This is a genomic window from Gordonia asplenii, from assembly GCF_012933505.1.
In the GTDB taxonomy this organism is placed as follows: Bacteria; Actinomycetota; Actinomycetes; order Mycobacteriales; family Mycobacteriaceae; genus Gordonia; species Gordonia asplenii.
The window spans coordinates 115,344-172,186 of the sequence record NZ_JABBNB010000013.1 but is presented as its reverse complement, the minus strand read 5'-3'; the positions used below and the strand labels follow the sequence as shown (position 1 = coordinate 172,186).

55 protein-coding genes (2 of these 55 cut by a window edge) are annotated in these 56,843 nt (G+C 67.2%); 19 read left to right on the top strand and 36 right to left on the bottom strand.

The features are described 5' to 3' along the window. The 12 genes in view from tsaD to HH308_RS14385 are tightly spaced (at most 35 nt apart) and all read right to left on the bottom strand, a layout consistent with a single transcriptional unit that may run on beyond the window. On the bottom strand, positions 1 to 412 hold the 5' end (the start) of the coding sequence (gene tsaD / locus HH308_RS14440; RefSeq protein WP_170194911.1) for a tRNA (adenosine(37)-N6)-threonylcarbamoyltransferase complex transferase subunit TsaD. It extends 620 nt beyond the left edge of the window; only the first 412 of its 1,032 coding nucleotides appear in the window; it begins with the start codon at positions 410 to 412; the stop codon falls past the left edge of the window. Then, complete coding sequence (gene rimI / locus HH308_RS14435) at positions 409 to 909, bottom strand: ribosomal protein S18-alanine N-acetyltransferase (RefSeq protein ID WP_170194910.1); 501 nt, start codon at positions 907 to 909, stop codon at positions 409 to 411. The genes tsaD and rimI overlap by 4 nt, the downstream gene beginning before the upstream one ends. Continuing rightward, positions 906 to 1,583, bottom strand: a complete 678-nt coding sequence (gene tsaB / locus HH308_RS14430) for a tRNA (adenosine(37)-N6)-threonylcarbamoyltransferase complex dimerization subunit type 1 TsaB (protein WP_170194909.1) — start codon at positions 1,581 to 1,583, stop codon at positions 906 to 908. The genes rimI and tsaB overlap by 4 nt, the downstream gene beginning before the upstream one ends. Further along, on the bottom strand, positions 1,580 to 2,050 hold the full coding sequence (gene tsaE, locus HH308_RS14425) for a tRNA (adenosine(37)-N6)-threonylcarbamoyltransferase complex ATPase subunit type 1 TsaE (protein ID WP_211188490.1): 471 nt from the start codon (positions 2,048 to 2,050) through the stop codon (positions 1,580 to 1,582). Before tsaE ends, tsaB begins: the two co-directional genes overlap by 4 nt. Beyond that, positions 2,047 to 3,195: an alpha/beta fold hydrolase gene (locus HH308_RS14420; RefSeq protein ID WP_246284602.1), complete on the bottom strand. Its 1,149-nt coding sequence runs from the start codon at positions 3,193 to 3,195 to the stop codon at positions 2,047 to 2,049. Before HH308_RS14420 ends, tsaE begins: the two co-directional genes overlap by 4 nt. Then, entirely contained in the window at positions 3,182 to 4,336 is a 1,155-nt protein-coding gene (gene alr / locus HH308_RS14415) for an alanine racemase (RefSeq protein ID WP_170194907.1), read from the bottom strand. The genes HH308_RS14420 and alr overlap by 14 nt, the downstream gene beginning before the upstream one ends. A gap of 5 nt (positions 4,337 to 4,341) precedes the next feature. Further along, positions 4,342 to 5,787 carry an NAD(P)H-hydrate dehydratase gene (locus tag HH308_RS14410; RefSeq protein ID WP_170194906.1) on the bottom strand — a complete coding sequence of 482 codons (1,446 nt, stop codon included), beginning with the start codon at positions 5,785 to 5,787 and terminating at the stop codon, positions 4,342 to 4,344. Positions 5,788 to 5,795: 8 nt separating this feature from the next. Beyond that, positions 5,796 to 7,658, bottom strand: coding sequence for a glutamine--fructose-6-phosphate transaminase (isomerizing) (gene glmS, locus HH308_RS14405; protein WP_170194905.1), 1,863 nt, complete (start codon positions 7,656 to 7,658; stop codon positions 5,796 to 5,798). 35 nt (positions 7,659 to 7,693) lie between these two features. Then, on the bottom strand, positions 7,694 to 8,608 hold the full coding sequence (locus tag HH308_RS14400) for a dienelactone hydrolase family protein (protein ID WP_170194904.1): 915 nt from the start codon (positions 8,606 to 8,608) through the stop codon (positions 7,694 to 7,696). A gap of 5 nt (positions 8,609 to 8,613) precedes the next feature. Then, the gene (locus HH308_RS14395; protein WP_170194903.1) at positions 8,614 to 8,874 is read right to left on the bottom strand and encodes a hypothetical protein; all 261 of its coding nucleotides are present in this window, start codon (positions 8,872 to 8,874) and stop codon (positions 8,614 to 8,616) included. Beyond that, positions 8,871 to 9,557 (bottom strand): hypothetical protein, encoded by a 687-nt coding sequence (locus HH308_RS14390; protein WP_170194902.1) that lies wholly within the window; start codon positions 9,555 to 9,557, stop codon positions 8,871 to 8,873. Before HH308_RS14390 ends, HH308_RS14395 begins: the two co-directional genes overlap by 4 nt. After that, positions 9,554 to 9,835 (bottom strand): hypothetical protein, encoded by a 282-nt coding sequence (locus tag HH308_RS14385; RefSeq protein WP_170194901.1) that lies wholly within the window; start codon positions 9,833 to 9,835, stop codon positions 9,554 to 9,556. Before HH308_RS14385 ends, HH308_RS14390 begins: the two co-directional genes overlap by 4 nt. Before the next feature lie 117 nt (positions 9,836 to 9,952). On the opposite strand from HH308_RS14385, the gene HH308_RS14380 reads away from it, so the two are divergent. The 3 genes from HH308_RS14380 (at position 9,953) to HH308_RS14370 (ending at position 11,812) form a co-directional block, all read left to right on the top strand. Further along, the gene (locus tag HH308_RS14380) at positions 9,953 to 10,780 is read left to right on the top strand and encodes an SDR family NAD(P)-dependent oxidoreductase (RefSeq protein ID WP_170194925.1); all 828 of its coding nucleotides are present in this window, start codon (positions 9,953 to 9,955) and stop codon (positions 10,778 to 10,780) included. 163 nt (positions 10,781 to 10,943) lie between these two features. Further along, positions 10,944 to 11,288, top strand: a complete 345-nt coding sequence (locus HH308_RS14375; protein ID WP_170194900.1) for a hypothetical protein — start codon at positions 10,944 to 10,946, stop codon at positions 11,286 to 11,288. A gap of 65 nt (positions 11,289 to 11,353) precedes the next feature. Beyond that, a complete protein-coding gene (locus HH308_RS14370) occupies positions 11,354 to 11,812 on the top strand; it encodes a hypothetical protein (RefSeq protein WP_170194899.1) in 459 nt (152 codons plus the stop codon). 68 nt (positions 11,813 to 11,880) lie between these two features. On the opposite strand, the gene HH308_RS14365 is transcribed toward HH308_RS14370, so the two are convergent. The 8 genes from HH308_RS14365 to HH308_RS14330 form a co-directional block, all read right to left on the bottom strand. Further along, positions 11,881 to 12,582: an HAD family hydrolase gene (locus HH308_RS14365; protein WP_170194898.1), complete on the bottom strand. Its 702-nt coding sequence runs from the start codon at positions 12,580 to 12,582 to the stop codon at positions 11,881 to 11,883. After that, complete coding sequence (gene glmM / locus HH308_RS14360) at positions 12,579 to 13,925, bottom strand: phosphoglucosamine mutase (protein WP_170194897.1); 1,347 nt, start codon at positions 13,923 to 13,925, stop codon at positions 12,579 to 12,581. Before glmM ends, HH308_RS14365 begins: the two co-directional genes overlap by 4 nt. Positions 13,926 to 13,927: 2 nt before the next feature. Further along, positions 13,928 to 14,482, bottom strand: a complete 555-nt coding sequence (rpsI, locus tag HH308_RS30185) for a 30S ribosomal protein S9 (protein WP_170194896.1) — start codon at positions 14,480 to 14,482, stop codon at positions 13,928 to 13,930. Beyond that, positions 14,479 to 14,922 (bottom strand): 50S ribosomal protein L13, encoded by a 444-nt coding sequence (rplM, locus tag HH308_RS14350; RefSeq protein WP_170194895.1) that lies wholly within the window; start codon positions 14,920 to 14,922, stop codon positions 14,479 to 14,481. The genes rpsI and rplM overlap by 4 nt, the downstream gene beginning before the upstream one ends. Before the next feature lie 175 nt (positions 14,923 to 15,097). Then, the gene (locus HH308_RS14345) at positions 15,098 to 16,252 is read right to left on the bottom strand and encodes a type VII secretion-associated protein (RefSeq protein ID WP_170194894.1); all 1,155 of its coding nucleotides are present in this window, start codon (positions 16,250 to 16,252) and stop codon (positions 15,098 to 15,100) included. After that, positions 16,249 to 20,295: a type VII secretion protein EccCa gene (gene eccCa / locus HH308_RS14340; protein ID WP_170194893.1), complete on the bottom strand. Its 4,047-nt coding sequence runs from the start codon at positions 20,293 to 20,295 to the stop codon at positions 16,249 to 16,251. The genes HH308_RS14345 and eccCa overlap by 4 nt, the downstream gene beginning before the upstream one ends. Positions 20,296 to 20,456: 161 nt before the next feature. Further along, positions 20,457 to 22,067, bottom strand: a complete 1,611-nt coding sequence (locus HH308_RS14335) for a flavin-containing monooxygenase (RefSeq protein ID WP_170194892.1) — start codon at positions 22,065 to 22,067, stop codon at positions 20,457 to 20,459. A 136-nt stretch (positions 22,068 to 22,203) separates the two neighbouring features. Then, positions 22,204 to 23,547: an alpha/beta hydrolase gene (locus tag HH308_RS14330; RefSeq protein ID WP_170194891.1), complete on the bottom strand. Its 1,344-nt coding sequence runs from the start codon at positions 23,545 to 23,547 to the stop codon at positions 22,204 to 22,206. 136 nt (positions 23,548 to 23,683) lie between these two features. On the opposite strand from HH308_RS14330, the gene eccD reads away from it, so the two are divergent. Together eccD and mycP are read left to right on the top strand one after the other, a co-directional pair. Then, positions 23,684 to 25,204 carry a type VII secretion integral membrane protein EccD gene (gene eccD, locus HH308_RS14325; RefSeq protein WP_170194890.1) on the top strand — a complete coding sequence of 507 codons (1,521 nt, stop codon included), beginning with the start codon at positions 23,684 to 23,686 and terminating at the stop codon, positions 25,202 to 25,204. Between the two features lie 2 nt (positions 25,205 to 25,206). Further along, positions 25,207 to 26,574, top strand: coding sequence for a type VII secretion-associated serine protease mycosin (gene mycP, locus HH308_RS14320; protein ID WP_170194924.1), 1,368 nt, complete (start codon positions 25,207 to 25,209; stop codon positions 26,572 to 26,574). Positions 26,575 to 26,584: 10 nt separating this feature from the next. Here the strand turns inward: mycP and HH308_RS14315 are convergent, their stop codons facing one another. Continuing rightward, complete coding sequence (locus HH308_RS14315) at positions 26,585 to 27,532, bottom strand: 4-hydroxy-3-methylbut-2-enyl diphosphate reductase (RefSeq protein ID WP_170194889.1); 948 nt, start codon at positions 27,530 to 27,532, stop codon at positions 26,585 to 26,587. A gap of 96 nt (positions 27,533 to 27,628) precedes the next feature. Between HH308_RS14315 and HH308_RS14310 the strand changes: the two genes are divergently transcribed. Genes HH308_RS14310 through HH308_RS14300 form a run of 3 tightly spaced genes read left to right on the top strand, consistent with a single transcriptional unit; the run spans position 27,629 to position 29,713 of the window. Then, complete coding sequence (locus HH308_RS14310) at positions 27,629 to 28,243, top strand: lipid droplet-associated protein (protein ID WP_170194888.1); 615 nt, start codon at positions 27,629 to 27,631, stop codon at positions 28,241 to 28,243. Between the two features lie 13 nt (positions 28,244 to 28,256). Beyond that, positions 28,257 to 29,498: an exodeoxyribonuclease VII large subunit gene (gene xseA, locus HH308_RS14305; protein WP_170194887.1), complete on the top strand. Its 1,242-nt coding sequence runs from the start codon at positions 28,257 to 28,259 to the stop codon at positions 29,496 to 29,498. Then, a complete protein-coding gene (locus tag HH308_RS14300) occupies positions 29,495 to 29,713 on the top strand; it encodes an exodeoxyribonuclease VII small subunit (RefSeq protein WP_170194886.1) in 219 nt (72 codons plus the stop codon). The genes xseA and HH308_RS14300 overlap by 4 nt, the downstream gene beginning before the upstream one ends. 16 nt (positions 29,714 to 29,729) lie before the next feature. Here HH308_RS14300 and HH308_RS14295 read toward each other — a convergent pair whose 3' ends face one another. Then, the gene (locus tag HH308_RS14295) at positions 29,730 to 30,317 is read right to left on the bottom strand and encodes a DUF4245 domain-containing protein (RefSeq protein ID WP_170194885.1); all 588 of its coding nucleotides are present in this window, start codon (positions 30,315 to 30,317) and stop codon (positions 29,730 to 29,732) included. Between the two features lie 89 nt (positions 30,318 to 30,406). Here HH308_RS14295 and glpX point away from each other — a divergent pair, with 89 nt between their 5' ends. The 4 genes from glpX to HH308_RS14275 all read left to right on the top strand — a co-directional run bounded on the left by glpX (position 30,407) and on the right by HH308_RS14275 (position 35,354). Next, positions 30,407 to 31,405, top strand: coding sequence for a class II fructose-bisphosphatase (glpX, locus tag HH308_RS14290; RefSeq protein WP_170194884.1), 999 nt, complete (start codon positions 30,407 to 30,409; stop codon positions 31,403 to 31,405). A 50-nt stretch (positions 31,406 to 31,455) separates the two neighbouring features. Then, positions 31,456 to 33,156, top strand: coding sequence for a fumarate hydratase (locus HH308_RS14285; protein ID WP_170194883.1), 1,701 nt, complete (start codon positions 31,456 to 31,458; stop codon positions 33,154 to 33,156). A 78-nt stretch (positions 33,157 to 33,234) separates the two neighbouring features. Then, entirely contained in the window at positions 33,235 to 34,629 is a 1,395-nt protein-coding gene (locus HH308_RS14280) for a class II fumarate hydratase (protein WP_170194882.1), read from the top strand. A 38-nt stretch (positions 34,630 to 34,667) separates the two neighbouring features. Next, on the top strand, positions 34,668 to 35,354 hold the full coding sequence (locus HH308_RS14275; RefSeq protein WP_170194881.1) for a PIG-L deacetylase family protein: 687 nt from the start codon (positions 34,668 to 34,670) through the stop codon (positions 35,352 to 35,354). Positions 35,355 to 35,436: 82 nt separating this feature from the next. Here the strand turns inward: HH308_RS14275 and HH308_RS14270 are convergent, their stop codons facing one another. After that, positions 35,437 to 36,285 carry a L,D-transpeptidase family protein gene (locus HH308_RS14270; RefSeq protein ID WP_170194880.1) on the bottom strand — a complete coding sequence of 283 codons (849 nt, stop codon included), beginning with the start codon at positions 36,283 to 36,285 and terminating at the stop codon, positions 35,437 to 35,439. Between the two features lie 119 nt (positions 36,286 to 36,404). Here HH308_RS14270 and HH308_RS14265 point away from each other — a divergent pair, with 119 nt between their 5' ends. Further along, positions 36,405 to 36,587, top strand: coding sequence for a hypothetical protein (locus HH308_RS14265; protein WP_170194879.1), 183 nt, complete (start codon positions 36,405 to 36,407; stop codon positions 36,585 to 36,587). On the opposite strand, the gene HH308_RS14260 is transcribed toward HH308_RS14265, so the two are convergent. The 6 genes from HH308_RS14260 to HH308_RS14235 form a co-directional block, all read right to left on the bottom strand. Continuing rightward, positions 36,584 to 37,144 carry a YceI family protein gene (locus tag HH308_RS14260; protein ID WP_170194878.1) on the bottom strand — a complete coding sequence of 187 codons (561 nt, stop codon included), beginning with the start codon at positions 37,142 to 37,144 and terminating at the stop codon, positions 36,584 to 36,586. The genes HH308_RS14265 and HH308_RS14260 overlap by 4 nt on opposite strands. Before the next feature lie 78 nt (positions 37,145 to 37,222). Then, positions 37,223 to 38,521, bottom strand: a complete 1,299-nt coding sequence (gene phoH2 / locus HH308_RS14255) for an RNA 5'-3' helicase PhoH2 (RefSeq protein WP_170194877.1) — start codon at positions 38,519 to 38,521, stop codon at positions 37,223 to 37,225. Between the two features lie 260 nt (positions 38,522 to 38,781). Next, a complete protein-coding gene (locus tag HH308_RS14250) occupies positions 38,782 to 39,648 on the bottom strand; it encodes an acyl-ACP desaturase (RefSeq protein ID WP_170194876.1) in 867 nt (288 codons plus the stop codon). A gap of 32 nt (positions 39,649 to 39,680) precedes the next feature. Further along, the gene (locus HH308_RS14245) at positions 39,681 to 41,315 is read right to left on the bottom strand and encodes an MDR family MFS transporter (RefSeq protein ID WP_376767224.1); all 1,635 of its coding nucleotides are present in this window, start codon (positions 41,313 to 41,315) and stop codon (positions 39,681 to 39,683) included. Between the two features lie 193 nt (positions 41,316 to 41,508). Continuing rightward, positions 41,509 to 42,786: a serine hydroxymethyltransferase gene (glyA, locus tag HH308_RS14240; RefSeq protein WP_170194922.1), complete on the bottom strand. Its 1,278-nt coding sequence runs from the start codon at positions 42,784 to 42,786 to the stop codon at positions 41,509 to 41,511. Positions 42,787 to 42,832: 46 nt separating this feature from the next. Further along, positions 42,833 to 44,032, bottom strand: coding sequence for a DUF885 domain-containing protein (locus tag HH308_RS14235; protein WP_170194875.1), 1,200 nt, complete (start codon positions 44,030 to 44,032; stop codon positions 42,833 to 42,835). A 91-nt stretch (positions 44,033 to 44,123) separates the two neighbouring features. Between HH308_RS14235 and coaA the strand changes: the two genes are divergently transcribed. Further along, the gene (gene coaA, locus HH308_RS14230; RefSeq protein WP_170194874.1) at positions 44,124 to 45,065 is read left to right on the top strand and encodes a type I pantothenate kinase; all 942 of its coding nucleotides are present in this window, start codon (positions 44,124 to 44,126) and stop codon (positions 45,063 to 45,065) included. Between the two features lie 32 nt (positions 45,066 to 45,097). On the opposite strand, the gene HH308_RS14225 is transcribed toward coaA, so the two are convergent. From HH308_RS14225 to HH308_RS14215, 3 genes are all read right to left on the bottom strand, one after another. Beyond that, positions 45,098 to 46,582 carry a DUF6777 domain-containing protein gene (locus HH308_RS14225; protein WP_170194873.1) on the bottom strand — a complete coding sequence of 495 codons (1,485 nt, stop codon included), beginning with the start codon at positions 46,580 to 46,582 and terminating at the stop codon, positions 45,098 to 45,100. 128 nt (positions 46,583 to 46,710) lie between these two features. Then, positions 46,711 to 47,205 (bottom strand): carboxymuconolactone decarboxylase family protein, encoded by a 495-nt coding sequence (locus tag HH308_RS14220; RefSeq protein WP_246284601.1) that lies wholly within the window; start codon positions 47,203 to 47,205, stop codon positions 46,711 to 46,713. A 14-nt stretch (positions 47,206 to 47,219) separates the two neighbouring features. After that, positions 47,220 to 47,984 (bottom strand): SDR family oxidoreductase, encoded by a 765-nt coding sequence (locus tag HH308_RS14215; RefSeq protein ID WP_170194872.1) that lies wholly within the window; start codon positions 47,982 to 47,984, stop codon positions 47,220 to 47,222. A gap of 123 nt (positions 47,985 to 48,107) precedes the next feature. Between HH308_RS14215 and pdxR the strand changes: the two genes are divergently transcribed. After that, positions 48,108 to 49,532: a MocR-like pyridoxine biosynthesis transcription factor PdxR gene (gene pdxR / locus HH308_RS14210; RefSeq protein ID WP_312870591.1), complete on the top strand. Its 1,425-nt coding sequence runs from the start codon at positions 48,108 to 48,110 to the stop codon at positions 49,530 to 49,532. A gap of 6 nt (positions 49,533 to 49,538) precedes the next feature. Here the strand turns inward: pdxR and HH308_RS14205 are convergent, their stop codons facing one another. After that, entirely contained in the window at positions 49,539 to 50,321 is a 783-nt protein-coding gene (locus HH308_RS14205; protein ID WP_170194870.1) for an isoprenyl transferase, read from the bottom strand. Between the two features lie 125 nt (positions 50,322 to 50,446). On the opposite strand from HH308_RS14205, the gene trhA reads away from it, so the two are divergent. The 3 genes from trhA (at position 50,447) to HH308_RS14190 (ending at position 53,381) form a co-directional block, all read left to right on the top strand. Next, positions 50,447 to 51,118, top strand: a complete 672-nt coding sequence (gene trhA, locus HH308_RS14200) for a PAQR family membrane homeostasis protein TrhA (protein WP_170194869.1) — start codon at positions 50,447 to 50,449, stop codon at positions 51,116 to 51,118. Between the two features lie 192 nt (positions 51,119 to 51,310). Then, positions 51,311 to 51,850: a hypothetical protein gene (locus tag HH308_RS14195; protein ID WP_170194868.1), complete on the top strand. Its 540-nt coding sequence runs from the start codon at positions 51,311 to 51,313 to the stop codon at positions 51,848 to 51,850. A gap of 61 nt (positions 51,851 to 51,911) precedes the next feature. Continuing rightward, positions 51,912 to 53,381 carry a PepSY-associated TM helix domain-containing protein gene (locus HH308_RS14190; RefSeq protein ID WP_170194867.1) on the top strand — a complete coding sequence of 490 codons (1,470 nt, stop codon included), beginning with the start codon at positions 51,912 to 51,914 and terminating at the stop codon, positions 53,379 to 53,381. Here the strand turns inward: HH308_RS14190 and HH308_RS14185 are convergent. Continuing rightward, a complete protein-coding gene (locus HH308_RS14185) occupies positions 53,367 to 54,452 on the bottom strand; it encodes a 3-deoxy-7-phosphoheptulonate synthase (RefSeq protein ID WP_170194866.1) in 1,086 nt (361 codons plus the stop codon). The two genes, HH308_RS14190 and HH308_RS14185, sit on opposite strands and share 15 nt — an antisense overlap. A gap of 238 nt (positions 54,453 to 54,690) precedes the next feature. Here HH308_RS14185 and HH308_RS14180 point away from each other — a divergent pair, with 238 nt between their 5' ends. After that, positions 54,691 to 55,278, top strand: coding sequence for a histidine phosphatase family protein (locus HH308_RS14180; RefSeq protein ID WP_170194865.1), 588 nt, complete (start codon positions 54,691 to 54,693; stop codon positions 55,276 to 55,278). Between the two features lie 330 nt (positions 55,279 to 55,608). Here HH308_RS14180 and HH308_RS14175 read toward each other — a convergent pair whose 3' ends face one another. Together HH308_RS14175 and HH308_RS14170 are read right to left on the bottom strand one after the other, a co-directional pair. Continuing rightward, positions 55,609 to 56,337 carry a type IV toxin-antitoxin system AbiEi family antitoxin gene (locus tag HH308_RS14175; RefSeq protein WP_211188488.1) on the bottom strand — a complete coding sequence of 243 codons (729 nt, stop codon included), beginning with the start codon at positions 56,335 to 56,337 and terminating at the stop codon, positions 55,609 to 55,611. Between the two features lie 143 nt (positions 56,338 to 56,480). Then, positions 56,481 to 56,843, bottom strand: the 3' end of a protein-coding gene (locus HH308_RS14170; protein WP_246284608.1) for a thioredoxin domain-containing protein. The gene runs 1,614 nt beyond the window's last position; 363 of the gene's 1,977 nt are visible here — the last part of the coding sequence; its start codon lies off the right edge, out of view; the stop codon is at positions 56,481 to 56,483.

Below are 56,843 nucleotides of genomic sequence, written 5' to 3'. Positions count from 1 at the left end.
CGGAGACCAGCAACGCAACGCATTCCGGCATGGGGCCGTGCTCTAGCGTGTCCACCGCGACATGTCCGCCGAGATGATTCACCGCGTACAACGGCACATCCCAGGCCAGCGCGTACGCCTTCGCCGCGGCGACGCCCACCAGTAGCGCACCGGCCAGTCCGGGTCCGATGGTCACCGTGATCGCGTCCGGTTTGTCGATCCCCGCCGCCGCCCGGGCACGTCGCATCGTCGGCACCATCTCCTCCAGATGAGCGCGCGACGCCACCTCGGGCACCACGCCGCCGTAGCGGGCGTGCTCGTCGACGCTCGAGGCCACCTCGTCGGCGAGCAGCGTCGTCGTGCCGTCGCCGTTCCACCGCACGATGCCGACTCCTGTTTCGTCACAGGAACTTTCGATACCCAGCACGATCATGGGAACTCCTCACCGCCGCCGACGACCGCCGGTACGCCCGCGGCCTCGCGAATCATCGTGTACGCGTCCGCGCCCGACGGCTGGTAATAGCCCTTGCGCACACCGGACCGCACGAAACCGTTGGCCTCGTACAGCGCGATCGCCGGTTCGTTGTCGACCCGCACTTCCAGAAAGACCGGTGCGCCGAGGTGGTCGGCCACGGCCAGCATCTCAGCCAGCAGCGCCCACCCCAACTGATGCCCACGATGCGAGGGCGCGACAGCGATCGTGTGAATCTCGCACTCATAGGCGCCTTCGGGCCCCAGGATCGAGATACCCGCATACCCGATCACTTCGCCGCCCGGCGCCTCCCGCAACGCGAAGTAGCGGTTGTACGGCGCGTCGAGTTCAGCGCGGAACGCCGCCGCGGGCCACGGCGAATCGCCGGCAAACATCACCCGTTCCAGCTCGGCGCACCGCTCGACGTCGGAGCGCAGCAGGGCATCGATGATCGTCATCGGCGCTTCTTCTGATCTTTGAGCTCCACCGCATCGGGGCGTCGAAGATACAGCGGCACAAGGGGTTCCGGTACCGATCGGGCAAGCACCGCGCTCGCCGCGACGGTGACCAGTCCGGTGACCGACGGTCGTTGCGTACTGCCGGGCGTCGCCTCGAACCGGTCGGTGAAGCCGTCGGTACCCACGACGACGTCGATCGACGTCCCAGCGAGCTCCTCGGCGAGTGTCTGCGGTGCGACGACATTCGGTCCGGCCACCCGATGCCCGTCGCGGTAGAGCGCCCAGTACACCTCCCGGCGTCGAGCGTCGGTCACCGCGAGAGCCGTTCCGATCACGCCACCTGCCGACTGTTCCTGCGCCACCATGGCATCGAGCGAACAGACGCCGTACACGGGGATCTCGAGTGCGTCGCCGTACGCCGCGGCGGTCGCCAGCCCCACGCGCAGCCCGGTGAACGGGCCCGGTCCGCATCCGACGACGACGCCGTCGAGATCCGGCCCACCGAGCCCCGCCTGCGCCAATGACTCGGCGATCAGCGTCGTCAACAGTTCGGCATGGCGTCGACGGTCGGTCACCGTGCGGTCGGCCAGCACGCTCACTCCAGCGTCCGCGGACAGCTCGGCGACCCCGGTCACCACCGCATCGGTTGCGGTATCAACGGCAAGCACCCTCACGACGACTCCTCAGCACTGTCCACCCATTCCCACGTCACCTCGCGCACCTCCGACTCCGGCGCGCGCCGTAGCCGAATCATCAGGTAGCGCGACACCAGCCGTTCAGCGACGCCCTCACCCCATTCGACGACCACCACCGAGTCGGCGAGGTCGGTGTCGAGATCGAGAGCGTCGAGTTCCTCGTCGAGCGGAATCGCCGAATCGGTCAATCGATACGCGTCGACGTGCACGAGTCCCGGACATCCCGCCGTTGCGGGCCGATGCAGTCGGGCGATGATGAAGGTCGGCGACGATACTCGCCCCTGCACGCCCAGACCGGCCGCGATGCCACGCGTGAGTGCGGTCTTACCCGCACCCAGCGGACCGTCGAGGATCACCACGTCGCCCGCACGCAGAGTCGTCGCCAGCGCGGCGCCGAATGCCTCGGTATCGGCGACGTCGGGCAGCGTCCTGGTCTGTGCCGTCAACCGCGCCACCCGACCCGTGAGCGAGTGATTCCCTTGTCCACCTTAGGATCTCGTTGCCCCAACACCCTGATCACCAGTTCGGCGATCGGCTCGGTCACCGTGTCGGGCTGCTCCATCAGCACCATGTGTCCGGCTCCCTGGACGATGGTCAGCCGCGTCGTCGAGCCGAGCTCGCCGTAGAGGTCGTAGGAGTTGTAGTACGGCGTCATCCGATCCTCGTCGCCGCAGACGACGATGGTCGGCAGTGTGGCTAGCAGCGACAGTGCGTCGGACTCGTCATGCGATTCCAGGGCGTGCAAGAAGTTCACGATCGTATGGATCGGGGTGTTCTGCAGCATCGACTCGACGGCGCGATCGGTTGCGGGACTGTAGAAGTCGGGTCCCCAGCTCGCGGCGAGCAACACCGGCATCAGCAGCCTGCGGGTGCGGCCGCGGCCGGCCTGCACGACGCGCGGCGCCCGTCGCACCGCGAGCCGGAATCCGTCGATGACAGGATTGGACAGCCCTTCACCCAGGCCCGCTTCGGTCAATCCCCGTGCGGCCGTGGCGATCAGCCCGGCGCCCACCACCCGGCCGTCGGGCGCGAACAGCCCCGGGTGCCTGCGCGCGGCGCCCATGATCGACATCCCGCCCATCGAATGTCCCACCAGCACAACGGGACCGCTGGGAGCCATCTGCCGAATCACCGCGGCGACGTCGTCACCGAGTTGAGAGATCGTGCAGGTGTCGTCGGGGGCGGCGTCGCTCTTGCCGTGCCCGCGATGATCGAAGAACACCATCGCGATCGACATATCCTCGTCGGCCCAACGCTTTTCGAGTGCGAAGCGCTGGAAGTGCCAGCTGGCCATCCGCAGACTGAACCCGTGTACGAAGACGAGGGTCAGGTCCGGCTCGGCGGGGCCGACGCGGCGCACCGCGAGGCGCAACCCGTCGTCGGTGACGACGGTCAGCGCCTCGTCGTCGTAGATGGCGCGGAAGTTCTCGTCGGCGTGCGGATCGGCGAGACCGACGTCGCGGCGCGCTTTTCGGCGCTTGGTGGCCCGACGTGTCACACCCGAGGCCGTGGCCGCGCCCAGTGACCGGACACTGCCGGTACCCGCGCGCCACATCCGTTTGTCCTCGCGCACCCGTTTACGTCTCGGCATCGTCGACCGCCTGTCTGGGTCCACCGATATACCGGCGCACGACCCGGGCGCCGATTCCGGACACGATCTCGTAGTCGATGGTGCCGGTCGCCTCAGCCCAGTCGAGGGCGGTCGGGCCGCCGTCGGCTCCGGACCCGAACAGCACCGCGCGGTCGCCCTCGACGACACCGCCGCCATCGGGCCCGAGGTCGATGACGAACTGATCCATGCACACACGCCCCACGGCGTCGAAGATCCGTCCGTTGACGCCGACCCGCAGCTTCCCCGACATCGCCCGCGGCACGCCGTCGGCGTAGCCGGCCGGGATCACCGCGATCAGGCTGTCCCGTCGCGCGATCCACTCGTGCCCGTAGGACACGCCCTCGCCGGCCCGCACCCTCTTGACCAGCGCCACCTGCGCCGACACTTCCATCGCGGGGATCAAGCCGAAATCGCCGAGTCGCGGAATCGGAGATCGGCCGTAGACGGCGATCCCCGGGCGGACGAGGTCCCGCGAGAGATCCGGGCGGGTAAGCGCGGCAGGCGAATTCGCGACATGCACCGAGTGTGGCCGGATGCCGATCCGGGCGAAGTCGGCGACCGCGGCGTCGAGCTCGGCCGCCTGCGCCGAATTGAGCGGATCATCCGGTTCGTCGCCACGGGCCAGGTGTGTCATCATCGACCGCAGCTCGATCGTGTTGTCCGCCAGGGCTTTCGCCGCGGCATCGGTGAAATCGGACCATTCTTCGACCGCGACGCCGCTGCGCCGCAGGCCGGTGTCGACCTTGATCGAGACGATGGCGGTCCGACCGCTCACGCGCGCCGCGGCGACGACCGCGTCGAGTTGCCGTTGCGAGGACACCGCGATGTCGATCCCCGCATCGATCCCGGCTGCGAAATCCGTTGCGCCGGTGTGCAACCAGGCAGTGATCGGTGCGTCGATGCCGGCCTCGCGCAGGGCGAGGGCCTCGGTCATCCGCGCGACGCCGAGTCCGACTGCGCCCGACGCGAGCACGGTACGCGCAACCGGGACCGCTCCGTGACCGTAGGCGTCGGCCTTCACGACGGCCAGCACGTCGACGCCGGACGCATCGCGCAGCACACCGACGTTGTGGGCAATCGCCGACAGGTCGATGGTCGCGGTCAGATCCGGCTCGGTCATCGATGTCATTGTCTCACCACCGATGCACCGGCAGCCCGCCGCAGTCGGGTGATGGCCGCCGGGATGGCCCCGAGCAGCCGAGAAGCTCCCAGCGGCGCGTCGTCGGCGCCGATAGCGGCGGCGACCGAATGGACACGCGCCGCCATCGCCGCGGCGTCGACGGGACTGCGTCCCGAGGCGAGCAATGCCCCGGCGAGGCCGGCCAGTACGTCTCCGGATCCGGCGGTCGCCGCCCACGACGATCCGGCGTCGTTGCCGATCACCGGCGTCGACGGTTCGGGTCCGGCGATCAGGGTGCCGCGGCCCTTGAGCAGCACCGTCACCCCCAGCCGCTGTGCGAGATCACGCACCGCGGCGAGCCGGTCGGGCCCGAGCGGCTGCCCGGCGAGCCGGGCGAATTCACCGGCGTGCGGCGTGAGCAGCGTCGCAGCGGTGCGGGCAGCGAGCAACTCGGGATGCGCGGCGAGCATCGTCAGTCCGTCGGCGTCGACGAGGACGGGGACGTCGGCGGCCAGTACGGTGCGCAGCCGGGCCAGAGCGTCGTCGTCGACGCCGAATCCGGGTCCGACGATCCACGCCTGCACGCGTCCGGCAGCCTGCGGGGACTCACTGACCACCACTTCGGGGAAACGCGAAAGGACTTGCGCCCCTGCCGATCCCGCGTATCGCGTCAGTCCCGACGTCGCGTGGATCGCGGCGCCGGTGCACAGCACCCCGGCGCCCGGATAGCGCGGTGAACCCGCGACCACGCCGACGACCCCCTGCGTGTACTTGTCATCCGCGGGCCCGGGCACCGGCCAGCACCGCCCCACCTCGTCGTCGGTCCAGGACCGCAGGTCGGCGCCGTCGAGATCGCCCAACCCGATGTCGATCAGTACGACGCGCCCGCAGTGCGGCGCGGCGAGCAGGTGCGCGTTGCGGCGCACCCCGAAGGTGACGGTGACGTCGGCCGACACCGCCGGGTCATGCACCACGCCGGTGTCGGCATCGATGCCCGAGGGTAGGTCGACGGCGAATACCGGAGCGGTCACCGACGCGAAAACCGTTGCCGCACTTTCGCGCAGCGGCCCGTGGCCACCGATTCCGACGACACCGTCGACGACGGCGTCCATGGTCGCGGGTAGCCGCTCGACGACCCGCCCGCCGCTGCGCCGCAATGCCGCCAATCCCGCCGGGTGCGCCCGCTCGGGGTTGAGCAGCACCGCACAGACCGACACGCCGCGACGAGCGAGCAGTGCGCCCGCGAACAGGGCATCACCTCCGTTGTCGCCGGCACCGACCACCAGCCCCACCCCGCGCCCGTAACATCCCCCGGTCGAAACCAGGTGCGCGGCAACGACATTCGCGACCCCGGTAGCCGCCCGCTGCATGAGAGCGCCGGAGGTCAGCAGGTCACCGGTAGCCGCCTCGGCGGCCCGGACGGCCGCCGCGGTGAAGTAGTCGACGGGCATCGCGGCGACTATTCGACGGTGACGGACTTGGCCAGGTTCCGCGGCTTGTCGACGTCGTAGCCGCGGGTCGCGGCCACGGTCGCGGCGAAGATCTGCAGCGGTACCGTCGTGACGAGCGGCTGCAGCAGGGTCGGCGTCTTGGGGATCACGATGAGGTGGTCGGCGACCGCCGCGGCGCCCTCGTCGTCGGCCTCGGCGATGACGATCGTCCGCGCCCCGCGTGCCTGGATCTCGCGGATGTTGCTGACCATCTTCGAGTGGAGCACCGCACGTCCCTCGCGCGAGGGCATCACCACGATCACCGGCAGTCCGTCCTCTATGAGGGCGATCGGGCCGTGTTTGAGCTCGCCCGCCGCAAAGCCCTCGGCATGGATGTAGGCGAGTTCTTTGAGCTTGAGGGCGCCTTCGAGGGCGACCGGATAGCCGACATGCCTGCCGATGAACAGCACGGTGTCGGCCTTCGCGAGATCCCGAGCGAGCTCACGCACCGGGTCCATCGTCGTCAGGACGTCGGCGATGACCGCTGACATCTGCTCCATCGCATCGAACTCGCGGGCCACTTCGTCGGCGTACTTGGTGCCGCGGGCCTGCGCGAGCGCCAGGCCGACCAGATACGCCGCCGCGATCTGCGCCAGGAAGCATTTGGTGGAGGCCACACCGATCTCCGGACCCGCGTGCGTGTAGAGGACGGCGTCGGACTCGCGCGGGATCTGCGCACCGTTGGTGTTGCAGATGGCCAGGACACGAGCGTTCTGCTCTTTGGCGTGCCGGACGGCTTCGAGCGTGTCGGCGGTCTCCCCCGACTGTGAGATGGCGACCACCAGCGTCGAGCGGTCCAGAACCGGGTCACGGTAACGGAATTCACTGGCGAGCTCCACCTCGACGGGTATCCGCACCCAGTGCTCGATCGCGTACTTCGCCAGCAGACCGGCGTTGTAGGCGGTGCCGCAGGCGACCACGAAGACCTTGTCGACATCACGCAGGTCCTGATCGGTCAGCCGCTGCTCGTCGAGCACGATCCGCCCGTTCTCCAGGTGTCCCGACAGTGTGCTGGCCAGCGCCTCGGGCTGCTCGGCGATCTCCTTCTCCATGAAGAAGTCGAAGCCGCCCTTCTCGGCCGCGGCCAGATCCCAGTCGATGTGGAACGGTTTGCCGTCGCTGGCGGTGCCGTCGAAGTCGGTGATGGTGTAGGTGTCGGCGGTGATCACGACAACCTGATCCTGCCCGAGTTCCACCGCGTTGCGGGTGTGCTCGATGAACGCGGTGACGTCGGAGCTGACGAACATCTCGCCCTCACCGACGCCGACGACCAGCGGTGTCGAGCGACGTGCCGCGACGATCGTGTCGGGATGATCGGAATGGGTGAAGACCAGGGTGAACGCACCTTCGAGGCGACGCAGCGCGGCGTAGGCGCTCGCCACGAAGTCACCCGCGTACGGTCCGCGCTCATACTCGCGCTCGACGAGATGCACCGCGGTCTCGGTGTCGGTGTCGGACGAGAACTCGATGCCGCCCGCCTCCAGTTCGGCACGCAGCGGAGCGTAGTTCTCGATGATGCCGTTGTGGACGACGGCGAGCTTGCCGTCAGTGCTCACATGCGGGTGCGCGTTGCGGTCGGTCGGCTGCCCGTGCGTCGCCCACCTGGTGTGTCCCATTCCGGTGTGGCCGACGAGCGTGTCCCGGCCGACCGCCGCGATCTGCTTGTCCAGATTCTCCAGCCGACCGGCCTTCTTCTCGACCGTGGTATGGCCGTTGCCGTCCAAAATGGCGACGCCGGCGGAGTCGTAACCCCGGTATTCCATCCGCCGCAATGCTTCGACGACAACATCGAGCGCATCGCGCTGGCCCACGTATCCGACGATTCCACACATAGAAGTTCAGAATACCCGGCGCAGCCGCGCCGAACTCAGTTGGACGCGGGCCTCTTCGGTGCTCTGGCGCCCACGAGTTTGGAGAAATGGTCGCGTTCGTCGGAATCGGGTTCGCTCGGATCGACGTTGCCCACGTCGCCGAGGATCTGCTCCGGGTCGGCGAACGCCTGGTACTCCGGGTCGTCGGCCAGGGTGTTCAGCAGGAATCCGGTCAGCACCGCGCGTACGTGCGCGTGCGTCTTGCGATCGGCACCGTTGAAACCGACCAACGACGCCAGGCCACGCTTCTCCAACAGTCCGCGGTCACTGCCGCCTGCGATGGTGCGCAAAGTCACGTCGCCCCCGAGCGCCCGCGTCAGCGGCAACGCGTTGGCGGTGACCGTGTCGAGTTCGTCGCCTGCGGCGATCACCGTGGTCGGGGCGCTCACCGATCCCGCGGCGGGCAGCAGGATCGACGTCGTCGGAGCCGGGAACACCGCGGCCACCCCGCGGACTTTCGGCGGCCGCTGACCGAGCAGCACCTCGTCGCTCGCGGCGAGCACCGCGGCGCCGGCCCCGAAACCGTGTCCGACCAGTCCGAGCCGGTCCCGGTGGACACTCAAGCCGTCGAAACCCAGTGGCACGTTCGCGACGGCGAGCAACGTGGCCCGCAGGTCGGCGGCCAGCGCGGCGTCGGAGGCGAAGGGCCCTCGTTGCCCGTCGGGCGCCGCGACGACGATGCCCCACGACGCGAGGTGGAACAGGAGGTCACGGTAGCGCGCACTGTCGGCGAGCCAGGCGTGACCGAAGGCCACCGCGGGCAGCCTGGTACCCGATTCGGGTGTGAACACCTGCCCGGGGATCCCGACGAAACCGAGGTCACCCCGCAGCACTCGGTGCCGGCCGCGGCGCGCCAATTGCTTCATCAACGCGGCGGGCGGTTGCGATGGGCCCTTCTTCTTCCCGAACACGGGACTCAGCCTATACGGCCGCCCCGACGATGCGGACTGTCGTGGGCGTACTGCGCGGGAAGAAGAATCTGCGGCGGAAGATCGGCGTAGTCGGCGGCGGCGCAAAGTCGTTCGCGCAGTGCGTGATCGACGTGGTCGTCGGGCGATTGCGACGGCTCGGGCAGATCGCCGGCGGCGCGTCGGGCGGCGTCGAACGCCCGCAGTGCGCCTCGAATGTCCTGCGAATGCCGCCGCGCGACGTCGGCGATCCGCTCGGCCCCGCTCATTGCTCGCCCGCCAATGCGAGATCGCCGGTCGACGTGTGGGCGTCGACGCCGACGAATTCGGCGAGGATGTCGTGCAACGCGGTCCGGCCGAGGCTCGTCGCCTGATCGAAAAGTCGTACCCGGGCGGCGATTTCATCGGCGACGACGTTCGGGCGCAGCGTCCCGCCGGCCAATGCCGACGGAACCGTCGCAACCGGCGTTCCCGCCAGGATCGGATCGCACACGGCGTCGATGGCGCCGAAGACGTTGTGCAGCACTGTTTTCAGCCCGCTGAGTGCGGGTGCGGCGGTAGCGGCGATCGCGGTGAGCGTCGGCAGTCGCCAGCTGCTCGCGCGGGAATGGACGTCGACGGCGGCGAGCGCCGCGTCCGCGGAGCGGCCCTGCCACGACGATGCCAGCGACCGCTGCGCCATCGCATCCTCCGCGTTCTGGAACGACTGATGGGCCGCGACGACGGCGTCGAGGTCGGTCAGGATCCGCCCGATGTCGGCGTCGACGAGGAAGCTGACCGCCCGGCGAATCGCGGCGGTGTCGGGAAAGCCGGCGCCCACCGACGCCGCGATCGGCGCGAGATCACCGAAAGCTGTTATCCGCGAATCGATGTCAGTTGCCTGTGCCGCGAGGTCTGCCGATCCGGTGACGGCGGTGTCGGTCGCCGCGACCAGCACGACGGGAGCGGTCATCGGCCCGACCACTCGTCGGCGTCGACGAGACGCTGGGATGCGACGGCGATGTCGTCGCCGAGGCCCGACGTCGACGACGCGTACCGTGCGAGCTCGTCGGCCGCGGTGGCAGCCGACGCCGCGAACGCCGCGCCGAACGACGCGATCTCCGGATCGACACCCCATTCACCGAAACCCGCGGCACGCAATCGGGTCGCGGCGTCGCGCAGCGCCGCGCCCTGCTCCTGATATGTCGTCGCAATAGCCGAGACGTCCCCGGCGTCGATCCACACGGTCATTGTCCTTAGACGCACGCCGACACCGTTCGGTTCCATCGATCGGGAAGAATCTTCGGCAGGTACCGCGGGTAGGGTGACCGCGTGGCTTTCGGACTCCTCAATTCCCTCGCCGAGCGGATGACCGCCGCCGGTCTGCAACGGTCCTACACGCTGGGCGATCTGACCGACCTGGTCGGCGCGCGATCGCTCGACGGCCGCCGCGTGCTGATCACCGGCGCGTCGTCGGGCGTCGGCGAGGCGACCGCCCACGCGTTCGCCGCGGCGGGCGCGCACGTCACGCTGATCGCGCGGACGGCCGAGACGCTGTCGGCGGTGACCGACGAAATTCGCGAATTCGGCGGTACCGCAGACTATTTCACCGGCGACCTGGCGACCGAGGACGGTGTCGGCGAGCTCGTAGCAGCGATCCGCTCCGCGGGGGTCCCCGACGTCGTGGTCAACAACGCCGGCCGATCCATCCGGCGGCGCGTGCTCGACTCCACCGATCGGCTGCACGATTTTCAGCGCACGATGGCGATCAACTACTTCGGGCCGGTCGGCCTGACCCTTGGACTGCTGCCGGCGATGGTCGAGCGCGGGCACGGACAGTTCATCAACGTCGCCACCTGGGGTGTGGCGAGCGGAGCGATGCCGAAGTTCGCGGCCTACGCGGCGTCGAAGGCCGCTCTGGCGACGTTCGGGCGCAGCCTGGCCGCGGAACTCGACGGCACGGGTGTCGCGATCTCCACGATCTACTTCCCGCTGATCCGGACACCGATGATCGCGCCGACCGCCGACTACGATTCGCAGCCGGCGTTGAGCAGCGACGAGGCGGCCGAGTGGATTCTGCATGCCGCTCGGCACCGACCGCTCGAGGTGCTGCCGCGCTATGCGAAGGTGCTGCGGTCGATCACCGCGTTCTCTGCGTCGACATCGGACGGGCTGGTCGCCAAGTCGTTCATTTGAGCGACGTAGACACCTCGAACCCCCCGGATGACCTGCGCTTATCCGAATAGGGTAGTTCACTACTCACCTCTTGCATCGACTCGAACCCGACAGTTGTGACGTGTCCGGCGAATCCGAAAATTCGCCTGGCACCTCATCATCGGAAACCGAGAAGGAGCAAGTCATGACCTCACGAATCATCGCCATCGTCGGCGCACTCTTCGCTTTCGCCGCCTTGACGCTGGGCGCGGGGAGTGCGTCGGCCGCGCCCGTGTTCATCGCCAAGGGCGGCTACCACAGCGTCACCGTGATCGCGAAGAACGACCGGCCGTACAACATCATGTGCGAGACCTGGGTAGCAGAGAAGAACGCGCAGGGCGACACCTTCACGGTGAACGCACACTCCACCAAGCACACTCGCCTGTCCACCGGCCGCGGCTGGAAAGAGACCTGGCTGCACTGCGGCAAGGGATCGGTCGGCGGCCCCGAAGTGGTCCGCCGCAGCCTCGGGCAGGTCTACGTCTGGTAGCTCCGCGACACTCGCCCAGCAGTGCGCCATCGAAATCGATCGACAAATCCGAAGAGAGAAGTCCAATGCATACCAACACCAAGATCCGTACCACCGTTGCCGCTTTCACCGCCGCGGCCGCCTGCACCGGTCTGTTGACCATCGGCGTCGGGCAGGCATCAGCCCAATCGAATGCCGACATTCTCGCCGGACGAGGCCGCGTGAAGGTCACCGTCACCAACACCATTCCGCTGGTGGGCCTCGACTGCACGGTGATCGTCTCCGGCGCTGGAGTGCGACATCTCAAGGTTGACAAAGCAGCCGGCGGGAATGCCAAGGAATCCACCCTCTTCGAGGGGCTAACCGAAGGAACTCATGGCGTCGGGGTCAACTGCAAATCGACGGCCGTGCCGTCCTGGAAGGTGTTCAACACCTTCAAGAGCGTCAACGTCCAGGCCGCCGACGCTGCGAAGGACGCTCAGGACAAGTTCTGGATGAGCTTGGGAAGTTCGGCGATGGTCAGCGATCCGACGCTGGTTTCCTGACCGAAGCCGTGGGGCGTGTCTCTCGACTCCGGGGGCCACGCCTCCACGGTGGCACCGGCTGAAGAGCACTAGCTCAACGAAAACCCGTGCGCCGCAAGGGCATCGACCAGACCGCGGGGGCGTTCGGCGGTCGGCAGCGGTTCGACGAGCGCGAACGCACAGCCCAGTGCCCGCGACCCGCCGTCGGCTTCCTCGCTGTCGCCGACCATCAGTGTGCGATCCGCTTCGACGCCCAGTGCGTCGATGGCCGCACGAAAGAGCCGCACGTCCGGTTTGATGGCACCGACCTCGTAGGACAGCGCGTAGTAGTCGACCAAGTCACGTAATCCGTAGCGGGCCAGCACATCTCGCAGATCGAATGCGATATTGCTGACCACACCGACGCGAATCCCGATGTCGGACAAGGCTTTCAGCACGTCGACAGTGTCCGGGTAAGGCTGCCACGACGCCGGATCGAGGACCCGCTCGTAGAGCGACTCCGCGTGACCGGGCACCGACAATCCGGACCGCCGCAACATCGCCAAGTACGCACGACGATGCTGGGCCGGATCGAGATCCCGCTGTTTCCAAGCGATTCGCGCATCGTCGGGCAGATCGGCCGGCAGCCCGACCGGTTGCGTCATCCGTCGGACCAATTCGGCCTGGGTGTGAATGTCGATGTCGTCGCCCGACTCGTCGTGCAGATCGGCGAACCATTCGTCGTTCTCAGTGAATCGGAACAGAGTACCGGAGAAGTCGAACAGCACGGCGTCGAAAGTCGACGCCGTCACTTGCTCACCGCGGCGACCACATCGGCGATCCGTTCGGCGGTGCCCCGCGCGGCCTCCGGCGTCGGCGCCTCCACCATCACGCGGACCAACTGTTCAGTCCCCGACGGACGCAGCAGCACCCGGCCGTGATCGCCGAGTTCCGACTCGGCGTCGGCGACCGCCTGCTTGACCGAGATCGCTTGTGCGACAGCATGCTTGTCGGCCACCGACACGTTGATGAGCTCTTGCGGCAGTACCGTCATCACCGATCCGAGATCGGCGAGGCGGCGTCCGCTGCGCGCCATCTGCTCCATCAGCAGCAGTCCGGTCAGCACCCCGTCGCCAGTGGTTCCCGCACCCGGCACCACGATGTGGCCGGACTGTTCACCGCCGAGCGAATAGCCGCCGGCACGCAGTTCCTCCAGCACATACCGGTCGCCGACCGCGGTGGTGCGCAACGTGATTCCGGCGTCGCGCATCGCGATATGCAGTCCGAGGTTGCTCATCACGGTGGCGACGAGCACGTTGTCGATCAGTCGCCCGGCGTCGAACATGGCCGTCGCGAGGATGGCCATGATGATGTCGCCGTCGACGACGGCTCCGGTGGAATCGACGGCCAGACAACGGTCGGCGTCACCGTCGTGGGCGAGGCCGAGGTCGGCGCCGTGTTCGAGAACAGCCGCCTGCAGTTTGCCCAAATGCGTTGAGCCGCAGCCATCGTTGATGTTCAGACCGTCGGGGTCGGAGTAGATCTCGATGACGGTGGCACCGGCCGCGGCGTAGGCCTGCGGGCCCAGCTGCGACGCCGAACCGTTGGCGCAGTCGACCACGACGGTCAGGCCGTCGAGCGGATGCGTGACCTGCTCGGCGAGGTGCGCGAGATAGCGGTGCGCGGCGTCGGGAGCGTCGCGGAGCCGTCCGACGCCTGCCCCGGTGGGGCGCGTGTGGACGGCGTCGCCGGAGAAGACGGTCTCGATCTCGTCCTCGACGGCGTCGTCGAGTTTGTGGCCGCCCGGGCCGAAGATCTTGATGCCGTTGTCGGGCATGGGGTTGTGCGAGGCGGAGATCATCACGCCGAACGCAGCGGAGTAGTCGGCGGTCAGGAAGGCGACCGCGGGGGTCGGCACCACGCCGACCCGGATGGCGTCGATTCCCTCGGCGGCGAGGCCCGCACAGACTGCGGCCTCAAGCATCTCGCCGGACGCACGGGGATCCCGCCCGACGACGACCGGAGGGTGATCGGATGTTCCTGGGGTACCCAGAACCTGTGCGGTGGCCGCGGCCAGGCGCAACGCGATCTCGGGGGTGAGATCGGCGTTGGCCCGGCCACGGACTCCGTCGGTTCCGAAGAGCCGCGAGCCCAAAGTCAGCGCTTGCTGTACTGCGAGGCCTTGCGGGCCTTCTTCAGGCCGTACTTCTTGCGCTCGACGGCACGCGGGTCGCGAGTGAGGAAGCCGGCCTTCTTCAGCGCCGGACGATCCTCCGGAGTGACCTCGATGAGGGCACGGGCGATGGCCAGACGCAATGCGCCGGCCTGCCCCGAGGGGCCGCCACCGGTGAGCTTGGCGAACACGTCGAACGACTCGGTGCGCTCGACGGTGACCAGCGGGGACTTCACGATCTGCTGGTGCACCTTGTTCGGGAAGTAGTTCTCCAGGCTGCGTCCACCGTTGAGGTTGAACTCGCCGGTGCCGGGCACCAGGCGAACGCGGACGATGGCTTCCTTGCGGCGGCCGACGGTCTGGATGGGACGGTCCAGGACGACCGGCTCACGCGGAATCGAAGCCTCGACGACCTCGTCGCCGTACTCCTCGACGCCCTCTTCGACGTACTCGACAGCGTCGTCAGCGGTCTCGTAGCCCTCTTCGACGATCTCCACAGCCTCTTCGACAGCCGCGTCGTTGACGTTTTCCTCGGTCACTGGGACACCTGCTTGATCTCGAAGGGCACGGGGCGCTGTGCCGCGTGGGGGTGGTTGGGGCCTGCGTAGACGTGCAGCTTCTTGGCCTGAGCGCGGCCCAGCTTGGTGTGCGGCAGCATGCCGGTGACGGCGGCCTCGACCAGGCGGTCGGGACGGGTTGCAAGGATCTCACCGACCGAGCGGGACTTCAGGCCACCCGGGTGACCCGAGTGGCGGTAGAGGTGCTTGTCCTCGCGCTTGTTGCCGCTGATCGCGACCTTGTCCGCGTTGATGATGACGACGAAGTCGCCGCCGTCCATGTGCGGTGCGTAGGTGGGCTTGTGCTTGCCACGGAGCAGATTCGCGGTCTGCACGGCGAGGCGGCCAAGCACCACGTCGGTGGCGTCGATGACATGCCACGTACGCGTGATGTCACCGGCCTTCGGGGTGTAGGTAGACACAGTTGATCCTCAACTCTTGTCGATGTGGGTGCTGGTCAGATGCGTTCGGCCAGGCGATTCCCGGCGACCAGTGGGGACCCGGGGCCTGCGTTACCGCCGACTGATCCACCTGGAGGAGTCAGCGGTGCCGGGCACCAGCAATCCAGATTACGGGATCGGGCAGGTCAGGGACAAATCACCGGATGACCGCCGAGGTCACCGCGGCGACGCATTCGGTCTGCATCGACTGGGCCGCAGCTCCCGCCTGACAGCCGATGCTGACCTGCAAGTTCCGTTCGACCAGCACATACCAGGCAATCGGCGATCCCGACGCGGGCGCCTCGCGGTAGCCGATGACTTCCCGTCCGCCGACGCGCATCGACGCGGCGAATTCGCTCACGGCGTCGTCGCCGCGCTGGGCGATCTTGTTGGCGAGGCTGCGGGCCACCGACTCCGGCGTCGAGCCGGTGCGCACCGCCGTCTGCACGACGATGATGCGCCGCCCGTCGTCGCGCCGCAGGAAGACCGCACGTCCGGCGTCTCCCGATGAGTCCGACGCCGATCGCTGCCAGCCGGCCGGTACCTCGACGCTCACCCGCCCGACGTCGACGCGGTACGCGACCGACGGCGTGGGTGCCGGACGTGGATAGACCAGCGCCGCGACCGCCACGATCGCGACGGTCACCGCCGCGGCGACCAGTGCACGTCGACGCCGTGGCCGCGCGGCGACCAACCGCTCCGCAGGTGCAGGCACGGGTACCTCGTCGAGGCGCTGGATGACGCCGGGGTCGGCACCGTAGCGGCACAGCAACTGCGGATCGACGGCGACGATGCGCCCTACCGGCGTCACCTGATGCAGCCACTCGACGACGTCTGCGCATGGATCGTCGACAACGACGATCGACGCGTCGTCGAAGACGGCCGGCCAGCGCTCCGACGTCGGGGCGAGAGCGTACGTCGCTGCGAGTTCCCATCCCGCTGCGGACCGAATCACCTTGTGGAACAACAGTTTCGACGGACCCGGCGCCGACGGGATGGCCAGGCGCTCGACGACGACACAGACCGCACACGCCATGTCGGTGTGGCTTCGAGCGACCGCGATCGCCCTGGGCACCAACGTGATCGGTCGACGCAACCCGGCCAGCGCCTGCCGCAACCGCTGCAGGCGCGGCCGCCCCCACTCGGTCGGCACGGTGATCACCGCCGCGCGCGGAGCGACGCGTTCGATCAGCGCGGTGACCGACCGTTGCCACGCGTCGAACTCGCCCGGCGACGACGCGGCGTCGACCTCCCTGACCAGCGCGTCGGCGGCAAGATCGATGACCGGCGGCAGGTCGACGATCGACGTCATGGCGAGTCGTCTTCGGCTGGCGTGCGGGCGATCTGCACCATCTCCGGCTGCCTGGTCCGAGAGATCAGTTCGCCGCGCCCGGGCACCAGCCGCTGCATCCGCGACTGCCCGACGATGTAACCCTCGTCGCGATCGCCGCTCATCAACAGGGTGTCGGTGGACAGGTCCCGAAGCCGCGCGATGATCGGGTCGTAGAGGGCCCGGCTGACGCCGCCCGAGCGTCGGGCCACAATCAGGTGCAGCCCGATGTCACGGGCGTGCGCCAACAGGTCGAGCAATGCGAGCAACGGATTCTCGACGGCGGTGGCGACCATGTCGTAGTCGTCGACGAGCACATAGACGTCCGGGCCGTTCCACCAGCTGCGCTCACGCAGCTGAGCGGGCGTCACATCGTCGGCGGGCAGCCGCGACGTACAGATCGCGGCGAGCTCGCCGAGCATCGCCGACGCCGATCCCGCGGCGCTGGCGTAGCCGGCGACGTGATCGCCGTCGATGAGTCCCAGCATGGTGCGGCGATAGTCGATGATCACCAACTTCACCTGTGCCGCAGTGGCATTGGCGACGAGACCGGTGGCGATGGTGCGCAGCAGGGTCGTCTTACCGTGTTCGACGTCGGCGAAGGCGACGAAATGCGGCTGGGTGGTGAAGTCGAGAACGACTGGCTGCAGCGCCGATTCGCCGATTCCGATCGCAACCCGGTTGGGGCCCAGCACCATTCGCGAGTCTCGTACAGCCTGATCGAGCGCGGCCGCGTCGACGTTGTTGCCGAGCATCCGAATCCGCGGCGCCCGGGCGTCGCCGTAGAGATCACGCAGCGCCCGCACTCCGGCGGCGATGCCGGAACCGAGTTCGGTGACATCGGGATCGGCGTCGAATCGGGGCAGTGCGGTCAAGGTGTGCAGTTCGCCGCCGGTGATCCCGCGACCGGGCCGGTTGGCGGGCACCAGAAGTGCTGCGCGCCTGCTGATCTCGGAATCCATGGCATCGCCGAGTTTGAGTTCGATGCGGGTGCCGAGCATGTCCTTCATCGCCGGCCGGATCTCTGCCCACCGCGAAGCGGTGACGATGACGTGGACGCCGTACGAGAGTCCCTCGGCCGCAATCGATGCCACCGCGTCGTCGAGGACCTCCCACTCGTTGCGCAACACGCCCACGCCGTCGAAGACGAGGAACACGTCGCCGAACGGATCGTCGGCGGTCTCGGTGGCACCCGCGGCGCGCCGGGCCCGGTAGTCACGCATGGATTCGATGCCGTGGGCGGCGAAGCGCTGCTCCCGATCACGCATCACCGTCGTGAGCTCGGCCACTGTGCGACGCACCGCGTCGGAGTCGGTCCTCGACGCCACCGACCCGACGTGTGGCAGCCCGGCGAGGGAGGCGAGCGTTCCACCGCCGAAATCGAGGCAGTAGAACTGGATTTGGTCGGGACTGTGCGTCGCGGCGGCTGACATCATGAGCGATCGAATCGCGACCGACTTGCCCGCTTGCGGTCCGCCGACGACGGCGACATTGCCGGCAGCGCCGGACAAGTCGACCAGCAGCGGGTCGCGTCGCTGATCGTAGGGCCGATCGACGACGCCGAGCACCACGCGCAGCGAAGCCACCCCGGTCGCGATCGAGCCGGGCCGCACGCCGAGTTGGTCGAGGGTCGGCGGTTCGTCGAGCGGCGGCAGCCACACCTGGTGGGCGGCGGCGCCACGGCCGATCATGGCGCCGACCAGGGTTTCGAGGATCGACGGGCCGACGGGTCGGTTCTGTGCGGGTGCCGACGGCTGTTCGAGTCTGCCTGAATCAGTTGTGCCAGAAGCTAATCGGCCGACCTGCGCACTCGACTCGGTCCCGCGTGCGGACGTGACCGGAAGTGCGGTGAAGGTGAGGATCTCGACTCGTTCCCGCAGCGCGCTCGGCAGCCCGGCCGGAGTCTGCGCCGCCGCCCGCTGCGGCACGTAGGGTCCAGACACGTAGCCGGCCTTGAACCGCTGAAGCTGCGCCGAATCTGACTTGAGGTATGCCGATCCCGGATCGCTGGGGAGATGGTAGGCATCCGGAACCCCGAGGACCGACCGCGATTCGTGCGCGGAGAACGTCTTCAGACCGATCCGGTAGGACAGGTGTGAATCCAAGCCACGAAGTTTGCCCTCCTCCAGCCGCTGCGAGGCCAGCAGAAGGTGGATGTGCAACGATCGGCCCAATCGACCGATAGCGACGAACAACTCCGCGAAATCGGGCTTCTGCGAAAGCAATTCGGAGAATTCGTCGACGACGATGAACAACGCGGGCAGCGGCGGCAGTGCCGCTCCCGCGGCGCGGGCCCGCTCGTACTCGCCGACGTTGGCGAAGTTGCCTGCCGCGCGCAATACTTCCTGTCTGCGGTTCATCTCACCGGAGAGTGCGTCGCGCATGCGGTCGACCATCTCCAGTTCCTGTTCCAGGTTGGTGATGACCGCCGCGACGTGGGGCGCTGCGTCGAGGCCGAGAAACGTTGCACCGCCTTTGAAGTCGACCAGAACGAGGTTCAGCTCGGTGGGCGCGTGGGTGGTGATCAAGGCGACGACGAGTGTCCGCAGAAATTCCGATTTTCCTGAGCCGGTGGCGCCTATGCACAGTCCGTGCGGCCCCATGCCGCCTTCGGCGCTCTCTTTGATGTCGAGCTCGATCGGCGCGCCCTCGGGTGTGCAGCCGATCGGTACCCGCAACCGGTCCTTGGCGCTGCGGCCGCGCCAGAACGCTTCTGGCGCATAGGTTCCGGCGTCGGCGATCCCCAGCAGGTCGAGGAGATCCGGAATCACGTCGACGGGATCGGCGTCGAGGTCGATGAGCGCGTTGGTGCGCGCGAGGTGAAACCGTGCCAGTTTGCGGGCGAGCGCCTCGGCGTCGGCGATCGACAGTGCGTCGGCGTCGGCGAACTCCTCCAGCCCCGATGCGCTTCGCGCGGCGATCCTGTTGTGCCGCAGTACCAATTGAATGCCGCGGCGGACCGTCGGCCCGACGTCGGGGTCAGCGAGGTCGATGACGGTGACGCCGTCGGTGCCCGCATCGTTGATGAGACGCTCGTGGCCGCCGACATAGCCGTCGTCGAGGACGACGACGAGATGCGGCGTGGTGTGTACCGGCGCAGACCGGCTGAATCGGCTCCGCACATTCAGCTCGTCGGCGAGCGCGTCCTCGAGCTCGGCCAAGCCGTGCCAGATCATGCGCTCGGATCCCAGCGCGTCGCGCCTGCTCGGATGACCCACGTGCGGAAGCCATTTGGCCCAGTCCCAGCATTCGGCGAGCGGATCGCGGGTCACGATCGCAACCCGCAGAACATCGGGTGCGTGGAAGGTGCACAGCTCGATGAGCATGGCGCGCACCAGTTCCCGCGCCTGCGAGCGCGCACCCGCGATGCCGATGGTCGCGAAACCGCGCAGCGAGACCGCCGTCGGGAGCCGGTGCACCACCGAGTGGGTCCGGACGAACCGGCGCAGCGCCACCATCGACACCGGTTCCAGATCTTCCGGCGGCCCGGTCTCCGGCGGATTGAGACGGGTGGCCAACCGCTGCGACCCGACGCCGATGCGGACGTGCCCGAAGTCGGGGTCGGCGTCGGTGCGCTCCCACATCCGCCTGCTGCCGATCACCTCGACCAGCGCCCGCGGATCGGGATGCGCCCAGGTCAGGTTGGCACGTTGCGCACGTTTGGTGTCCCGGACGTCGGCTCGCAGTTGCCCGAGATAGCGGAAGTAGTCTTTGCGATCCTCGTTCAGTTCGGCGGCGGGCTTGGCGCCGCTGCGGTTACCCGCGAACATGCCGAACATCGACATCAGCATCATCATCGGAAACATCAGGAACAGCGGATTGCTGAGCAGGTTGCGTCCGCCCGTCACGAACATCAGGGCGATCATTCCCACGACCGCGATCACCATCACCGCGGGCAGCAACTTGAGCAGCGCATTGCCCGGCACCGCACGTGGAACATCCGGTGGCGCAGCGACATTCACCTCGCCGGCGGGTGCACGCGGCACCGCGACGCGTGGCCGTCGAACATACCCCTGAGTTGCCATGATCTCCCCCAGACGATCTCCCCGGACCGCCCTGGCAGCCACCCGACGGTGAAGACATTGTTACGCCAAACGCGACGATCGGTGTCCGGTTTGCGTCAACTCGACTCCGAACGTCCCCGGCGGCCGGGTGGCCGTCGGGTTTGCTGCGACGTCCGAGAGCGTCAGGCGACCTTGACGCGGGTGCGACGGTCGCGGGCCGCGCGCGGCGGTACCGGCGAGCTGTGCTTGGTGATGTTGAACGCCGACATGTTGTCACCCTTGGCCAGCCGCTTCATCCGCCACCATTCGAGCCACTGGTTGGTCTGCCGCGCCATCGGAGTGTCACCGTGGCGATCGATGTAGTACGTATTGGCGGTCGCGCAGTTGCCCTGGAACAGGATGCTTCCCTTGCGGGCCAGTCGGTTGTTCTTCTCGAAGTCCTTGCGCTGGGCCTCCGGGTCTGCCTCGATACGGTTCGCGCCGCGTTCACGGACCACCTTCAAGGCGGTGACGATGTTGGTCACCTCGATCTCGATCATCGCGATGATCGAGCCGGCGAACGAGCCGTGCGGGCCGAAGACCAGAAAGAAGTTCGGGAAACCGTTGACGGCGATGCCCTTGACGCCCTGATGGCGATTGACATCCCAGAAGTGGCGTAGTTCCTTGCCGTCGAGTCCGTGCGTCGGGAAGGTCGGCATGGTGTCTTTGCCGAACGGCTGCTGTCCGGTCGCGCAGATCAGCACGTCGATCGGATGCTCCACGCCGTCGGCGGTCACGATGCCGTGCTCGGTGATCTTGGTGATCGAGCTGGTCACCAGCTCGACGTTGTCCCGGTTGAACATCGGATAGTACGAGTTCGACCATGCGGGCCGCTTGCAGCCGAGTTCGTAATCCGGGGTCAGCGCGGCGCGCCACTCCGGATTGTCGACCTTCGCGATGTTGGCCTTACCCAGCTTCTCCAGGTGGTGTATCACGGGCTTGATCTGCCAGTAGTGCGTGAACGCGCGATGGAACAGCATGGCGTAGAGCCCCATCACGATCAGGCGGATGGTCAGCTGCACACCGGGGACGCGGTCGAGCAGGAATCTGACGGGCTTCGAGTACTCATGATCCTCGCCGGGCTTGGGCGAGACCCAGATCGGGGTGCGCTGGAAGACACTCAGCTTCCCGGCGACCTTCGCCAACTCGGGCGCCAACTGGATGCAGGTCGCGCCGGTGCCGATGATCGCGATGCGCTTGCCGGACATGTCGTAGTCGTCGGGCCACTCGGTGGTGTGGACCAACTCGCCTCGGAAGGTCTCGATGCCTTCGAATTTCGGCCAGTTCGCCGTACTCGTCAGGCCGGTGCCGCTGATCACGTACCTCGAGCGGTGGACCGAGCCGTCGGCGAAGCACGTGGTCCAGACGTTGTCGGCGTCGTCGAACCGGGCCTCGACGACTGTCTTGTTGTAGCGCAGATGCGACGTCAGGCCATACTTCCGGGCAGTGTTCTGTGCGTATTTGAGCACGTCGGGCTGCGGCGCCCATGGCCCTTTCCAGCCGACGCGGTGCTCGAAGGAGTAGCTGTAGCCGATCGACGGCACGTCGACCTCCAGCCCCGGGTAGTGGTTCTGCCGCCAGGTACCGCCGACGTCGTCGGCGCGCTCGACGATGACGAAGTCGGAGAATCCCGCCTCCAGCAGCTTGATACCGGCGCATATTCCGGAGAAGCCCGCACCCACGACCAGGATTTCGCTCCAGGTCTCGGCAGTCGACGCCGGCTCGTCTTTCACTTTCGTTGCCGTTGTGGTCATCGATCCCATCTCTTTCAACTCCACGCGCCGCCTTACGACGACGCAGTGACCATGTGACGTTAAGTCACAACTAACTGACACTGTGTCAGAGAATACTCCTGTTACTGATTGATTGACAAGTGCTTGAGAGCGAGAGTTACCGCGAAGCAGAAGCGCCGACGATCACCGACCGTGGAGCGACGTTCGCCTCCACGGTGGTCGCCTCCGCTGGAGTGGTCGCCTCGGTCGCGGCGACGTTACGCCGCGTCGCGCGGTGCCATTCCAGCCAGCGTTCGATCGCAGAAACCACCTGTACGCTGCGCACCGAGTTGAAGGTGTCGAAGCCGTGGTCGGCCAGCGGCGGCTCCAGGTAGGTCACGACACCCTGGCTGACCTGCCGCAGTTTGTCGGCGAACGCGCGTCCCTGGGTGACGTCGACGATGTGGTCCTTGCCGCCGTGGACGACGAAGAAGTCGGGCGCGTCGGCCGTCACCCGAAGCAGCGGCGACGCAAGCTCGAAAGGTTCCGGCTCGGTGGCGGGATCACGCATCAGGACATGAGGCCCGAGGAAGGTGTCACGGTGAGCAAGGGTCAGCTCGTCGCCGGTCACCCCCGCCATGTCGTGCAGGCCGTAGACCGGGACACACGCGTCGAGGCTGGTGTCGGCGCCCTCGAACCCGGGCTGGAACTCAGGGTCGCCGGGCGTCAGTGCGGTCAGTGCGATGAGGTGTCCGCCTGCGGATCCACCGGTGCCCGCGATGTAGGTCGAATCGCCGCCGTAGCCGGCAATGTTCGCCTTGACCCACGTCAACGCTTCTTTGACATCGATGATCTGCGCGGGGAACGGATTCTTGGGTGCCAGTCGATAGTTGACCGCGACCACCACCCAGCCGCGCTGAACCATCCGGTTGATCAGGACCTTGCTTTCCATGAACTTGTCACCGATGGTCCACGCACCACCGTGCACCTGGAACAGCACCGGGGCCGCGGCGTCGACCGGCATACCCTTGCGTCGGTAGATGTCGAGTTTGGTGAGTCCGTCTCCGGGCCGATAGTTGATGTTGCGGATCACTTCGACGTTCCGGCCGATCGATCGGAACGGGCGTATCAACTGTGCGAGGGAGACGTTCTCGCGACCGAGCCCGTCCGGAAGAGCATGGCGGTAGTCCTCGCCGAGCGATGAGACCAGTGATTCCTCAGCCCGCTTGCCGGTTCCGGCGGCGACGGCCGTGAGGTAGCCGAGGCCGGCGACCGTGCCGGCCGCGAGTGCCAGCGACGTCTTCGACGCCTCGCCGCGCACGACGGCCCGCGCGGTGTCCGCGGCCGTCAACGCCAGCAATTGGGGCGCCAATTCGCCGGTCGGCCAGCCGACCGCGAATCCGAGCATGCCTTGGGTGGACCAACCGTAGACCGATCCGAGGCGGCCGGTGTAGCCGCCCATCGGCTCCAACGCGTTGGCGGTGAGTAGTGCGGTGATGATGCGGCGTCGTAAGAATCCCATGTCATGAGCTTACCGATTGATCAGTAACATGGAAAGGGTTGATGTGGCGACTTTGTTTCGCCAATCGCCACGATCGGTGTCCGGTTTGCGTTAACTTGACCCGACACACTTTTCGGTGGGGAGGTCGAAGAGAATCATGTCTGTTGTCCATCCGGTCCTGCACGGCGTCGACGACGCCGCGCTGGCTCCCGACATCGCTCGCGTGTCGATTCTCGGCGGGCACACGCAACTCGACGTCGGGCTGCCCGCACAGATTCCGATCGCAGCCTTGCTGCCGAGCCTCATCGCACAGATTCAGTCACGAAATCCGTTGCCCGACAGACCCGTTTCACCCGACGTCGATGATGACGACGAGCTGATCGGAGCGCTCCCCGACCCGCGACACTGGACACTCGCGCCCCTCGGCTGCGATCCGCTGCCGACCGGGGAGACCCTGTTCGACGCCGGGGTGCGCGACGGAGATCTGCTCGCCCTGCGGCCGGTGCGAGTCGGCGACTCACCGGTCCTGTTCGACGACGTCGTCGACGCACTCGCCGAGCTCAGCACGGCCCGCTTCGGTGCCTGGTCGTCGCGCGCCGCCGCGCAAGTGGGCTACGCGGTAGCGCTGGCAGCGAGTTCGCTCGCGGCGCTGGCGCTCGTCGTCGGGCATTTCACCCCCGACCGGCCATGGTGGCCCGCGCTCCTCGGCGCCCCCGTCACCACTGCCCTGCTCGTGTCAGCGGCCCTCGTGCACCGCTATCGATCCGACTCCGCGACGGTGGCCGTGCTCTCCTGGGCGGCACTGATCTTCGCCGCGGCGGGCGGTGCGGCGGTGAGTCCGGCTAACGCATCGGCAACGACCGTTGTGCTCAGTGCCGCAAGCGTTCTGGTGGTCGCGGCAGTGTCCTACCGGGCGTTCGGATGCAGTCCGACCGTCCACAGTGCGGTGACCACGGCGACCATCGTCGTCGGATCCGCGGCGCTGTGCCAGGTGTTCGTCGGCAGCGTCGCCGCGGTGGCCGCTGTCGTCGCCGCGGTGGGAGTCGCGACGGTGTTCGCCGCTCCGCGAGCGACCTCGGTGCTGGCGAAGCTGCCGTTGCCGACCGTACCGACCGCGGGCGATCCGATCGACGCCGACGACGACGTGGCGCCGCCCGCGATCGACGGGATCGGGGCGGTGGGCGCGGTCACGCTGCCGGAAGTCGATTCGCTGGCGGCGCGCGCCGGGGTGGCCCAGGCCTACCTGACCGGAATCTCGGTGGGCGGAGCCGTCGTCGCGGCCGGCGGTGCGGTGATCGCAGCGAGCCCCTGGTCGGGTTTCGATGCGCGTGGCTGCGGTTATGCCGGGGTGATCGCGGCGGTCCTGGTACTTCGTGGGCGCTCACACACCGACCTCACCCAGGCATGCGCGCTGATCCTGTCCGGTGCCGCAACGGTCGTCGCGATGCTCGCCGGATTGCTCTGCACCGCGCCCCCGACGTCGACGCTAGCGCTCTTCGGTTGTGCGGCAGCTCTTTTCGGAGCTGCGATGGTGTTCGGCGTCGTCGCGCCGCAGCATGACTTCTCGCCGGTCGCGCGCAGATTCGCCGAACTCGTCGAGTACGCGCTGGTGGTTACGATTGTTCCGCTGCTGCTGTGGCTGCTCGACCTGTATCAGATCGTTCGATCGCTGCGGTGATCCTGGTGCGCGCCTTGATCTTTCGCTTGAGCATCGTCGTAGTAGCCGCGCTGCTGTCGACGACGGGATCACCCGCGGCGGCGTTGACGCGACCCAGCGTCGACGGTGTACCGCCGGCCCGCGATGCCGCGCCCGCGCCGTCGGAGCCGGCCGAGCAGCGCAGCCTGTGTGCGGTCCCCACCGCGGTCGGGCGGGTGGCCGCGCCTGCCGCGTCGGTGTTGTTGAACCTCCCGGCCGCATGGCAATTCAGCCGGGGCCGGGGACAGACCGTGGCGGTCATCGACACCGGCGTGACGCCGCACCCCCGTCTTCCGCGGTTGCGCGCCGGCGGCGACTATGTGTCGAACGGCGACGGCCTGTCCGACTGCGACGCACACGGAACCGTCGTCGCCGGAATCATCGCTGCCACAACGAGTTCCGCCGACTCGTACGGCGGTGTCGCACCGGAGTCGACGGTGTTGTCGATTCGGCAGTCGAGTGGCGCGTACGCGTCGAAGACGAGTCGGCGCGACGAGCCGACGCTCGGCGGCGGGGTCGGCACGGTGCGCACGCTGGCGTCGGCCGTGATGCGCGCGGTGGAGCTCGGCGCCACCGTCATCAACATCTCCGAGGTGGCCTGCGCGCGGGATGCGCGGTCGTTGAACGACGCCGCGCTCGGCGCGGCGGTCAAATACGCCTACGACCACAACGTCGTGGTGGTGGCGGCAGCCGGAAATCTGTCGTCGAGCGGCGCGTGCCGCGAACAGAACCCGGCGTCGATACCGGGCCGCGAATGGGACTCGGTCGTCACCGTGGCCAGTCCCGCGTGGTTCGCGCCGTACGTGCTGACGGTCGGTTCCGTCGACTCGGCATCGGGCGCGCCCAGCGGCTTCAGCCTGCACGGCCCGTGGGTGTCGGTGGCCGCTCCCGGCACCGACATCGTCGGGCTGAGCTCGCTGCGGCGAGGGCCGACGCTGATCAACGCGCTACAGTCCGACGACGGTCCGGTCCCGATCAACGGAACGAGTTTCGCGGCTCCGTACGTAGCGGGCACCGTTGCGCTGGTAAGGGCTCGATTCCCCGAGCTGACCGCGGCGCAGGTGATGGCCCGCATCACCGCGACCGCACACGCGGCAGGCGGCGTGGACGACCAGGTCGGTGCCGGCGTCGTCGATCCGGTAGCCGCGCTGACGAATGTGCTGCCCGACGAATCGTCGGGTGCGCCGAGCAGGCGGCCGATCGCGGCACCGTCGACGCCGACGCCCGAGGACCCGTGGCTTCGACGGTCCGCGCTGATCGGTGCGGGTGCCGCGGTCTGTCTGGTGTTGGCGATCGTCGGTCTCGCATTACCGCATCGTCGGGTCCGGCGGTTGGGCCAGGACGAGTTCTGACCCGCGTCGGCTACCCGCGCGCGGGGCGCAGTTCGCGCGGCAGGGCGAAGGTCAGTGTCTCGTTGGCGGTGGTCACCGTGTCGACGTCGCCGAAACCGTGCTCGGCGAGCAGATCGACGACGCCGCGGACCAATACCTCGGGCACCGAGGCCCCCGAGGTCACCCCGACCGTCGTGACGCCGTCGAGCCACGCCGCGTCGATCTCGCGGGCGTAGTCGACGAGATAGGACGCATCCGCGCCGTTCTGCAGCGCGACCTCGACCAGACGCTGCGAATTGGACGAGTTCTGCGAGCCCACGACGATCACCAGTTCGCAGTGCGGTGCCATCGCTTTGACCGCGACCTGCCGGTTCTGAGTGGCGTAGCAGATGTCGTCGCTCGGCGGATCCTGCAACTGCGGGAATTTCTGGCGCAGACGGTTGACGGTCTCCATGGTCTCGTCGACCGACAGCGTGGTCTGCGAAAGCCACACCAGAGGTGCGCCGTCACGCACGACGACGTCGTCGACGTGGTCGGGACCGTCGACCAGCTGAATGTGTTCGGGAGCCTCGCCCGCGGTGCCTTCGACCTCTTCGTGACCCTCGTGGCCGATGAGCAGGATGTCGAAGTCGTCGCGTGCGAAGCGCTTGGCTTCCTGATGCACCTTGGTGACCAGCGGGCAGGTCGCGTCGATGGTCCGCAGGCTGCGGGCCGCCGCCGTTTTGTGCACCTCGGGTGAAACGCCGTGGGCGGAGAACACCACCAGCGCGCCCTCGGGTACCTCGTCGGTCTCGCCGACGAACACCGCGCCACGCTCGGTCAGCGTGTCGACGACGTGGCGGTTGTGGACGATCTCCTTGCGGACGTAAACCGGTGCGCCGTGCTTGTCGAGCGCCCGTTCGACGGTCTCCACCGCGCGATCGACACCGGCGCAGTAGCCACGCGGTTGCGCCAGCAGGACACGTTTGTGCTCAGACATGCCTCCCACGATACGTGCCGATCCGGACTATCGGCGCATCAGCGCGGGCAGGGCCGTCGGTTGGCTCTGTCACACACTAATGGCAGAGTTGAGACCATGATCCGTCCTCCGTATGGCGCCCGCGTCGCCGCAGGCCTGCTCGTCACCGCACTCGAAGAGACGCGGAAGCTGCCGACCTACGCGGTGACCTTCCCGATGACCGCGGTCAGTCAGGCCCTGCAGGCCGGCATGCGGCTGCAACAGAACGTCGCCGAACTGGCGATCAAGGGCGACGCCGTCTTCGACAGCCTCTTCAACCAGGCCGAGGAACAGCCGAGCTGGGCGGTCTTCGACGAGGACGAGCAGATCGAGTCCGCACCCGCGGTCGTCACCATTCCCAGGTCGGTGACGGCCGCACCCAGGGATTCGGCACCCGAGGATGCGTCCCCGGCCCCCAGCGGCCGCTTCGCGCTCTACAGTTCGACGCCCGACGACGTGGTCTCCTCGACCACCGCGCCGACCGCGACGTCGACGACCGACGCCGCCCCGTCCGAGGGAATCATCGCCGACCTCGACTACGACTCGATGACCCTGGCCCAATTGCGTGCCAAGATTCGCGGCATCGATCTCGACGACCTGCGCATCCTCGCCGAACACGAGAAGGCCAACCGCGCCCGCACGCCGTTTCTGACAATGCTGGAGAACCGGATCACCGCCAAGTCCGACAAGTAGCCCGCGCCGCAACGTGGCAGCATCGGATGCGCCGAATTCGCCCGACAACCCGTGGCCGGTCCGGACCGTCAACACCAAGATCGCCGACTGGGTGCACCGTCTGGGGCAGATCTGGGTGGAAGGCCAGCTGACCCAGATCAATCGCCGTCCGGGCACCCGAGTCGCCTTCCTGACCCTGCGTGACCCGGCCGCCGACATCTCGATTTCGGTCACCTGCTCACCGGACCTGCTCGCACGCAGTCCGGTTCCGTTGACCGAGGGCAGTCGGGTGGTGATGGCCGGGCGGCCGTCCTTCTACACCGGTCGGGCCACATTGTCGTTGCGCGTCACCGATATTCGGCCGATCGGCGTCGGAGAGCTCCTGGTCCGCATCGAACGCCTCCGTCAGCTGATGGCCGCCGAGGGCCTCTTCGATTCCCGGCGGAAACGCCCGATTCCGTTCCTGCCCAAGACAATCGGCGTGATCACCGGCCGCGCGTCGGCGGCACAGCGCGACATCGTCTCGGTGGCGACCAGCCGGTGGCCCGCGGTGCGTTTCGACATCCGCGACGCCCCCGTGCAGGGCACCACCGCGGTCCCGCAGATCCTCAAACACCTTGCCGCACTTGATGAGAACGACGCCGTGGACGTGATCATCATCGCTCGCGGCGGTGGCAGCGTCGAAGATCTACTTCCGTTTTCCGACGAAGCGCTGCTGCGGGCCGTCGCGGCGGCCACCACCCCGGTCATCTCGGCGATAGGCCACGAACCGGACTCGCCCCTGTTGGACCTCGTCGCCGACGTCCGCGCGGCCACGCCCACCGACGCCGCCAAGCGCGTGGTCCCCGACGTCGCCGCCGAGTTGGCCGCCGTCGCCACTCTTCGCCGCCGCAGCGCACAGGCACTGCGCAACTGGGTCCACCGCGAAGAACACCGGCTCGACGGACTACGCCGTCGACCGGTGATCGCACGACCGACGGTCCTGCTCGATCAGCATCAGGCCGACGTCGAGCGGATGCGTGCGACGCTGCGCCGAGATGTCACCCGGTCGGTGGATACCGCACAGACCCGCGTCGAACATCTCGCGGCGCGGCTGGCGACCCTCGGTCCCGCGCAGACACTCGCGCGCGGCTACGCCGTCGTGCAGCGCGTCGACGCCGACGAACCCCACGTCGTATCCTCGCGCGACGACATGCCGACGGGCGCGCAGCTGCGTATCCGTGTCGCCGACGGCGCGGCGACCGCTACCGTGACCACTACCGAGGGAGACCAGTGACCGATCACCGCCCGCACGTCGAAGACCTCGGCTACGAGGCAGCCCGCGACGAATTGATCGATGTGGTCGCTACGCTGGAACGCGGCGGCCTCGACCTCGACTCGTCGCTGTCCCTCTGGGAACGCGGCGAAGCATTGGCCAAACGCTGCGAGGAACATCTCGCCGGAGCCCGCGAGCGGATCGAAAAGGTGCTGGCCGCCGACGACGACGAGTAGGCGGCCGCTCCCCGCGCTACCCCCGCTTCGCCAGCGGTTGGGCCGACTGCACAGCGCGCGCCAACGTCGTGAGATCGGAATCGGGCCCCTTGGACATCAGGGCGATACGCACCTGGCCGAGGTCGGTGATCCACGCCTTCGTGGCGTCACCGGACTGGTACACGACCCAGGTCCGGCCGTCGACGTCGTGTGTTCCGCTGCCGAGCAGTTTCGACTTGTCGTCGTCGGTGCCGCGGTCGGACAGGTGCGCCACCAGAGCTTCTTCCTTCGCGGCGGTCTGCGTGAGCTGGATGTATGCACCGTGGTCGGTGATCCAACCGACGTTGCTCGACGTCGAGTCGCCGACCGCCTGGGTGGTACCGGAGTTGGGTTTCCATGCGTTCGGCACCCGCGGCTGGCGAATCGGGAACGGCATGGTGTCGGCGTCGGCGCGCAACGCCGCGGACAGTTCGAACGGAGGCAGTCGGTCGTCGGAGGCGTTGCCCTGCAGGCCGACCGAGCAGTTCTGCGACGCGAAGACCACGAACACGCACAGCAGCAACAGGGGTATCAACGACCAGATCATGTCTTTGCTGCTGTTGAGTATCCGGGGTTTGGCTGCCATGCCGCCCAGTATCCCAGGCCAATGGCCCACAGCCCAACGCGGGATGACAGGATGATCTAGACCACTCTCACCCGCATCAGGAGACGCCAATGTCCGATTCGTCACCCAAGCAAGCTCCCGACCGCAACCTCGCGATGGAACTGGTGCGTGTCACCGAAGCCGCTGCCCTCGCCGCGGGACGCTGGGTCGGCCGTGGTGACAAGAACGGCGGTGACGGCGCGGCCGTCGATGCGATGCGCGAGCTGCTCTCGACCGTGTCGATGCGCGGCGTCGTCGTGATCGGCGAGGGTGAGAAGGACGAAGCGCCGATGCTCTACAACGGCGAAGAGGTCGGCAACGGTCAGGGGCCGGAGGTCGACGTGGCCGTCGACCCGATCGACGGAACCACCCTGATGGCCGAGGGCCGGCCCAACTCGATCGCGGTGATCGCACTCGCCGAGCGCGGCAAGATGTACGACCCGTCGGCGGTGTTCTACATGGACAAGATCGCCGTCGGTCCCGAGGCCAAGGGCGCCATCGACATCAACAAATCGGTCGAGTGGAACGTGACGTCGGTCGCGAAGGCCAAGGGCATCGAGGTCGGCGACGTCACCGTCGTCGTGCTGGACCGACCCCGCCACGCCAGTCTGATCGGCGAGATCCGCGCCGCCGGAGCCAAGGTTCGACTCATCTCCGACGGCGACGTCGCGGGTGCGATCGCCGCCGCCGGCGACTACAGCTCGGTGGACATCCTGATGGGCATCGGCGGAACCCCGGAGGGCATCATCACCGCGGTCGCGATGAAGTGCATGGGTGGCGAGATCCAGGGCAAGCTGTGGCCGCGCGACGACGCCGAGCGACGCAAGGCCATCGACGCCGGTCACGATCTGGACCGCGTCCTGGGCACCGACGACCTGGTCGGCGGCGAGAACACCTTCTTCTGCGCGACCGGCGTCACCAACGGCGACATGCTCCGCGGCGTGACCTACCGCGCCAACGGCGCGACCACGCGATCGCTGGTCATGCGCTCCAAGTCGGGCACGGTCCGGCGCATCGAGGCGGTGCACCGCATGGAGAAGCTGCGCGAGTTCGCCAACATCGATTTGTAAGGTAACGCTTACCATTTGGGGTCGCGAACCCGCCGATAGCATGGGCATTTGTGAGTGAACCAGCCCCAGCTCCCGAGTTCGACTACTCTGACCTGCTGCCGATCGGCGCCGACGACACCCCTTACCGTCTGATCACGACGGAAGGGGTGTCGACGTTTTCGGTCGACGGCCAGACGTTCCTCAAGGTCGATCCGGCGGTGATCCGCCAGCTGACGGCCGAAGCGATGCACGACATCAGCCACTACCTGCGCCCGGCCCATCTCGGCCAGCTGCGCAAGATCATCGACGACCCCGAAGCCTCCGGCAACGACCGCTTCGTGGCGCTCGATCTCCTCAAGAACGTCAACATCTCGGCGGGCGGTGTGCTGCCGATGTGCCAGGACACCGGCACCGCCATCGTGATGGGCAAGAAGAGCGAAGGCGTGCTCACCGGCGCCGACGACGCGCTGGCGATCTCCGGCGGGGTCTACGACGCCTACACCAAGCTCAACCTGCGCTACTCGCAGCTGGCGCCGCTGACCACCTACGACGAGAAGAACACCGGCAACAACCTGCCCGCCCAGATCGAGATCTATGCGACCGAGCAGGGGCCGAAGGGACCGGAGTACAAGTTCCTGTTCATGGCCAAGGGCGGCGGCAGCGCCAACAAGTCGTTCCTGTTCCAGGAGACCAAGGCGATCCTCAATCCGGCGCGGATGCGCAGCTTCCTCGACGAGAAGATCCGCTCGCTCGGCACCGCGGCCTGCCCGCCGTATCACCTCGCGGTGGTCATCGGCGGAACGTCGGCCGAGTTCGCACTGAAGACCGCGAAGTACGCCTCGGCGCACTACCTCGACAATCTGCCGACCGAGGGCTCGATGTCGGCGCACGGGTTCCGCGACCTCGAACTCGAAGAAGAGGTCTTCAAGCTGACGCAGTCATTCGGCATCGGCGCGCAATTCGGCGGCAAGTACTTCTGCCACGACGTCCGCGTCGTGCGACTGCCCCGGCACGGCGCGTCGTGTCCGGTGGCCATCGCGGTGTCGTGTTCGGCCGACCGCCAAGCGCTCGGCAAGATCACCGCCGACGGGGTATTCCTCGAACAACTCGAGACCGACCCGGCCAAGTACATGCCCGCAGCCGGTGTCGCAGAAGACATTTCGGGCGGCGAGGTGGTGGAGGTGGATCTCAACCGCCCGATGTCGGAGATCCTCGAACAGCTCTCCCAGTACCCGGTGAAGACCCGGTTGTCGCTCACCGGCCCGCTGGTCGTCGCCCGCGACATCGCGCACGCGAAGATCAAGGAACGCCTCGACGCCGGCGAGCCGATGCCGCAGTACCTGCGCGACCACCCGGTGTATTACGCCGGCCCCGCCAAGACTCCGGAAGGGATGGCGTCGGGCTCCTTCGGCCCGACGACGGCCGGCCGGATGGACTCCTACGTCGAGCAGTTCCAGGCCGCGGGCGGCTCGATGGTCATGCTGGCCAAGGGAAACCGCTCCAAGCAGGTCACTCAGGCGTGCGACGCGCACGGTGGCTTCTACCTCGGCTCGATCGGCGGGCCCGCTGCACGACTGGCCCTCGACTGCATCAAGAGTCAGGAAGTCATCGAGTATCCCGAACTCGGTATGGAAGCGGTCTGGAAGATCGACGTCGAGAATTTCCCGGCGTTCATCGTCGTCGACGACAAGGGCAACGATTTCTTCACCGACCCCGGCGGCGCGGTGACCGTGCCGCTGGGTGGCGTACGCATCCGCTCGAAGGAGCGGTAGCCGGCCGAGGTCGGCACCTGACCCCCGGCGTAGGGTTAGGTAAACCTAATCAGCTTTCGAGATCGAGGAGCGCCGACGATGACCGAGTACCGCATCGAGCACGACACCATGGGCGAGGTGAAGGTTCCCGTCGACGCCCTGTGGCGAGCGCAGACACAGCGTGCGGTGGAGAACTTCCCGATCAGCCACCGACCGCTCGAGCGCACCCAGATCCGCGCGATGGGTCTGCTCAAAGCGGCGTGCGCGCAGGTCAACAAGGATCTCGGGTTGCTCGACGCCGTGAAGGCCGACGCCATCATCGCCGCGGCGATCCAGATCGCCGACGGGAAGCACGACGATCAGTTCCCGATCGACGTCTTCCAGACCGGGTCGGGTACGAGCTCCAACATGAACGCCAACGAGGTGATCGCGTCGATCGCCAAAGCGGGCGGCGTCGACATACATCCCAACGACGACGTCAACATGTCGCAGTCGTCGAATGACACCTTCCCCACCGCGACTCATGTCGCGGCCACCGAAGCCGTTGTGACAGACCTGATTCCGGCTCTGGAGCATCTTCGCGAAGCGCTCGCCGACAAAGCGGGGCAATGGCGCACCGTCGTCAAGAGCGGCCGTACCCACCTCATGGACGCGGTCCCGGTGACCCTCGGTCAGGAGTTCGGCGGGTACGCCCGCCAGGTGCAGGCCGGCATCGAGCGCGTCACCTCGACGCTGCCGCGCGTCGGCGAACTTCCGATCGGTGGAACCGCGGTCGGTACCGGGCTCAACGCGCCCAACGGTTTCGGCACCAGGGTGACCGCCGAGCTGATCAAGCTCACCGGCGTCGACGCATTGTCACTGGCTGCCGATAATTTCGAGGCGCAGGCGGCGCGCGACGGCCTCGTGGAATTGTCCGGCCAGCTCAAGACGATCGCGGTGTCGTTGACGAAGATCGCCAACGACGTGCGGTGGATGGGCTCGGGGCCGCTCACCGGGCTGGGCGAGATCTCGCTCCCCGACCTCCAGCCGGGCAGTTCCATCATGCCGGGCAAGGTGAATCCGGTTCTGCCGGAGGCGGTTACGCAGGTCGCCGCTCAGGTCATCGGTAACGACGCCGCTGTCACCTGGGGTGGTGGCAACGGCGCTTTCGAATTGAACGTCTACATCCCGATGATGGCTCGTAACGTGCTGGAATCACTCAAGTTGCTGGCGAATGTCTCGCGCCTGTTCGCCGATCGGTGCATCAGCGGCCTGGTGGCACATGAGGATCGCCTCCGCACACTCGCCGAGAGCTCGCCGTCGATCGTGACACCGCTCAACTCCGCGATCGGGTACGAAGAGGCCGCGGCGGTCGCCAAGCAGGCGCTCAAGGAGGGCAAGACGATCCGGCAGACCGTCATCGACCGCGGCCTGATCGGCGACACGCTGACCGAGGCGGAACTCGACTCGCGCCTCGACGTGCTGAAGATGGCCAATCTCGACCGCGAGCGGTAATCCACCGATCGTCGACGCCGGGGCGTAACGTCGCCTGCATGACCGCGCTGCTCGACTTCCCCACCGACTTCTCGACGGCCCTCATCCTGGTCGCACACCCCGACGACCCCGAATACGGGATGTCGGCCGCCGTCGCTCGCTGGACAAGTGAAGGCCGAAAGGTGTTCTACGCCTTGGCTTCCAGCGGCGAGGCCGGCATCGAGGGCCTCGCTCCCGCGGAGTGCGGTCCTCTGCGGGAGGGGGAGCAGCGCGCGTCGGCTGCGGTCGTCGGCGTCGACCACGTCGAGTTCTGGGGTTTCCCCGACAGCGACATCCGCAACACCGGGCAACTGCGGGCCAAGGTCGTCGAGACGATCACGCGCCTGCGGCCCGACGTCGTGATCACCGGTTACGGTGGCGCCGAATGGGCGCCGGGGATGCCCAACCAGCGCGACCACATGGAGTTCACGGCGGCCGTCGTACAGGCGTGGGACTCGATGGCCACCCCACCGAGGTGGCTGTTCGTCAACGGGCCGTCGGCGACGCACGCCGTCGAAGTCGGCGATTTTGTCGAGACGGCGGTGAATTCCCTTGCCGCCCATGACCGCTACCTCTCGGTACTGGATCCGCAGACGCCCGTGCGCGAGCAGGCGCGCAAGCAGGTCGCCATGATGGCAAAACCGCGCGAGGACTTCGGCGGTGCGGTAGCGAGCGCGTTCGAGTTGGTGCGCGAGGGTCGAGCCTGAGCGTCGGACCACTCCATCAAACAGGTCCCCGACGCAGTCGCGCCGAGGACCTGTTCTCGCACCGAAGTCGAGGGTCTCAGTTCTAGCTTCCGGTCGCCGTGCCCAGGATCGAGGGGATCAGGCTCAACGCGCTGTTCGCCAGGCCGGTGATGATGCCGTTGGAGTTGGCGCCGCCCGGTGTGGTGGTGTTCGGAGCGTCTGCGGTCGGTGCGCCCTTGTTGACGCCGATGGTGATCTTCGGGTCCTTCTCCGGGTCGAGCCAGACGAGGATCTTCTTCATCGTCTCCTTGTCGATGGCCACACATCCCTGAGTCGGCTCACCGTTGGTGACGTGCAGGAACATCGCCGATGCCTTGCCGGGGGTGCGCTGCGGGTTGCTCGCGATGTTGACCGCGTAGTCGTAGACCGGTCCGGAGTCGTACAGGTTCTCGCTGTCGCCGCCCGGATTCTTACCCTTGACGTGGGTGTTGTACGTCGGGGACTTCATATTCGAATCCCACCAGTCGTCCTTGGTCGCCTGGAAGTACGGCATCTTGGTGCCCGGGTTCGCATCGCGGCCGAACGCCTGGTCCAGCGAGAAGGTGCCCTCGGGCGTGCGCGGGACGTTGTCTTTCGGCTGGCCCATGCCCTGCGATCCCAGGAAGGCCGGAACCGGCCCGGCGACCGTGACCCACTTGCCGTCGGTGCCCTTCTCGAACGCCGTCAGCGTGGCCTTCGTGTCAGCGGCCTTGGGCGCGGTCACGACGATCATCTGCGTCGTCTTCGACGACGTACCGCCGAGTCCGGCGAGGGTGTTGAGCACCGAGTCGACAAGTGTGCCACCACCGATGTTGGTGGGCAGGTTCGGAATCGACGGGGCAGCCGATGCGGTGGCGGGAATCGCGACCAGCGACGCGATGGCCGCGAACACCACGAGTCCCAACAACCTCATTTGTCTCACAAATAACTTCAGCACCACTCAAGTGTGCCAGCGGTTCGACGCCGATAAGTCACGTGAGAGTCACAAGCGAGTGTTGATCTGGTCACCGACGTGAGCGGTCGCACAGTCAGGTGCCAAAATCCGCCGAAGCGCGCATCGAGCACTACTGGCGCGTCGAACAGGACGGAACCGTCATCGCACATGAACTGTCCGGCGACGCCTACGCGGTCGTCGCGACGGTGCGCCCGGGAACATCGTGGACCGCCATCGCCCCGTTCACCGTGACACTGACTCCATCCGACCTCGTCTCCTAGGGCGCGTCGCCCAATCCGCCCGACAGCCGCGCCGCGAACTCCACCCGAACCTCGTCGGCAACCTTCAGCGTTCCCATCATCAGCGAGAACGGCTTGAGCCCAACGTCGCTGTGCCGCACCGACGTCGATGCCGACAGCCGCCACCCGTCACCGTCGTCCACGACCCCGACATCCACCGAATGCTCGACGCTCTCACCGCAGATCGTCAGCGCGCCCGTCACCCGGTACCCGCCGTCGATCACGTCGATCGCGTCGCCGACGAATCCGATCTGCGGAAACTTCTTGGCCTGCAACGACTTCAGCGCATTCGAACGGACCACCAGCTTCTCCGGGCCGCTCAACGGCGTCACGCCGCCCTCGCCGCGCACCACCGACAGCGAGTCGACGTCGACCGTCAAACCCACCGCCGACGGTACGTCGTCGACGAAAGTCACACTCCCCGACCATGATTCGAACCCGATGATCAACCGATGGCCCGCCTTGGCACCGGGGCCGGCCACCCCGGTGCCGATCGTCACATCACCGTCGTCCGGTCCCACAAACACAGTTCCGTTCACCTGCGCGAGAGTACCGGCATAAGCAGCGAGCCCGCTCGCTACGCTCCCGGCGCGACGGTGTCGACTTTCGCCCGCTCGCTACGCTCCCGGCGCGAACTCCTCCAGCATGTCGGTGACCAGCGCCGCAATCGCCGACCGCTCGCTGCGGGTCAACGTCACATGTGCGAACAACGGGTGCCCCTTGAGCTTCTCGATCACCGCCGCCACCCCGTCGTGCCTGCCCACGCGCAGATTGTCCCGCTGTGCCACATCGTGCGTGAGGACCACGCGCGAGCCAGTTCCCAAGCGCGACAACACCGTCAGCAGCACATTGCGTTCCAGCGACTGCGCCTCGTCGACGATGACGAACGAATCATGCAATGAACGACCGCGAATGTGGGTGAGCGGCAACACCTCCAGCATTCCGCGGCTGAGCACCTCCTCGATGACTTCCGGCGACGCCAGCCCCTCGAGGGTGTCGTAGACGGCCTGCGCCCACGGTCCCATCTTCTCGTCCGCACCGCCCGGCAAGTACCCGAGTTGTTGTCCGCCAACGGCATACAGTGGGCGGAAGACCACAACCTTGCGCTGCGTCCGCCGCTCCAGCACCGCCTCCAGACCGGCGCACAAGGCCAGTGCCGACTTACCGGTACCCGCCTTGCCGCCCAGCGACACGATTCCCACACTGTCGTCGAGCAACAGATCCAGCGCCACCCGCTGCTCGGCCGACCGGCCGTGCAGGCCGAACGCCTCCCGGTCACCCCGTACCAGTTGCACCTGTTTGGTCGGAGTCACCCGCCCCAACGCCGACGATCCGTTGGCCACCAGCCGAATTCCGGTGTGGCAGGGCAGGTCCCGCGCAAGGTCGACGTCGATGACCCCGTCGGCGAACAATGCGTTGACCGCTGCGGGCTCCACTTCCAGCTCGGTCATCCCCGACCATCCCGACACCACCACATCCTGTGCGTGATACTCGTCCGCCGACAATCCCACCGCGCCGGCCTTGACGCGCAGCGGCGTGTCCTTCGACACCAACGTCACGGCCTTGCCCTCGGCGCGAAGATTCAACGCGCAGGCCAGGATTCGCGAGTCATTGTCATCGGTCCGGAAGCCGGACGGCAACACCGACGGATCGGTGTGGTTGAGCTCCACCTGCAGGGTCCCGCCCGCGTCACCGATCGGAATCGGCAGATCCAGGCGGGAATGCTCGAGACGCAGATCGTCGAGCAACCGGAGTGCCTCACGCGCGAACCAGCCTAGTTCGTGGTGATGGCGTTTGCCCTCGAGTTCGCTGATGACAACCAGCGGCAATACGACGTGGTGCTCGTCGAAACGTGTTACGGCCCAAGGGTCGGACAGTAGCACGGAGGTGTCGAGGACGTAGGTGCGAATGGTCACGTCAGGGCTCCTAGTGTGCACGGCGCCCGCACACACGCTTTGTGCTGTGACCGGTCGGTTCCTAGTTCGTCGCTGCCGTGAGGACAACTCGAACGAGAACCGGGGCCGGTCCTCTCGCTGCGCGTTTCGCTACCACGATTCGAACCTTCCGGATGGACGGCTTCCCCGCAATCCATCAAGGCCCAAGGTACGCCGACGCCCCCTACGAGATGACTCGTAAGGGGCGTGTTGTCGTGAAATCTGCGTTAACCTGAAGCCAACTAGCCTGCCGCGAGGGCCAGGATTCGCTGGCGTGCGGACTCGGCCTCATCGGACAGTCCGGCAACCGAATTCAGCTTCAACTGGTCGACGAATGTCGCCGCGATCTTCGCCTTCGTGGCGTCGTTCTCGTAGTCGGAGATCAGCGCCCACTCCGGCGCGAAGTCGGTGACGTCGGAGCCGATCGGCTCCAGCTTCGCCAGGGCTTCGTCGATCGCGACGACCGTCGCGTCCTGATCGGCGATCAGGCCCGCGTTCAGGAACGAACCGAAGGTCCGCGCCTGCGCGGCGTCGTCGCCGGAGATCTTCGCGAGAATCTGCTTGTAGACGTCATCGTCGACGACGGCCGACAGCTTCTCGATGAAGGCCACGCACTGGTTCTCGTGTACGGCCATCAACGCGAGCGTGTCGAGCGGGCTGAGCCCGACGACCTTTTCGGTGTGCTGGCGGTAACCCTGCGTGACGTGATGCAGGCGCCGCTCCTCCGCGTCGAGCGGATCGATCGCGCGGGTCACGACGAGGAAGTCGCGCAGCACGATCGCGTGGCGGTTGTCCTCCGCGGTCCACACGCCGACCAGCTGACGCCAGTCGGAGAACGCCGGGAAGTGAATCGCCAGCACCCGGTGATAGGACGGCAGGTTGTCCTTGGTCAGCAGCAGCGCCAGCGTGGCCGCGCGCACTTCCTCGGACATGGTGCCTTGCGACGGGTCCCAGTCGTCGCCGCCGAGGAACGCGAAGTTGCGTCCGGCGTCCCAGGGAACCCAGTCGTGCGGGTTCCACGGGGTCGCGATCTGCGCGTGCTCCTCGGCGATCTCGGGGAGCGCCTTCTCCAGCGCGATGATCAACTCGTCTTGCGGCAGTACAGTCACGTGCACGAGGATACCGGCCGACGCCGTCGAACCTAAATCCCGGCCGTGCGGGCCGAACCGGCCGCGACCGCTTCCACCTCGACGGCGGCCTCTTCTGCGAAGGGCACCTCTTCGATGTCGACGGTGGTCCGCAACGGACGATTCGGGATCAACGCGACGGCGATAAGAGCCACGACGGTGCAGGCGGCCGCGACGACGAAGATCGTGGCGGTCGCGTCACCGTAGGATCCCCGGATCACGTCGGCGACCGGCGCGGGCAGCGCCTTGAGATCCAGCGACCCGCCACCGCTGTGACCGGCGTCGATGCCCAACTTGGCGAGACCGTCGCGGGACAGATCGGCGACGCGGGTCGCGAGGATCGAGCCCAGCACGGACACGCCGATCGCACCGCCGAAGGTACGGAAGAAGGCCACGTTCGCCGACGCCGCGCCGATGTTCTGCACACTCACGGTGTTCTGGACGGCCAGCACCAGGTTCTGCATCAGCATGCCGGTACCGAGCCCGACCAGGAGCATGAACACGGCGAGCAGCATCAACGACGTCTGGTGATCGATCGTGCCGAGCAGGGCGAACCCCGCGATCAGCACGGTGGCACCGCCGAGCAGGAACGGCTTCCAATGTCCGAAGCGCGTGATCAACTGACCGGAGACCACCGAGCCGCCGAACATACCCACCACCATCGGAATGGTCAGCAGGCCGGCCTCGGTCGGCGAGTAGCCGCGTGCGGTCTGGAAGTACTGACCGAGGAACGTCGTCGCGCCGAACAGGCCGATGCCGACGCTGATGGAGGCGAGGATGGCCAGCGCGGTGGTGCGCTCGGTGACGATCTTGAGCGGAATGATCGGCGACTTGGCTCGCGATTCGACGATGACCGTCGCGACCAGCAGTGCGATACCGCCGCCGACCATCATCGCGGTCTGGATCGAGAACCATGCGTAGTAGTCGGCCTTGCCGGCGAACGAGACCCAGATCAGCAGCACGCTCACGCCGGCGGTCAGCAGCAGCGCACCGAACCAGTCGATGGACGCGTCATCCTTGCGGACGGTCGTCATATGCAACGTCTTCTGCAGCAGCACCAGCGCGATCAGCGCGAGCGGAACGCAGACCAGGAAACACCAGCGCCAGCCGAGCGGGCTGTCGACGATGACGCCGCCGAGGATCGGGCCACCCGACATCGACACGGCCATCACGGCACCCATGTAGCCGGAGTACCTACCGCGATCGCGCGGTGAGACGATCGAACCGATGATGGCGACTGCCAGCGCGGTCAGGCCGCCCATGCCGATGCCCTGCACGACGCGTCCGACCAGCAGGATCGGCACATTGTGTGCGATACCCGCGATCAGCGAGCCGGCGACGAAGATCACCAGCGACAGCTGCACCAGCAACTTCTTGTTGAACAGGTCCGACAGTTTGCCCCAGATCGGCGTCGACGCCGCGTTGGCGAGCAGCGCGACGGTGATGACCCAGGCGTACTGGGTCTGGGTGCCCTTGAGGTCGGCGATGATCGTGGGCAGCGCAGTCGCGACGATGGTCGACGACAGCAGTGCGGTGAACAGGCCGGCCAGCAGGCCGGTCATGGCCTGCAGGACTTCGCGGTGCGTCATCGCGGGTGCGGCGTCGGCCGTCGGGTGCGTCGCCCGCACCTCGGTGTCAGCGGTGGACATGTGACTTCCTTACTGGATCGGAGAAATAGTCTGTGGAATTACTTGCTGAATGCAACAGGTTGCATGATGCAATCTATTCCGGCAAGTCGTCACCGAGCGGTGTGTGACGCCTCACATGCAAAAACCCACTCTCCTCGACACGAGGAGAGTGGGTTGTGAACTGCGGCTATGCCTCCGACGCCGCCAGTATGCCCTAGATCCGACTCATCAGGCCCCACGACTCCAGACCGTCGTAGAGCGGGAAGTCGAGCGCCAGCTGCGAGACGCGGGCCCGCAGCGCGGAGACGTCGGCGCCCTGTCCTGCGGCGAGCGCGGTGCCGATGATGTCGGCGACCTCGGTGAACTGTTCGGCTCCGAAACCGCGCGTCGCCAGCGCGGGCGTACCGATGCGCAGGCCGGAGGTGACCATCGGCGGGCGCGGGTCGAACGGCACCGCGTTGCGGTTGACGGTGATGCCGACCTGGTGCAGCAGGTCCTCAGCCTGTTGGCCGTCGAGCGAACTGTTACGCAGATCCACCAGCACCAGGTGCACGTCGGTGCCGCCGGTGAGGACCGACACGCCTGCCTTCTCGACGTCGGCGCCGGTCAGGCGATCGGCGAGGATCGCGGCACCCTCCAGGGTCCGGCGCTGCTTCTCGGCGAATTCCTCGGTGCCCGCGATCTTCAGCGCGACGGCCTTGCCCGCGATCACATGCATCAGCGGGCCACCCTGCTGGCCGGGGAAGACCGCGGAGTTGATCTTCTTGGCCCACTCCTGCTTGCCGAGGATGATGCCCGACCGCGGCCCGCCGAGGGTCTTGTGCACCGTCGACGACACGACGTCGGAGTGCGGCACCGGGCTGGGGTGCAGACCCGCGGCGACGAGACCGGCGAAATGCGCCATGTCGGTCCACAGGTAGGCGCCGACCTCGTCGGCGATCGACCGGAACGCCTCGAAGTCGAGGGTGCGCGGATAGGCCGACCATCCGGCGACGATGACCTTCGGCTTGGTGTCGAGGGCGATCTTGCGCACCTCGTCCATGTCGATGCGGAAGTCTTCCTTGCTCACGCCGTAGAAGGCGTTCTCGTAGAGCTTGCCGGAGAAGTTGAGGCGCATGCCGTGCGTCAGGTGGCCGCCGTGGGCGAGATCGAGGCCGAGCAGGGTCTCCCCCGGCTCCATCAGCGCTTGCAGCACAGCGGCATTCGCCTGTGCACCGGCGTGCGGCTGCACATTGGCGAAGTCGGCGCCGAACAACGCCTTCGCGCGGTCTCGGGCGATGTCCTCGACGACGTCGACGTATTCGCAGCCGCCGTAGTACCGGCGCCCCGGGTAACCCTCCGCGTACTTGTTGGTCAGCACGCTGCCCTGGGCCTGCAGCACGGCGCGCGGAACGAAGTTCTCCGACGCGATCATTTCCAGGGTGTCGCGCTGGCGGCTCAGCTCGCCGTTCATCGCCGCGGCGACGTCGGGGTCAAGGTCGGCCAGCGACATCGAATTCACGGACTGTGCGGAGACTGCGTCACTCATGGCCTCAAGTCTAGGTATTCAGTTCGCCGCGCAGCGCGGCCGGGGTCAGCGGCTCGTCGAGCAGCCGGCCGAATCGTGCCAGGCGCTGCGACGCCGGGGCGGCGTCGAGCCACCGCTGCAGCAACCGGTAGCCCTCGACGTAGGTGCTGATGTAGGCGCGCCACAGGGGTGAGGTGAGAAAACGCAGCATCTGCCGGGCGCGGGCCGGCGGTGCCAGCAGCCATGTCTGCAAGAACTCGGCGACGGTGTCCTCGTCGGCGCCGCGGTCGTGCAGCAGAAGTGCCGCGTCCTGGCGTACCGAGAGCAACCCCGACGTCGCGCGGCCCACCCGCTGCGCCCGTTCCCCGTCGAAGCGCAGGCCCAGATCGGCGTAGATCTCCTGGGCCCACACGCCCCAGTCGGATCCGACGGCGGCGATGAGCGCATGGTCGGCGAGGCCTTCGGCCATCAGGCACTGCGGCGTGTTCACCAGGAAGATCGACTGCTCGTGCTGGCCCGCGCCTACCAGGAACTGCTCCTTGCGGCAATGCTCGGTGTGATGGCCCGGATAGGCCTCATGCGCGATGAGGTGCGGCAGCGACGACATGTACTGCGTCAGATCACCGTTGATCGCAACCCGCGAACGATACTCGCCCAAGTAGTAGTTGAACCCGCTCCACGGTTTGTCCGACACCACCTCGAAGTCGACGATCTCGTTGTCCGGCAACGGATATTCCGCACGCACGCGGTCACGCAGCGCACTGGCGAAGGCGTGCACGCACTCGTCGACCCGGTTCGCCGGAATCTCATCGCGTCGACGATGCTCGGCATATGCGTCGGCGACGCCGGACACCGCGACGTCGAGCTCGGCGGCCAACTGCGCGTGCGCATCCCGATACACCTGCGGATCAGCGGGTTCGATGTCGACATCGAAGTAGGCTCGCACTTCGTCGACGAACCCGATGTGGTCCCCGGCCATCTTGCGGGCCGAGCAGTCCAGCGCGACCAGGTGCGATTCGACGAATGCCGCACGCTCCGAAGACAACTCACCGGGCAGCTGTGACCGCAGTTCACGGGCACGCCGGGCGAGGTCCGCCGGGTCGGGCCGCGGACCGGATTCGACGTCGGCACGCAGCCTCGGATCACCGGTGTACGCGTCGACGAAACCCGGCTCCACGCGGTCGAATGCCAGGCCGAGGCGGAGGTACTCGGTCACCACAGTTGACTCCATAAGGTCATCACGATAGCGACGCCGGTGCGCTGATGGACAGTGCGCGTGCCTAAGCTATGACAATGTTCGCTTCGACGACGCCGGTGCGCTGATGGCACGCGACACCAATGGCCGCGATCCGAGTCTGTATATCGAACTCGACCGCAAACAGTGGCGAGACCTGCGCCAATCGATGCCGATGGTGCTCACCGAGAATGAACTCGAATCGCTCGTCGGCCTCGGTGAGCAGGTCGATCTCGACGAAGTCGCCGACGTCTACCTGCCGCTGTCGCGTCTCATCCATCTGCGCGTGGCCGCCCGACAACGACTCTATGCGGCGACGTCGACCTTCCTCGGCGAACTGCAGACCAGCCGCCAAGTTCCGTTCGTCATCGGCATCGCGGGCAGTGTCGCGGTAGGCAAGTCGACGACGGCGCGCGTCTTGGCCGCGCTGCTGGCCCGCTGGGAGTCGCATCCGAAGGTCGATCTGGTCACCACCGACGGTTTCCTGCTGCCCACCAAGGAGCTCGAGCGGCGAGGAATCATGCACCGCAAGGGTTTTCCGGAATCCTACGACCGCCGCGGGCTGTTGCGATTCGTCACCGAGGTGAAGTCCGGGGCACGCGAGGTGACCGCGCCGGTGTACTCGCACCTCACCTACGACCGTGTCCCCGACGTGATGCATTACATCCGGCAGCCCGACATCCTCATCGTCGAGGGGCTCAATGTCCTGCAGACCGGCCCCACGCTGATGGTGTCGGATCTGTTCGACTTCTCGATCTACGTCGATGCGAAGATTCGCGACATCGAAAAGTGGTACGTCTCAAGGTTTTTGCAGATGCGCACCACCTCGTTCGCCGACCCCAATTCACACTTCCACTCCTACGCGGAACTGACTGACGCGCAGGCCACCACCGCGGCGAACGACATCTGGACGTCGATCAATCGCCCCAACCTCATTGAGAACATCCTGCCGACCCGTCCACGCGCGACCTTGGTGCTGCGCAAGGACTCCGACCACTCGATCAACCGGGTCCGCCTGCGAAAGCTTTAGGGCCGCAACGGTATTCAGCCGAGTGCCAGGCGTCAGTGGTGATGGCGGCGCTCTGTGGTGGTAGTGGTCTCCGGCACGACCGGCGGAAGCGTGGTCACTGGCGGAGGCGTTGTCACCGGCGGAGGCGTGTAGACGGGCGTCGTCACCGGCGGAGGCGTGTAGACCGGCGTGGTCACCGGCGGCGGGGTATGGACCGGCGTCGGTAGGGCGCTCGTCGTAGCCGGTGTGGGCGTCGGCGTGACCGTCGGCACCGTCGTCGGCGTGGCGAGTCCCGGCGTCGTCGTAGTCGGGACCGTGGTGCCGGGCGTCGGGACCGTCGGGATTGCCGGAGCACTGGGCGTGGTCGGCGTCGTGGGCGTGGCGGGCGTCGTCGGCGTGGCAGGCGTGCTCTCAGTCGTCGGCGCCGAGGTGCTCGTCGTAGCTTCGGTGGTCGGTGGCTTCGGCAGCGATTCCGTTGGCGGAGCGATGTTTTCGGTTGTCGGGACCGATGGGACGGACGACACGGAGGGCACGGAAGGCACTGCGGGACTCTCGGTCTGCTGTTTCACGATCGGCAGGGGTTCGTCGGAACCGGCATGATCCATTCCGTTGGCGTGCGCCGCCGCGTCGGTGGTCGCGACGAACGGCTCATTGGCACGCTGCGGATCGGGCAGGGCGCCGGTGATCGGCGGCAGGCCGATCAGCGACACGTCGCCGCCGACCGGTTGGCTGCGCGGCGCGCCGGTCCGGATGTCGACGAGGGCGAGTTCGACTCGAACGGTCGGCTGACCGGTCTCGTAGCCCCGGCCGCCGTCGGGCACGGCCACTGCCGCGGCGCTGTAGTCGACCGCCGTGACGTCGTTCGGGTTGTAGTCCTTCCACTTCTGCCCGCGTGCCTTGTAGCCCTTCAGCGGCGCCCGAGCGGGCGGCGCGAGCGGAGCGCCCGTCGAGCACTGAACGCGGGGCACACCGGTTCGATCGACCAGCACCGACGTACCCGCTTGCAGCACTGCCTGATAGGGCTGCGCCTGTCCGGCGCTGTACTGGTTGTTCGTCACCCATGCGTCGGTACGCAGGATGACCGGCGTCAGGGTGTTGATGTAATACGGGATTTGAGCGGTGGTCACGCCGGCCGCGCTCGCCCAGGCGGTTGCGGCGGAGGAATCCTTCGCGAGATAGTTCGCCAGCAACTGCGGGTCGCAGGCCGTCGATCCGGATGACCCGTAGAGACCCGCAAGCGTACCGGCGACGCCTTTGACGCCCCGATTGTTGAGCGTGCCGACGTTCGCCGGTTGCACGGTGGTGTCGCCCTTGGCGACCGACGCGGTGAACGGGCTGCGCGCGCTAGCTCCGACCGCCTGCAGGGTGATCGACGGCCGTTCATCGGCAACCGACCGGCCGCGCGAGGTGAGCGCCACCGCGCAGACGACCACGATGGCCGTCACCAGGGCGGCTACCGTCACCGCCAGGCCGATTGCGGCGGGGCGGTTCGATCCCTTCCGTGGCGCCTCGAATGCGCCGGTGGGCGGGTAGGACATCGGTCTCCCTCAACGATCCTGAACTCACGACAAGTATGTCCGGAGTCCAGGTCCCACCACCAGCCCAGCAGAGGGATTTCAGCCGAATAGACCACTCCCCGCCCCGCGTGGTTGACAAGTCCGTCCCACTACCGCAGCGACCGTTCGTCGAGTCCCGTCGGATAGTTGCCCGCGATGGCGATGCGGTTCCAGGTGTTGATCATCGCGATGCTCGCGACCACCTGACCGAGGGTCTGCGTGTCGAGGATGGCGGCCGCGGCGTCGAACACCTCGTCGGGGACCCCGGCGTCGGAGATTCGGGTGATGGCGTCGGTGAGTCCGAGGACCGCGCGTTCGACGTCGGTGAAGACTCCGGTCGACTCTTCCCACGCGGCGATCAGGCCGAGTTTCAGCGGGTCGACGCCGAGTTCGATCGAGTCCTTGGTGTGCATGTGCAGGCAGTATGCGCACCCGTTGAGCTGCGATGCGCGGATCTTGATCAGTTCACCCAGGGTCGGATCGAGGTCGGCCGACGATGCGCGCTGCAGTGCGACCAGCGCTTTGTACACCGCGGGGTGGGTCTTGGGGATCCACATGCGACGCGGATCACCGGATTCGGTGGCTGCCGGTTGAACGAGTGTCATGGCGTCTTCCCTTCTCACGCACCGACCGCGGCCGGGTAGGTCTGATCGAGCCACTGCCCGAAAGTCGTGGCGGTGACCTCGAATGCACCGTCGGGACGCAGTGCTCCCGACCGGATGACCTTGCCACCGAAGTTGATGCCGAGCACCCAGCGCGGCGTGCCCCGACGCCGGGCGATCTCTCGCGCGACGTCGAGCATGTCGAGGTCGGCGGGCCCGGCGACCTCGACGACGGCGGCGCCCCCGTTGAGCGCGACGTCGGCGAGCAGGTCGGCACCGTCGGCGACGGCGAGTGGCCGAGACAGCATGTGGGCCATCACGCCGACCGGCCCGAGACTCATCGAGTCGAGCATCGTCGCACCGAGTTCGAACCATTGGGTGGTGCGGAACAGGATCACCCGGTCGCCGAGCTCACGCCGGTACACCTCCTCCTGGCGGGCCTTGCCCTGGTAGTAGCCCATCTTCGAATTCACCTGCGGCTGTGCGGCATTCACAATCGACAGACACACCACTCGCTGCACGCCCGCGTCGCGGGCCGCCTCGCTGACGTTGGCGGCGACGGTTCCGAAGAAATCGATGGCCTTACTCGCGCGCTGGGTGATGTTGTTGGCGCACTCGACGATCACGTCGACGCCGCGCGCCGCCTCGGCGAGACCGGCACCGGTGTAGGCGTCGACGCCGACGGCCCGATGCGCACGCACGACGTCGGCGCCCGCCTTCTCCAGCCGGTCGGCGACCAGCCGTCCCATGCCGCCGCTCGCTCCGATGACCAGGATCTTCATGTGCCCTCCCTGAGCGTGTTCTTCGTTCGGTTGCTTCTACTCAACGGTAACGGCCGATTGATCCGAATTCTCGGTTCAATCAGCAGGTCAATTCTTGGGCCAATCGGCGTAGTCTTGCGGACTGTGCCACCGACCGACCACTGGGCCGCCGTCGCCGAACGCCTCGGCACGGACCTGTTTCTCGACTTGCAGCCCGACCCGTCCGCACCCACCCAGGGTCGCGGCGCCGCGATCCGGCGCACACTGACCCGCGAACTGCGTGCGGCGATCACCGACGGCCGACTTCCCGCCGGGACCAGGCTGCCGCCTTATCGATCGCTTGCCGCCGACCTCGGTGTCGCGCGCGGCACGGTGTCGGCGGCGTATTCGGAACTCGTCGTCGAAGGCTGGCTGGCGGCCCGCCAGGGCTCGGGAACCGTTGTGGCGCATGGCGCCGCGCCACCCGAGCGACCGGTCCCGCCGCGGCCCGCGCACGCCGGACCCAAGCACGACTTCAGTCTCGGCGCGCCCGCGCCCGGGCTCTTTCCCCGCTCCGACTGGATCACCGCGACTCGGGTGGCCCTCACCGATGCCCCGCATTCGGCATTCGGCCCGGGTGATCCGCAGGGCAATTACCAACTGCGCGAAGAACTGTCCCGCTGTCTCGCCCGCGTTCGAGGTGTCCGCACGACGCCGGAGCGCATCGTGCTCACCACGTCGGTGCACACCGCGCTGATCACGCTGAGCAAGCACGTCGTGCACGGCGACCTGGCCGTCGAGGCCTACAGCTTGCCCTTTCACCGTTGGTCGATCGAAGCGAACGACGTTGTGACGCATCCGATTCCGACCGATCGCGACGGCGCGGACATCGCCGCCCTCGACACGCTGGACGTCGGCCCGGTCCTACTCACTCCGAGTCACCAGTTCCCCACCGGCGTCTCGCTGAGCCCACCGCGCCGGGCCGCCGTCGTCGCACGCGCCCGGTCGCGGGCGTCGTACATCGTCGAAGACGACTACGACGGCGAGTTGCGTTACGACCGGGAGCCCATCGGCGCGCTGCAGGCTCTCGCGCCCGACGCGGTGATCTACACCGGTTCGGTCAGCAAGACGCTGTCGCCCGCGTTGCGCATCGCGTGGCTGGTGGTCCCCGACGAACTCGTCGGACCGTTGGTCGCGGCTAAGGGTTTGCGCGAACCGGACGCCAGCGTCGTCGACCAGCTCGTGCTGGCCCAGTTGATCCGCTCCGGCGCGTACGACCGCCACATCCGACGCAGCCGCCAGTACTACCGTCGACGCCGAGACGAGCTCGCTCGCCGGATGCACACCGCGGGCATCGACGTCGGGGGCGTATCGGCCGGACTGCACACCGTGATCGGGTGCCCCCTCGACGCGGAACCGGCGATCCTCGAAAAAGCTTGGGCCGCAGGGTTTCTCGTCTTCGGTCTGGACCAGTTCCGCCATCCCGACGCTCCGAAAGACCGCGGCGGCATCGTGGTGGGGTTCGGTTCGCCACCCGATTCGACGTTCAGTTCGGACGTGAATGCGTTGGCGCAGTTGATGAGTCGGTAGGCGTCGCTACTTGCCGAATCGCCGGCTGCGCGCGGCGTAGTCGCGCAGTGCCCGCAGGAAGTCGACGCGCCGGAATTCGGGCCAGTAGGCATCGGTGAACCAGATCTCCGAATACGCGCTCTGCCACAACAGAAATCCGGACAGCCGTTGCTCCCCCGATGTGCGGATCACCAGATCCGGGTCGGGTTGCCCCTGGGTATAGAGGTTGCGGTCGATGGCCTCGACGGTCACGGCGTCGATCAGCTGTTCCGGCGTCGCACCCTCGGCCGCGGTCTTCGTCAGCAGCGACCGCACGGCGTCGACGATCTCCTGGCGCCCGCCGTATCCGACGGCGACGTTGACGTTCATGCCGGTGCGATCGTCGGTGCGCGCCGATGCCGTGCGCAGTCGTTGCGCCACCTCGTCGGGCAGTTCGTCGAGGGTGCCGACGATGCGTACCCGCCAATCGCCGTCGGGGGCGGAGATCTCGTCGACGATGTCGGGGACGATCTCCATGAGGGCGTCGAGTTCGTCCGACGCGCGCTGCAGATTCTCCGTCGAAAGCAGGTAGATGGTCACCGTTTCGATGTCGAGTTCCGAGCACCAGCCGAGCATCTCGGCGATCCTGGCGGCGCCGACCCGGTGACCGGCACTGACGTCGTCGAAGCCGGCCTCGCGTGCCCAGCGACGGTTGCCGTCGCAGATGATCGCGACATGCCGGGGATTGCGTGAGGGGTCCATCAGTTGGACGAGGCGACGTTCGTAGACCTGATACATCGGTCGTCGCAATCGGTCCGGAAGGATCTTCACCTGCTTGCACTCCCGCGCGTCGACTGCACAACTGTCACCGTGGACACTTTACGCGCTCACCTGAGACGAGACTGACAGCGCGCATTCGATCGGCCGACCCCAAAACCTACGGTACCGTAGGTTGCATGGTCATCACTCCGCCGGATTCGACGACGCCGGTCAAACCGCGCCTGCGTGGAGTCATTCATCAGTACTCCGCGTTCATCGCCGCAGTCGCGGGCATAGCGCTCGTCGTCGGCGCAACGGTGCTGCGCGATGGGGGAGCCGCGCTCGCCTGCGCCGTCTACGCGATCACCGTCGTCGGCTTGTTCACCACCAGTGCCACCTATCACCGCGTCACCTGGCGGACGGTAAAGGCCCGCGTGACGATGAAGCGCGCCGACCATTCGATGATCTTCCTGTTCATCGCCGGCACGTATACGCCGTTCACGGTCCTGGGGCTGCCCGACCCGACGCGCTGGTGGGTGCTGGGAATCGTATGGACCGGTGCGATAGCCGGCGTCGTGCTCAAGATCGCGTGGCCTGGTTCGCCGCGGTGGCTCGGCGTGACGCTCTACATCATCCTCGGCTGGGTCATCGTCGCCGCCGCTCCGGCACTCGTTCACCAATGCGGCGTCGCGGTGATGGTGCTCCTCGCCGTCGGCGGCGTGTTCTACAGCGTCGGCGGCGTGCTGTACGCGCTGCGCTGGCCGGAACCGTGGCCGGGCGTGTTCGGCCATCACGAGGTGTTCCACGCGTGCACCGCCGTCGCGGCGCTGTGCCATTACGTGGCGGCCTGGCTGCTGGTCGCGCCGTAGCGCCGGGTTACGTGGTTTCGACTCGGGCCTTCGCTAGCGCTCCGGCCCGGCTCAACCAGCGGAGACGGCATTGCCCCGCTCCCCCGCTCCCCGAGTGCCGAAGCGAGCTCGCGAGCTTCGGTGTAACGAGGGGCCGGCGACACGAAGAACCCAACCCAGCCCAGTCCACCAGAAGATCTGTACCCTGACCGGGTGCCGACCTCCGTCCCGACGACACTGCGCCGCGTACGCGGTTGTGTCGCCGGCGGCTTATCCGGCGGCACCAGCGTCGTCGCGCACGGGCTCGGCGGCGGTGACTCACCGTCGACCACCTCGCTGGCGCTGCTCGTCGTGGCCTGCGCCGCGTTCGGCGCCACCGCGTCGAGCGTCACCGTCGCCCGCGGCGCGCTGCTGCCGCTGCTCGCGGTGATCGTCACCGGCCAGACCGTCGGCCACGCGACGCTGCTCGTCACCGCACATCACGGCCACGTCGGGCTCGGCGTCACCCCGACGATGCTCGCATTTCACGCTCTCACCGCCGCGATCGACGTCGTATTGATCCGACTGGCCGAATCCGCTGCGGTGTGGGCGATGTCGTTATTGCATCGGCTGGTCATCGTACTGGGCGATTCGCCGCAGGCCGACGCGCCGATGTGGGTTGCCGTGTCCCCGACCATCCGGGCACCGCACGGCCTCGTTCTGTCGGCGACCGCGGTCACCCGCGGCCCGCCCCCTGTACTCATCTCGCACTGAATTCCCTTGCGCGCCCGGTCATCCCGGCGCGCCACCCGACTATTCGCGAAATGAGTCATGCATGTCTTCACCACCGGTCTCTTCTACGACCCCGAAATCCGATCCGTCCCAGGCTGATTCCCACGAGTCCCGACCCCCGCGTCGCCCGTCTTCGATGACTCCGCTGCTTCGTCGCCTCCACTTCTACGCGGGCATTCTGGTCGCGCCCTTCCTCATCGTCGCCACCGTCACCGGTGCGATGTATGCGGTCGCTCCGACGCTGGAGAACCTCGCCTACCGCGGCTATCTGCACGCCGACGCCGCCGGACCGGCGAAATCGGTTGCCGCTCAAGTCCAAGCGGCGCGGCGGGTACTGCCCGACCTCACACCGACCGCCGTGCAGCCGGGTATCGACGGCGCTACCACCCGGGTGCTGTTCGACGACCCGTCGCTCGGCGAGTCGTATCGCTGGTCGGTGTTCATCGATCCGGCGACCGCGACGTCCCAGGGCGCGCTGCAGGTCTACGGCAGCTCGGGCGCGCTCCCGATGCGCGCGTGGATCGACCAGTTGCACCGCAACTCTCACCTCGGCGAGCCGGGTCGGGTGTACAGCGAGCTCGCGGCGTCGTGGTTGTGGGTCATCGCGCTGGGCGGACTCGCCCTGTGGATCAACAGATTCCGCAAACAGCGGCGGGCCGGCCGCGACACGCGATTGCTGAGCGTCGACCGGTCCCGATCGGCGTCGACGCCGGGTGCCCGGCTGGCCCGCACCGTGAATTGGCATGGTGCAGTGGGCATCTGGCTCGTCGTCGGGTTGGTGTTCCTCTCCGCGACCGGTCTGACCTGGTCGAAGTTCGCGGGTGAGAACGTCACCGACCTTCGATCGGCGTTGAACTGGAACGCTCCTTCGGTGAGCACGACGCTGGGCCACGAGCATCACGGGGTGCCGATGGACACCTCGTCGGCCGCGCCACCGGAAGCCTTCTCACCGGAAGCCTTGTCTACCACCATTTCCCGTCTCGACGCCGTCGTCGCGACGGCCCGCTCGGCAGGTTTGCACGGCGTTGTCGAGGTCTCCATTCCGGCCGACTCGGCGACTGCCTACCGGGTGCAGCAGTCCCGCGAGCCGTGGGTGTTCTCCCGAGACGTGGTGGCGGTCGACGGCGCGTCGAATACCGTCGTCGACGTCGCCCGGTTCGCCGACTGGCCGTTCGTGGCGAAACTCGCCGAATGGGGCATTCAGCTGCACATGGGCATTCTGTTCGGCGTGGTCAGCCAACTCGGCCTGCTCGCCCTGTGTATCGCGCTGCTGACCGTGATCGTTCGCGGCTACGTGATGTGGTGGCGTCGCCGACCCCGCCGCGGCACCGCCCCGCTCGGCCCGCCGCCCCCGGCGGGAGCCTGGCGGGCCGCGCCATATCCCGCGATGGCGGGCGTCGTCGTCACAGCAGCGGTCGTCGGCTGGTTCGTTCCGTTGCTCGGCGTCACGCTTGTCGGGTTTCTCATGTTCGACGCCGGGCTGCGCAGCGTTTCGCGGCTACGCCACCGGTGAGGTGATGGTGCGGTTGGCCTGCGCCAACCGCGCCAGCACCACCGTGGTCGCGGCCCAGTCCATGCACTTGTCGGTGACCGACTTGCCGTAGACGAGCGGCTGCGCGTCGGGTGACTGCGCACCCGCCTCTAGGAAGCTCTCCAGCATCACGCCGCTGATCGACGTGTTGCCCGAGGCGAGCAGGTCGGCGATCTCGCCGGCGACGACTGCCTGCCGGACGTGGTCCTTGCCGGAGTTGGCATGCGAGCAGTCGACCATGACGCGTTGCGGCAGTGAGGTTTTCGCGATCACGGCGACAGCCTCGGCGATGGACTCGGCGTCGTAGTTGGGTCCGGCGGTGCCGCCGCGCAGGATCACGTGGCAGTCCTCGTTGCCGGCGGTCTCCACGACCGCGCCCTTGCCGAAGTCGTCGACGCCGAAGAAGACATGTTGTGCCGCAGCGGCATTCACACCGTCGACCGCTACCTGGACGTTGCCGTCGGTGCCATTCTTGAACCCGACCGGCATCGACAAGCCCGACGCCAACTGGCGGTGCACCTGCGACTCGGTGGTGCGCGCGCCGATCGCACCCCACGCGACGGCGTCGGCGATGTACTGCGGGCTGGTGGGTTCGAGGAATTCGCAGCCCACGGGCAGGCCGAGGTCGATGATGTCGAGCAGCAGCGAGCGCGCGGTGCGCAGACCCCGCTCGACGTCGAAGGTGCCGTCCATGCCCGGGTCGTTGATCAGGCCTTTCCAGCCCACCGTGGTGCGCGGCTTCTCGAAGTACACGCGCATCACGATCTTGAGCGTGCCGGCGTATTCGGTGGCCAGCGGCGCGAGACGGCGCGCGTAATCGATTGCGGCGATGGGGTCGTGGACCGAGCACGGACCCACGACTACCAGCAGCCGGTTGTCGCGTCCGGCCAGGATTTCGGCGATCTCTTCGCGGTCGCGGGCCACCGCCACCGCGCGTCGGGCGGTCAACGGCAGTTCGCTGCGCAGGGTGTCCGGCGAGGGAATCGCCCGGAAGGAGCGGATCCGCCGGTCGGAGGTCGACGCCGCGTCGAGAATCTGATCGGAGGTGGTCATTTTGTACCTTTCGCTGAGATGAAGCCGGAGTCCGGGCTCAAGCGAAGGCTCACCACTTCACCCGGAGATGCGAAGAGCAGCAACCTTGTTGGTCGCTGCTCGGCTCCGGGTAGTGCGTGTGCGCGCTCGTCAGCGCTTCATCACAGGCTCACCCGGAGCCTCGATAAAGAACCGCCAATAGGCGCGCACTGTGCTGATCACGCCGTCCAGCGTAGCACGGCCCACTACAGTTCCCAGAATGGACTCTCGCACCGGCCACCGACTGCTGCTCGTCCGACACGGACAGACCGAGTGGGCCATCAACGGACGCCACACCGGACGGACCGACATCGATCTCACACCCCTCGGCGAGAGCGGTGCCCGCGATCTCGCCGCGCATATCGCAAGTCTGCAACTCGACGACCCATACGTCATCTGCTCGCCTCGACTGCGGGCCCGACGTACCGCCGAACTCGCAGGCCTATCCGTCGATGAGACAACCGAATTGGTCGCCGAGTGGGACTACGGCGACTACGAGGGACTCACCCGGATCTACATCCAGGCTGAGCTCGACCCGTCGTGGACCATCTTCACCCACGGGGCGCCGGGCGGAGAGTCGGTGGCGGACATGACAATTCGCGTCGACGACGCCATCAAGCACGCCACCGACATCATGATGGACCGCGACGTTGTCATCGTCTCGCACGGCCACTTCTCTCGATCCTTCATCGCCCGATTCCTGGACCAGCCCATCGATTTCGGCGCGAAGCTGACCTTCATCCCGGCTGGAACGGCGCTGCTGTCCGACGCCGAGCCCACCCGAACGCTGGACGTCCTGTCGGCGTAAAGCTTTCAGAGCCGCAGCCAAGAAACACGATTTCCTCACAGATGCCACTCTCGGATCGCGGCCATCTGTGAGAAAAGCGTGCGTCTGCGCAGAATCGTCCTCATCCACGCGGAACCGCGTGCATGAGGACGACCGCAGGATCCAGTGGCGCCAACGGCGGGGACATCTTGGCGACAACCCGGTCTGACAACTCCGCGGGATTGTTGGCATGGCGCCAGTTCCAGCGGACCACCCTGATGCCGACCTGGTTGAAGGCGTCAGTACGTTGCTTCTCGCGGTAAGCCGCAGCGGCGTCATCGCGGTACTTCAGAACGCCATCTGCTTCACCGATCAACAAGAACTCGGGCCACCAGAAGTCGGCCCGCCCAAGGCATATTCCACCGACATAAAACGAGGGCTGAAGCTCGGGAACAGGTACCCCGCGTCACGCATCTCGATTCGGCTGCGCGACTCCAGAACGGACTCTGACAGCCCATCCATCAACTCCACCGCCACCCGCGCATGGGCCACACCGCACAACCCGCGCGCGAGATCCAGCTCGTAGTGAAGCTCCGACCTCGTGCACAAACCGTCGTGTAGCGCGGCGTCGCCGACCACTATCGCGGGAATGCGGGAGTGCCGACGCGCAATGTCGACCACGGTACGTGCTGGACTCACGACCGGGATCGCGATATCAGCCAGGTTCACAAGACTGACCGGACGTCGATCACTGACCAATCGCACTCTCCGAGTCGAACGCGATCCTGACGCGTGCGAAAAATCCTGTGCGACAAACTGATTGACCGGCAGTCCGAATAGCGGAAGGCCCAACGCCGCCGCTGCGGATACCTCCGCCAACGCCCGCCTCTCACCTCGTGGACCGCTCGCAACCTTCCGCGCCCACGCCTGCACAACGCCGCGGTGGCGCGATTCACGAGTTCCATCGTCGTCGCGCGGACCGTATAAACCCGGTCCCAGATAGTCCAACGTGCCTGTCTTGGCGGCCCGCCGAATGGCTTCATCGGTGAAGCCGAGCGCAAGCAGTTCGGCGCGCGTGGATATTGACTGGATCGGTCTCATGCGTGAATAGACGCAGCGGTGACCGTTTCGGTTTCATCCTGGGCCGAATCTCGCACAGAAACCTGATTTCCTCACAGAAACCCAATCTCAGCCCAAGGCATCCGTGAGTTTTCCGGGTTTCTGATTACCAGCGGGCTGTCGTCCTACAGCAACGCCGCCAACTCCTCCACCGTCAGCACCGGCAGCGAGCACGTCGTGCCGCGGCAGACCATCGCCGTCCCGTCGGGCTGGCCCTCCGACAGTCCCGAACCTCCCCCGGTCACCACCACGCCTCCGCGTCCCAATTGTCTTACCGCGGTGAGTAATTCGGACGACGTCGCCGTCACATGCACCGGACCGTCGACGCGTGCCGCTGCGACCGCCAGCCAATGTCCCGCTGCGCGTGGGGCTTTCGCGAACAGCACGCTCGCGCGACCGAGGGTGGCGTCGGCGAGCTCCAGGTAGCGGCCCGCCTTCGCGGGATCGGCGAGCATCGACGCTGTCAGCAACGCCTCCGCCATCAGCGA

What these genes read in the sequence shown, in the direction of transcription:
- rimI (WP_170194910.1), bottom strand. Translation starts at nt 909, where the DNA reads ATGACGATCATCGATGCCCTGCTGCGCTCCGACGTCGAGCGGTGCGCC.
- HH308_RS14420 (WP_246284602.1), bottom strand. Translation starts at nt 3,195, where the DNA reads ATGCCGAGACGTAAACGGGTGCGCGAGGACAAACGGATGTGGCGCGCG.
- alr (WP_170194907.1), bottom strand. Translation starts at nt 4,336, where the DNA reads ATGACCGAGCCGGATCTGACCGCGACCATCGACCTGTCGGCGATTGCC.
- HH308_RS14410 (WP_170194906.1), bottom strand. Translation starts at nt 5,787, where the DNA reads ATGCCCGTCGACTACTTCACCGCGGCGGCCGTCCGGGCCGCCGAGGCG.
- glmS (WP_170194905.1), bottom strand. Translation starts at nt 7,658, where the DNA reads ATGTGTGGAATCGTCGGATACGTGGGCCAGCGCGATGCGCTCGATGTT.
- HH308_RS14395 (WP_170194903.1), bottom strand. Translation starts at nt 8,874, where the DNA reads ATGAGCGGGGCCGAGCGGATCGCCGACGTCGCGCGGCGGCATTCGCAG.
- HH308_RS14390 (WP_170194902.1), bottom strand. Translation starts at nt 9,557, where the DNA reads ATGACCGCTCCCGTCGTGCTGGTCGCGGCGACCGACACCGCCGTCACC.
- HH308_RS14385 (WP_170194901.1), bottom strand. Translation starts at nt 9,835, where the DNA reads ATGACCGTGTGGATCGACGCCGGGGACGTCTCGGCTATTGCGACGACA.
- HH308_RS14380 (WP_170194925.1), top strand. Translation starts at nt 9,953, where the DNA reads ATGACCGCCGCCGGTCTGCAACGGTCCTACACGCTGGGCGATCTGACC.
- HH308_RS14375 (WP_170194900.1), top strand. Translation starts at nt 10,944, where the DNA reads ATGACCTCACGAATCATCGCCATCGTCGGCGCACTCTTCGCTTTCGCC.
- HH308_RS14370 (WP_170194899.1), top strand. Translation starts at nt 11,354, where the DNA reads ATGCATACCAACACCAAGATCCGTACCACCGTTGCCGCTTTCACCGCC.
- HH308_RS14345 (WP_170194894.1), bottom strand. Translation starts at nt 16,252, where the DNA reads ATGACGTCGATCGTCGACCTGCCGCCGGTCATCGATCTTGCCGCCGAC.
- eccCa (WP_170194893.1), bottom strand. Translation starts at nt 20,295, where the DNA reads ATGGCAACTCAGGGGTATGTTCGACGGCCACGCGTCGCGGTGCCGCGT.
- HH308_RS14335 (WP_170194892.1), bottom strand. Translation starts at nt 22,067, where the DNA reads ATGACCACAACGGCAACGAAAGTGAAAGACGAGCCGGCGTCGACTGCC.
- HH308_RS14330 (WP_170194891.1), bottom strand. Translation starts at nt 23,547, where the DNA reads ATGGGATTCTTACGACGCCGCATCATCACCGCACTACTCACCGCCAAC.
- eccD (WP_170194890.1), top strand. Translation starts at nt 23,684, where the DNA reads ATGTCTGTTGTCCATCCGGTCCTGCACGGCGTCGACGACGCCGCGCTG.
- HH308_RS14315 (WP_170194889.1), bottom strand. Translation starts at nt 27,532, where the DNA reads ATGTCTGAGCACAAACGTGTCCTGCTGGCGCAACCGCGTGGCTACTGC.
- HH308_RS14310 (WP_170194888.1), top strand. Translation starts at nt 27,629, where the DNA reads ATGATCCGTCCTCCGTATGGCGCCCGCGTCGCCGCAGGCCTGCTCGTC.
- HH308_RS14295 (WP_170194885.1), bottom strand. Translation starts at nt 30,317, where the DNA reads ATGGCAGCCAAACCCCGGATACTCAACAGCAGCAAAGACATGATCTGG.
- glpX (WP_170194884.1), top strand. Translation starts at nt 30,407, where the DNA reads ATGTCCGATTCGTCACCCAAGCAAGCTCCCGACCGCAACCTCGCGATG.
- HH308_RS14280 (WP_170194882.1), top strand. Translation starts at nt 33,235, where the DNA reads ATGACCGAGTACCGCATCGAGCACGACACCATGGGCGAGGTGAAGGTT.
- HH308_RS14275 (WP_170194881.1), top strand. Translation starts at nt 34,668, where the DNA reads ATGACCGCGCTGCTCGACTTCCCCACCGACTTCTCGACGGCCCTCATC.
- HH308_RS14270 (WP_170194880.1), bottom strand. Translation starts at nt 36,285, where the DNA reads ATGAGGTTGTTGGGACTCGTGGTGTTCGCGGCCATCGCGTCGCTGGTC.
- HH308_RS14245 (WP_376767224.1), bottom strand. Translation starts at nt 41,315, where the DNA reads ATGTCCACCGCTGACACCGAGGTGCGGGCGACGCACCCGACGGCCGAC.
- glyA (WP_170194922.1), bottom strand. Translation starts at nt 42,786, where the DNA reads ATGTCGCTGGCCGACCTTGACCCCGACGTCGCCGCGGCGATGAACGGC.
- HH308_RS14235 (WP_170194875.1), bottom strand. Translation starts at nt 44,032, where the DNA reads ATGGAGTCAACTGTGGTGACCGAGTACCTCCGCCTCGGCCTGGCATTC.
- coaA (WP_170194874.1), top strand. Translation starts at nt 44,124, where the DNA reads ATGGCACGCGACACCAATGGCCGCGATCCGAGTCTGTATATCGAACTC.
- HH308_RS14225 (WP_170194873.1), bottom strand. Translation starts at nt 46,582, where the DNA reads ATGTCCTACCCGCCCACCGGCGCATTCGAGGCGCCACGGAAGGGATCG.
- HH308_RS14220 (WP_246284601.1), bottom strand. Translation starts at nt 47,205, where the DNA reads ATGACACTCGTTCAACCGGCAGCCACCGAATCCGGTGATCCGCGTCGC.
- HH308_RS14215 (WP_170194872.1), bottom strand. Translation starts at nt 47,984, where the DNA reads ATGAAGATCCTGGTCATCGGAGCGAGCGGCGGCATGGGACGGCTGGTC.
- trhA (WP_170194869.1), top strand. Translation starts at nt 50,447, where the DNA reads ATGGTCATCACTCCGCCGGATTCGACGACGCCGGTCAAACCGCGCCTG.
- HH308_RS14190 (WP_170194867.1), top strand. Translation starts at nt 51,912, where the DNA reads ATGTCTTCACCACCGGTCTCTTCTACGACCCCGAAATCCGATCCGTCC.
- HH308_RS14185 (WP_170194866.1), bottom strand. Translation starts at nt 54,452, where the DNA reads ATGACCACCTCCGATCAGATTCTCGACGCGGCGTCGACCTCCGACCGG.
- HH308_RS14180 (WP_170194865.1), top strand. Translation starts at nt 54,691, where the DNA reads ATGGACTCTCGCACCGGCCACCGACTGCTGCTCGTCCGACACGGACAG.
- HH308_RS14175 (WP_211188488.1), bottom strand. Translation starts at nt 56,337, where the DNA reads ATGAGACCGATCCAGTCAATATCCACGCGCGCCGAACTGCTTGCGCTC.